Origin of the sequence: Desulfovibrio sp. Fe33, assembly GCF_028532725.1 — a bacterium.
Lineage (GTDB): Bacteria > Desulfobacterota > Desulfovibrionia > Desulfovibrionales > Desulfovibrionaceae > Pseudodesulfovibrio.
This window is the reverse complement of the sequence record NZ_JAQKGU010000013.1, coordinates 55,912-110,175: the sequence shown is the minus strand read 5'-3', so window position 1 is coordinate 110,175 and position 54,264 is coordinate 55,912. Positions and strand designations below refer to the sequence as shown.

At 62.6% G+C, this 54,264-nt stretch carries 47 protein-coding genes and 1 pseudogene (1 of these 48 only partly in view); 26 read left to right on the top strand and 22 right to left on the bottom strand.

All coding sequences use genetic code 11. From position 1 onward, the window contains the following. Window positions 1–589: 589 nt before the first annotated feature. The 6 genes and pseudogenes from PSN43_RS15100 to aprB form a co-directional block, all read right to left on the bottom strand. The gene (locus tag PSN43_RS15100; RefSeq protein WP_272701566.1) at window positions 590–1,246 is read right to left on the bottom strand and encodes a hypothetical protein; all 657 of its coding nucleotides are present in this window, start codon (window positions 1,244–1,246) and stop codon (window positions 590–592) included. A 50-nt stretch (window positions 1,247–1,296) separates the two neighbouring features. Then, window positions 1,297–2,568, bottom strand: a complete 1,272-nt coding sequence (gene qmoC / locus PSN43_RS15095; protein ID WP_272701565.1) for a quinone-interacting membrane-bound oxidoreductase complex subunit QmoC — start codon at window positions 2,566–2,568, stop codon at window positions 1,297–1,299. A gap of 10 nt (window positions 2,569–2,578) precedes the next feature. Then, window positions 2,579–4,846: a hydrogenase iron-sulfur subunit gene (locus PSN43_RS15090; protein WP_272701564.1), complete on the bottom strand. Its 2,268-nt coding sequence runs from the start codon at window positions 4,844–4,846 to the stop codon at window positions 2,579–2,581. Between the two features lie 3 nt (window positions 4,847–4,849). Further along, a pseudogene (locus tag PSN43_RS15085) lies at window positions 4,850–6,091 on the bottom strand (CoB--CoM heterodisulfide reductase iron-sulfur subunit A family protein); the annotation flags it as partial. A gap of 156 nt (window positions 6,092–6,247) precedes the next feature. Next, a complete protein-coding gene (gene aprA / locus PSN43_RS15080) occupies window positions 6,248–8,245 on the bottom strand; it encodes an adenylyl-sulfate reductase subunit alpha (protein WP_272701563.1) in 1,998 nt (665 codons plus the stop codon). A 66-nt stretch (window positions 8,246–8,311) separates the two neighbouring features. Then, window positions 8,312–8,812 carry an adenylyl-sulfate reductase subunit beta gene (gene aprB, locus PSN43_RS15075; protein ID WP_272701562.1) on the bottom strand — a complete coding sequence of 167 codons (501 nt, stop codon included), beginning with the start codon at window positions 8,810–8,812 and terminating at the stop codon, window positions 8,312–8,314. Between the two features lie 611 nt (window positions 8,813–9,423). Between aprB and sat the strand changes: the two genes are divergently transcribed. From sat to PSN43_RS15060, 3 genes are all read left to right on the top strand, one after another. Beyond that, window positions 9,424–10,710: a sulfate adenylyltransferase gene (gene sat, locus PSN43_RS15070; protein WP_272701561.1), complete on the top strand. Its 1,287-nt coding sequence runs from the start codon at window positions 9,424–9,426 to the stop codon at window positions 10,708–10,710. 128 nt (window positions 10,711–10,838) lie between these two features. Next, window positions 10,839–11,024 carry a hypothetical protein gene (locus PSN43_RS15065; protein ID WP_272701560.1) on the top strand — a complete coding sequence of 62 codons (186 nt, stop codon included), beginning with the start codon at window positions 10,839–10,841 and terminating at the stop codon, window positions 11,022–11,024. 12 nt (window positions 11,025–11,036) lie between these two features. After that, the gene (locus PSN43_RS15060) at window positions 11,037–11,450 is read left to right on the top strand and encodes a tetratricopeptide repeat protein (protein WP_272701559.1); all 414 of its coding nucleotides are present in this window, start codon (window positions 11,037–11,039) and stop codon (window positions 11,448–11,450) included. Window positions 11,451–11,563: 113 nt separating this feature from the next. Here the strand turns inward: PSN43_RS15060 and PSN43_RS15055 are convergent, their stop codons facing one another. Beyond that, window positions 11,564–12,001, bottom strand: a complete 438-nt coding sequence (locus PSN43_RS15055; RefSeq protein ID WP_272701558.1) for a glycine zipper domain-containing protein — start codon at window positions 11,999–12,001, stop codon at window positions 11,564–11,566. Between the two features lie 234 nt (window positions 12,002–12,235). On the opposite strand from PSN43_RS15055, the gene PSN43_RS15050 reads away from it, so the two are divergent. The 4 genes from PSN43_RS15050 to PSN43_RS15035 all read left to right on the top strand — a co-directional run bounded on the left by PSN43_RS15050 (window position 12,236) and on the right by PSN43_RS15035 (window position 18,304). Next, entirely contained in the window at window positions 12,236–14,023 is a 1,788-nt protein-coding gene (locus PSN43_RS15050) for a chorismate mutase (RefSeq protein WP_272701557.1), read from the top strand. Beyond that, window positions 13,992–14,297: a hypothetical protein gene (locus PSN43_RS15045; RefSeq protein WP_272701556.1), complete on the top strand. Its 306-nt coding sequence runs from the start codon at window positions 13,992–13,994 to the stop codon at window positions 14,295–14,297. The genes PSN43_RS15050 and PSN43_RS15045 overlap by 32 nt, the downstream gene beginning before the upstream one ends. A 119-nt stretch (window positions 14,298–14,416) precedes the next feature. Next, the gene (locus PSN43_RS15040) at window positions 14,417–16,339 is read left to right on the top strand and encodes an aconitate hydratase (RefSeq protein ID WP_272701555.1); all 1,923 of its coding nucleotides are present in this window, start codon (window positions 14,417–14,419) and stop codon (window positions 16,337–16,339) included. 66 nt (window positions 16,340–16,405) lie between these two features. Continuing rightward, window positions 16,406–18,304: a SurA N-terminal domain-containing protein gene (locus PSN43_RS15035; RefSeq protein ID WP_272701554.1), complete on the top strand. Its 1,899-nt coding sequence runs from the start codon at window positions 16,406–16,408 to the stop codon at window positions 18,302–18,304. 713 nt (window positions 18,305–19,017) lie between these two features. Here the strand turns inward: PSN43_RS15035 and PSN43_RS15030 are convergent. The 3 genes from PSN43_RS15030 to PSN43_RS15020 all read right to left on the bottom strand — a co-directional run bounded on the left by PSN43_RS15030 (window position 19,018) and on the right by PSN43_RS15020 (window position 21,843). After that, window positions 19,018–19,587, bottom strand: coding sequence for a class I SAM-dependent methyltransferase (locus PSN43_RS15030; RefSeq protein WP_272701553.1), 570 nt, complete (start codon window positions 19,585–19,587; stop codon window positions 19,018–19,020). Between the two features lie 86 nt (window positions 19,588–19,673). Continuing rightward, complete coding sequence (locus PSN43_RS15025) at window positions 19,674–20,996, bottom strand: trypsin-like peptidase domain-containing protein (protein WP_272701552.1); 1,323 nt, start codon at window positions 20,994–20,996, stop codon at window positions 19,674–19,676. 1 nt (window position 20,997) lies between these two features. Further along, window positions 20,998–21,843 carry a zinc metalloprotease HtpX gene (locus PSN43_RS15020; protein WP_272701551.1) on the bottom strand — a complete coding sequence of 282 codons (846 nt, stop codon included), beginning with the start codon at window positions 21,841–21,843 and terminating at the stop codon, window positions 20,998–21,000. Window positions 21,844–22,066: 223 nt separating this feature from the next. Here PSN43_RS15020 and PSN43_RS15015 point away from each other — a divergent pair, with 223 nt between their 5' ends. From PSN43_RS15015 to PSN43_RS14970, 10 genes are all read left to right on the top strand, one after another. Beyond that, on the top strand, window positions 22,067–23,395 hold the full coding sequence (locus PSN43_RS15015) for an ATP-dependent 6-phosphofructokinase (protein WP_272701569.1): 1,329 nt from the start codon (window positions 22,067–22,069) through the stop codon (window positions 23,393–23,395). Window positions 23,396–23,505: 110 nt separating this feature from the next. Next, window positions 23,506–24,819: a cytochrome ubiquinol oxidase subunit I gene (locus PSN43_RS15010; RefSeq protein WP_272701550.1), complete on the top strand. Its 1,314-nt coding sequence runs from the start codon at window positions 23,506–23,508 to the stop codon at window positions 24,817–24,819. Window positions 24,820–24,844: 25 nt separating this feature from the next. Further along, a complete protein-coding gene (cydB, locus tag PSN43_RS15005; RefSeq protein WP_272701549.1) occupies window positions 24,845–25,894 on the top strand; it encodes a cytochrome d ubiquinol oxidase subunit II in 1,050 nt (349 codons plus the stop codon). A 391-nt stretch (window positions 25,895–26,285) separates the two neighbouring features. Beyond that, on the top strand, window positions 26,286–26,747 hold the full coding sequence (locus PSN43_RS15000; protein WP_272701548.1) for a LexA family protein: 462 nt from the start codon (window positions 26,286–26,288) through the stop codon (window positions 26,745–26,747). A gap of 102 nt (window positions 26,748–26,849) precedes the next feature. Continuing rightward, the gene (locus PSN43_RS14995) at window positions 26,850–28,127 is read left to right on the top strand and encodes a Y-family DNA polymerase (RefSeq protein ID WP_272701547.1); all 1,278 of its coding nucleotides are present in this window, start codon (window positions 26,850–26,852) and stop codon (window positions 28,125–28,127) included. A 331-nt stretch (window positions 28,128–28,458) separates the two neighbouring features. After that, window positions 28,459–29,739, top strand: a complete 1,281-nt coding sequence (locus PSN43_RS14990; protein ID WP_272701546.1) for a hypothetical protein — start codon at window positions 28,459–28,461, stop codon at window positions 29,737–29,739. A gap of 18 nt (window positions 29,740–29,757) precedes the next feature. Continuing rightward, complete coding sequence (locus PSN43_RS14985) at window positions 29,758–30,939, top strand: THUMP domain-containing class I SAM-dependent RNA methyltransferase (RefSeq protein WP_272701545.1); 1,182 nt, start codon at window positions 29,758–29,760, stop codon at window positions 30,937–30,939. An 82-nt stretch (window positions 30,940–31,021) separates the two neighbouring features. After that, the gene (locus PSN43_RS14980) at window positions 31,022–31,906 is read left to right on the top strand and encodes a DMT family transporter (RefSeq protein WP_272701544.1); all 885 of its coding nucleotides are present in this window, start codon (window positions 31,022–31,024) and stop codon (window positions 31,904–31,906) included. Between the two features lie 79 nt (window positions 31,907–31,985). Next, window positions 31,986–32,195 carry a SlyX family protein gene (locus tag PSN43_RS14975; RefSeq protein ID WP_272701543.1) on the top strand — a complete coding sequence of 70 codons (210 nt, stop codon included), beginning with the start codon at window positions 31,986–31,988 and terminating at the stop codon, window positions 32,193–32,195. 8 nt (window positions 32,196–32,203) lie between these two features. Continuing rightward, a complete protein-coding gene (locus PSN43_RS14970) occupies window positions 32,204–32,716 on the top strand; it encodes a cupin domain-containing protein (RefSeq protein ID WP_272701542.1) in 513 nt (170 codons plus the stop codon). 79 nt (window positions 32,717–32,795) lie between these two features. Here PSN43_RS14970 and PSN43_RS14965 read toward each other — a convergent pair whose 3' ends face one another. The 6 genes from PSN43_RS14965 to PSN43_RS14940 all read right to left on the bottom strand — a co-directional run bounded on the left by PSN43_RS14965 (window position 32,796) and on the right by PSN43_RS14940 (window position 39,576). After that, complete coding sequence (locus tag PSN43_RS14965) at window positions 32,796–33,230, bottom strand: tail fiber assembly protein (RefSeq protein ID WP_272701541.1); 435 nt, start codon at window positions 33,228–33,230, stop codon at window positions 32,796–32,798. A gap of 11 nt (window positions 33,231–33,241) precedes the next feature. Beyond that, on the bottom strand, window positions 33,242–35,305 hold the full coding sequence (locus PSN43_RS14960) for a DUF7483 domain-containing protein (RefSeq protein WP_272701540.1): 2,064 nt from the start codon (window positions 35,303–35,305) through the stop codon (window positions 33,242–33,244). A 1-nt stretch (window position 35,306) separates the two neighbouring features. Next, window positions 35,307–36,302, bottom strand: coding sequence for a phage tail fiber protein (locus PSN43_RS14955; protein ID WP_272701539.1), 996 nt, complete (start codon window positions 36,300–36,302; stop codon window positions 35,307–35,309). Next, window positions 36,299–36,754, bottom strand: a complete 456-nt coding sequence (locus tag PSN43_RS14950) for a hypothetical protein (RefSeq protein WP_272701538.1) — start codon at window positions 36,752–36,754, stop codon at window positions 36,299–36,301. The genes PSN43_RS14955 and PSN43_RS14950 overlap by 4 nt, the downstream gene beginning before the upstream one ends. 61 nt (window positions 36,755–36,815) lie before the next feature. Then, entirely contained in the window at window positions 36,816–38,912 is a 2,097-nt protein-coding gene (locus PSN43_RS14945) for a hypothetical protein (protein ID WP_272701537.1), read from the bottom strand. 406 nt (window positions 38,913–39,318) lie between these two features. After that, window positions 39,319–39,576: a hypothetical protein gene (locus PSN43_RS14940; RefSeq protein WP_272701536.1), complete on the bottom strand. Its 258-nt coding sequence runs from the start codon at window positions 39,574–39,576 to the stop codon at window positions 39,319–39,321. A 182-nt stretch (window positions 39,577–39,758) separates the two neighbouring features. Between PSN43_RS14940 and PSN43_RS14935 the strand changes: the two genes are divergently transcribed. Both PSN43_RS14935 and PSN43_RS14930 read left to right on the top strand, forming a co-directional pair. Then, a complete protein-coding gene (locus PSN43_RS14935; RefSeq protein ID WP_272701535.1) occupies window positions 39,759–41,120 on the top strand; it encodes a protoporphyrinogen/coproporphyrinogen oxidase in 1,362 nt (453 codons plus the stop codon). Between the two features lie 6 nt (window positions 41,121–41,126). After that, window positions 41,127–42,194, top strand: coding sequence for a M24 family metallopeptidase (locus PSN43_RS14930; RefSeq protein WP_272701534.1), 1,068 nt, complete (start codon window positions 41,127–41,129; stop codon window positions 42,192–42,194). A 139-nt stretch (window positions 42,195–42,333) separates the two neighbouring features. On the opposite strand, the gene PSN43_RS14925 is transcribed toward PSN43_RS14930, so the two are convergent. Next, complete coding sequence (locus PSN43_RS14925; RefSeq protein WP_272701533.1) at window positions 42,334–44,217, bottom strand: potassium transporter Kup; 1,884 nt, start codon at window positions 44,215–44,217, stop codon at window positions 42,334–42,336. Window positions 44,218–44,401: 184 nt separating this feature from the next. Between PSN43_RS14925 and PSN43_RS14920 the strand changes: the two genes are divergently transcribed. After that, on the top strand, window positions 44,402–44,644 hold the full coding sequence (locus tag PSN43_RS14920) for a hypothetical protein (RefSeq protein ID WP_272701532.1): 243 nt from the start codon (window positions 44,402–44,404) through the stop codon (window positions 44,642–44,644). 1 nt (window position 44,645) lies between these two features. Further along, entirely contained in the window at window positions 44,646–45,149 is a 504-nt protein-coding gene (locus PSN43_RS14915; RefSeq protein ID WP_272701531.1) for an acyl-CoA thioesterase, read from the top strand. Window positions 45,150–45,310: 161 nt separating this feature from the next. On the opposite strand, the gene PSN43_RS14910 is transcribed toward PSN43_RS14915, so the two are convergent. From PSN43_RS14910 to PSN43_RS14900, 3 genes are all read right to left on the bottom strand, one after another. After that, the gene (locus PSN43_RS14910; protein WP_272701530.1) at window positions 45,311–46,189 is read right to left on the bottom strand and encodes a DMT family transporter; all 879 of its coding nucleotides are present in this window, start codon (window positions 46,187–46,189) and stop codon (window positions 45,311–45,313) included. After that, the gene (sfsA, locus tag PSN43_RS14905; protein ID WP_272701529.1) at window positions 46,186–46,914 is read right to left on the bottom strand and encodes a DNA/RNA nuclease SfsA; all 729 of its coding nucleotides are present in this window, start codon (window positions 46,912–46,914) and stop codon (window positions 46,186–46,188) included. Before sfsA ends, PSN43_RS14910 begins: the two co-directional genes overlap by 4 nt. 82 nt (window positions 46,915–46,996) lie before the next feature. Next, entirely contained in the window at window positions 46,997–47,596 is a 600-nt protein-coding gene (locus tag PSN43_RS14900) for a VOC family protein (protein WP_272701528.1), read from the bottom strand. Between the two features lie 169 nt (window positions 47,597–47,765). On the opposite strand from PSN43_RS14900, the gene PSN43_RS14895 reads away from it, so the two are divergent. The 5 genes from PSN43_RS14895 (at window position 47,766) to PSN43_RS14875 (ending at window position 52,807) form a co-directional block, all read left to right on the top strand. Continuing rightward, window positions 47,766–48,308, top strand: a complete 543-nt coding sequence (locus PSN43_RS14895; protein ID WP_272701527.1) for an epoxyqueuosine reductase QueH — start codon at window positions 47,766–47,768, stop codon at window positions 48,306–48,308. 2 nt (window positions 48,309–48,310) lie between these two features. Then, entirely contained in the window at window positions 48,311–48,664 is a 354-nt protein-coding gene (locus PSN43_RS14890; RefSeq protein ID WP_272701526.1) for a hypothetical protein, read from the top strand. A gap of 2 nt (window positions 48,665–48,666) precedes the next feature. Then, complete coding sequence (hemW, locus tag PSN43_RS14885; protein ID WP_272701525.1) at window positions 48,667–49,896, top strand: radical SAM family heme chaperone HemW; 1,230 nt, start codon at window positions 48,667–48,669, stop codon at window positions 49,894–49,896. A gap of 6 nt (window positions 49,897–49,902) precedes the next feature. Continuing rightward, the gene (gene chrA, locus PSN43_RS14880; RefSeq protein WP_272701524.1) at window positions 49,903–51,054 is read left to right on the top strand and encodes a chromate efflux transporter; all 1,152 of its coding nucleotides are present in this window, start codon (window positions 49,903–49,905) and stop codon (window positions 51,052–51,054) included. A gap of 118 nt (window positions 51,055–51,172) precedes the next feature. Continuing rightward, window positions 51,173–52,807, top strand: coding sequence for a methyl-accepting chemotaxis protein (locus PSN43_RS14875; RefSeq protein ID WP_272701523.1), 1,635 nt, complete (start codon window positions 51,173–51,175; stop codon window positions 52,805–52,807). Between the two features lie 324 nt (window positions 52,808–53,131). Here PSN43_RS14875 and PSN43_RS14870 read toward each other — a convergent pair whose 3' ends face one another. Continuing rightward, window positions 53,132–53,875: an SIR2 family NAD-dependent protein deacylase gene (locus PSN43_RS14870; RefSeq protein WP_272701522.1), complete on the bottom strand. Its 744-nt coding sequence runs from the start codon at window positions 53,873–53,875 to the stop codon at window positions 53,132–53,134. A gap of 3 nt (window positions 53,876–53,878) precedes the next feature. Beyond that, window positions 53,879–54,264, bottom strand: the 3' portion of a protein-coding gene (locus PSN43_RS14865; RefSeq protein WP_272701521.1) for a hypothetical protein. The gene runs 67 nt beyond the window's last position; 386 of the gene's 453 nt are visible here — the last part of the coding sequence; its start codon lies off the right edge, out of view; the stop codon is at window positions 53,879–53,881.

Sequence of the window (54,264 nt, the reverse complement as noted above, 5' to 3'; positions counted from 1 at the left end):
TCCAGGGCATGTGCACCTCCAGGCTTCCATGCCCAAAGTGTTACCCATGTTCCCGGACTAATGTGTTACCTATGTACCCGGACTGTACCTTCTTTCCTCTCCTTCCCCCGGACCCCCATCCTCTCCTTTTCCTAAACCTTTTATGCCGCCTTCGGCGGGCTCTAGGTATGGGGCTTTTCTTATGGTGGGGGTGGCTGGATGCAATTCCCAGACAACGGCGCGTGGCTCATCCAGACGCGCAAACGCCCTTCTCGCCTTCTCCATTTTCGTATCAATTCCCACGCGATTCAATTCCCTGTCTTTCTCGCAAGTGACCTTCTCCTTCTGGATCGCCTTTGGGGAATAGCCCCAAACAGCGGCTCTCCGCGCATCGTGAAGGCAAAACAGGTTAAAGTCCGCGCCGAAGGCGCTTACATGGGATGCAAGGGTGCGAGCCCTTGCCCGCCGGAGGCGAAATCACCCGACTATTGCCGCGAAGCGGCTTTCAACTCCTGATTTTCCTCTCCATGAAATCAAAAGGGCAATCCCCTAAAAAAAGACCCCGCGCAAAAAAGCGCGGGGTCTTGTTTTTTCGTCGGATGGTCCGGGACTACCAGTCGCCGCCGAACGCATCTCCGCCAAGACCAAAATCGGCCTCGGGCTCGCCGCCGACAGCAGGACCGGCGGCCATGCCGCCTTCCTCGGCGGCACCGGCAGCAGCGGCACCGGCGACACCGGCGACCACGACGCCCTGGCTCTTGACCTTTTCCACTTCGGCCATGAGGTCGTTGAGCTTCTTGGTCATCTCGTCGAGCTTGTTGGAAGCCACGGAAACCTTCTGCTCACCGGCGGCATTCTGCGCGTCGATGGTCTTGATCTTGGCTTCCATGGGACCGATCTTTCCGGCCAGATCCTTCTTCTCGGCTTCCAGCTTCGCGACCTGGGCCTTGAGAGCGGCGTTTTCTTCCTTCAGACCGGCCAGGATGTCCAGGACGGCTTTGGCGCGGACGGCCTCGGCCTCGGGCAGAGCCTCGATTTTGACCTGGCTGCCGAGCTTGGAGATGTCTCCTTCGGCATAAGAGGTCAGACCGGGTTCCTGTTCGTAGATCCAGGCCTTGGACAGAGCCTGCGCCACGGGGGCGACGTCGGCGTCCAGAGTTTCAGCCTGGGTGATGTAAGCCAGCATATCGAGCTGAGTCTGGTCGGCGGCCTCGCCGCGCAGAACAGACACGAAAGCGTTCATGGGGAATACCTTAGCTTCAGCCATTTGATGCCTCCTTAACTAAGTAAGCTTCGTTTTTATGTTCACCCAGGCGACTATTTGTCGGCGCCCATGGGGATGCGGCCAATCTTCTTGGCATAGGACAGGGCCACGGTACGGTAGACCAGGTGGCCCAGCTTGGACCACGGCAGGTACGCGAGCATCATGAACACGCCGATCAGATGCACGTAGTAGATCGGGTAGGCCAGCAGGCCCACGCCCAGGAGGCGGAACACCAGAGCCCCGATACCGGTCAGGAAGATGGTCCAGATCAGGGCCAGCAGGTACCAGTCATACCAACTGGAGGACTGCTTGGCCTGGTCCAGGTTCACCCGGCGCTTGGTCACGGCGATGAGGCCGTAGATGCCGAGTCCGGCACCGACGAAGGCGAGGAGCTTGATCGGCGACCACAGAGGCATCGGAGTGTGGCCGATGGAGGACAGGATGTCGCCCAGGCCTTCCATGCCGATCTGGCGGAAGAACCAGCCGCCCCAATGTCCGCCGGCGACAACGCCGGTAACGATCATCAGCGCGATGAAGCCGAACATCAGGCCGCGGTGGCCGACGGCGCGCTGCACGTCGAGTGCGTCGGATTCCTCGTCGCTGCACTCCTGGAACTGGGTATGCTGGAGAATCTCGTATTTGACGGTGTCGATCAGGCAGGCGATGAAGCTCGGCTCATCCTTGCGGCCCACGATGAAGGTCTTGGGCTGCGCGTCAAAGGCCTTGAGCATGTTTCTGACGCCTGCGTAGAAGCCCCAGAGCATGAACAGGAAGACCAGGATGAAGATCGGGTCGATGGTGTAGTCGCCGGGGAACAAGCCGCCGAAAACGACCACGCCGTCTTCCACCGCTTTCCAGGCGTGGTTCGCCGCGTCCCACTCGAAGGTGGGGAACATGGAGCCGGTGACTCCGGCCATGATGACCCAGATGATCCCGTAGATGATCGCCGGAACGGCGGCCAAAGGCAGGATGCCGTTGGAGCTGGACATCAGCTTGCCGATGATCGGAAGCGGGGCCAGGTTGCGGTAGGCCATGTTGCGCAGTGCGGACAGCAGGTCGCCCGGCTTTGCGCCGCGGGGACACAGGTTGGAGCAGGTTCCGCAGTTGTGGCACAGCCAGATGTCGATATCATTGACCAGGCGGTCCTTGAGACCCCACTGGGCCCAGACCATCTCCTTGCGGGGGTACGGGCTGTCCGCGGGGGACAGGGGACAGACCACCGAGCAGGTGGCGCACTGGTAGCACTTCTTCAGAGAGTCGCCGCCTACTGCCTGCAACTCTTTTACGAACTTAAGGTCCGGTTGTACCTTGACGGTATTTGACATGCCGTACCTCCTAGTAACCCTTGAACGGGTTGGGGCCGAAGTTGGTGGTAATGTTGTTGACGAACTCGTCGATCAGTTCAGGTACCTTGTCGTACATGTCGATGGAGATTTCGTACTGTTCGACGCGTTCAGGCTCGACACCGAGGCGTCCCAGGGACTCGGCGATGTTCTCCTTGCGGCGGTTGCACAGTTCGGAACCCTTGACAAAGTGACACTGATAGTCGTCGCCGTACTTGCAGCCAAGCAACATCACGCCGTCAACACCCTTGGACATGGCGTCGGCGACCCAGATGGCGTTGACCGAGCCGAGGCAGCGCACAGGCAGGAAACGAACATACGGGGACCAGGACTTGCCGCGCATGGCGGCCATGTCCAGAGCCGGGTAGGCGTCGTTCTCGCAAGCCAGGACGATGATGCGGGGACCGCCTTCCTCCAGGGTGTCGGGGACCTTCACTTCCTTGATGGCCTGGCCGATCTGGCTGATGCCGTAGTTGGAGAAGCTGATGACGCGCTCCGGACAAGCGCCCATGCAGGTGCCGCAGCGGCGGCAACGGGTCGGGTTGGGCAGCGGAGTGCCCTTCTCGTCGTCGTCCAACGCGCCGAAGGGGCATTCCTCGGTGCAGCGCTTGCACTGGGTGCAGCGGGTGAAGTTGAACTCCGGGAAGCTCAAATCGCCGGACCGGGGATGCACGGACACGCCGCGGTTGGCGGACTCGATGCACTGGATCGCCTTGAGGGCGGCACCGGCCGCGTCTTCGGCGGCGAGGCCCAGGCCCATGGGCTGGCGCACGCAACCGGCGGCGTAGACGCCCGTGCGGCGGGTCTCGTACGGGAAGCAGATGTAGTTCGAATCAGCGAATCCGTCGAACAGCTCGAGATCCGGGAAGGCCGGGCCCTGACGGTAGACGAAGTTCATGGTCGGGTCGGCCGCGGTGGTCGGGACGATGGCGGTGGGAACCACGACCATGTCGGCAACCAGCTCGACGTCCTGGCCGATCAGGGTATCCTTGGCCTTGACGATCACGGAAGAACCGGCCTCGGCGACACCGGTGACGGTGCCCTTGGTCAGCATGACGCCCGGGTCGTCCTGAGCGGCCTGGTAGTATTTCTCGTTGATGCCGGGAACCATCATGTGATCGTAGATCACGTAGGCCACGGCGTCGGGGGCGAGTTCACGCACGTAGTTGGCGTGCTTCAGGGCGACCAGGGAGGTCAACTCGGAAGAGTACGCCAAATGCTTGGCGGATTCCTTGTCCGCGTAGACGAAATCCTCACACGCGCCCTCATCGGTTTTCTCGTCGCAGGGCAGCTCTTCTTCGCAGGCCTCGCCACAGGGACCGTAGGTGATGCCCTTGGTCAGCAGGGAGGTGTCCACGATGAAGGCCACGGAGGACGGGGTCCGGCCGTCGGCGGTCTTGATGGCCCCCTTGGCGGCCATGGCCTCGAACTCTGCGGCGGTGACCACGTTCTTGATGGAACCGTAGCCGAGCGGAGCCAGGAACTTGCCCTTGCCGGGAACCCAACCGGTGGCCATGACGACCGCGCCGATCTCGTATTCCTTGCCGGCGATGGTGGCCTTGTACTGGGCGGGAGCTCCGGCCAGGGAATCCAGGGTGGCGCCGGTGATGACGGTGATCTTGTCGTTGCCCTCGACCTTGGCGATCAGGTCCTTGATGTGAATCTGCTGCTCGCGCTCGGAATAGGGCGCGCCCAGCGGGAAGGACTTGTACATGGTCGCGGCCTTGCCGCCGAGATTCTCGGTCTTCTCGACCAGAACCACCTTGTAGCCCAGGCTCGCGGCGTTGAGCGCCGCATTCAGGCCGGTGAAGCCGCCGCCGACGACCAGCACGGTCTTGAAAGCGTCGGGCAGTTCGGGAGTGGGAATCCGGCTGTTTATCAGCTTGATGATTCCCATGTTGCAGTAGTCCTTGGCGATGACTTCCATCTGGCCGGGGAACTGCGGATCTTCCTCATAGGACCAGACGCAGTGTTCGCGCAGGTTGACGCGCTCCACCTGAACGGTGTCGCCGAACTTGAACACGTCCCACTTGGCGCGGGGCGAACAGGCGCAGCAGACCACGCCGTCCAGTCCGTGTTCAGCGATGTCGGCCTCGATCATGGCCTTGCCCTCGGGGCTGCACAGCACCGGATTGGACTTGGCCGCGACAACGGCGGAGGAGTGTTTGCCGTTGGCGCAGAACTGAGCCAGTCCTTCGACATCGAGATTGGCCCCGATGTCGCAGCCTCCACAAATATATACTCCAAGCTTTTCAGCCATTGGTTACCTCCCTACCACGGTTTGAATCGCCTTCATCGCGGCAGCGGTGCCGGACTGGGCGGTCTTCATGACGTCGAGCGGCTGCTTGGCGCAACCGGCGGCGATGATGCCCTCGCCGTCGATGACGAAACCGTCAGCGTCGATGGATCCAGCCGGAGCGCGCAGTCCGGCGCAGCTGGGCTGCATACCGGTGGCGAGCACGACCATGTCGTACTTCTCGTCGGTTTTGATGCCGGTCAGCGCGTTTTCCACGGTGACGACGGGATTGCCGTCGCGGTCCTCGACGATGGCGGCCACCTTGCCCTTGACCAGGCTGAGCTTGTCGTCAGCCTCGGTGAGGGTCTTGAACTTGTCGTAACGGCCGGGAGTGCGCAGGTCGATGTAGTAGATCGTTGCGCTGGCGTCGGAACGTTCCCGAACGTAGCGGACATGCTTGAGGGAAGCCATGCAGCAGATGTACGAACAGTAGTTCAGATGATTCTGGTCACGGGAGCCGGCACACTGCACGAAGGCGATCTTCTGGGGCTCGGAGCCGTCGGAAGGCCGCTTGATCTTGCCGTTGGTCGGGCCGTTGGGAGCGCACATGCGCTCGAACTGCATGTTGGTGACCACGTTCTTCAGCTTGCCCCCGCCCAGGTTGGTCAGCTTGGTGACGTCGTAGGGCTTCCAGCCGGTGGCCACGACGATGGCGCCGACGGCCAGGTCGATGGTCTTGGGCGCGTCGTCGAGATCGACGGCGTCATACGGGCAGGCGTTCTTGATGGCGGCCAGCTCGGTCTCGGAGGCGTTCTCGGCGTCCACAACGTAGCGCATGGGGAACATGAAGGGATGGGTCTTGTACGCCAGGCCGCGGGTGCCGGTGCCGAAATCGAACTCCGAGCTGACCATGCTTTTGGTGGCCTTCTCACACTCGCCGCAGGCGGTACACTTTTCGTTCACGTAGCGGGGACGCTGCGTGATCTTCACGTCGTAGTTGCCGACCGAGCCGGAAACGGACGTGACGTCGGCCATGGTAATGACCCTGACGTTAGGGTTGTTTTTGATGCGCTGAAACTGAATCTCAAGACCGCAGGAAGGAGGGCACAGCTTGGGGAAATACTGATTCAGCTGCGCTACCCGTCCGCCCAGGTAGGGATTGGTTTCAACGATGTACACCTCGTAGCCGATTTCGGCGGCTTCGAGGGCGGCGGTGATTCCAGCGAACCCTCCGCCTACTACGAGAATACTATTATTCGACATTCTCTTAACTCCTCCCGAATAAAGTTAGGCTCAAGCCAAAAAATGGCCTAAACCCGGACCGGGAGCGGTTTTCCCGGCCCGGATTCAGACCATTTTAGCCCCGGATTCTTAAGAGAGCGCGGGTCCGGGGACCCGCGCTCTCGGGGTGATCATTACCTAAGCTTAGGCGTCGGGGATGATCTTGACGTAGGGCTTCTTGAAGACGGTGGTCACGCCAGTGGCGGGATCGTAAGTGGAGTTACAGAAGCACTTCCACTTGGAGTCGTCCAGGCCCATGAAGTCGCCGCGGTAGTAGAAGCCCGGGTAACGGGATTCCTCGCGGAACTCGATGTGCTGCATGTGCAGGCGGACGGTCCACAGGCGATGGAACTGCTCCCAGCAGCGCATCAGCTCGTGCAGGTCACGGGCGGCGAGCTTCTTGGAGTCTTCTTCCATCATGCCGAGCAGCCAGAAGCCGGTGTTCAGCAGAGCCCGGGAGGTCATGTACAGGGTGCCAACGCCTCCGCCGTATTCATCGGTGCACTTGATGAGGCGCATCATGAAGTTGTGCGGGGTGATGTAGGCCGGGTTCACGACGGGGTCGGTGGAACCGGTCTTGTTGGCTTCGTAGGTGTACCAGGGCTGGTAGATTTCCTTCGCCATGTCGGCGGGGGTTTCCTTCAGCGCGGGCTTGAAGTCCTTGTGGTCCACGCACCAGCGCACCAGCTGCTTACCGACGATGCGGCCTTCAGCGTGGGAACCGGAGGAGAACTTGTGGCCGGAGGCGCCAACGCCGTCAGCGCAGGTGAACAGGCCGTTGACGGAGGTCATACGGTTGTACACTTTGCCGTTGTCGGCCTTGATCTTGTAGGACTCGGGAACCCAAGCCTCGTCCGGACCGGAAACCCAGATGCCGCAGCAACCGGAGTGAGAGCCCAGGAGGTACGGCTCGGTGGGCATGATCTCGGAACCGCGATCCTCGGGAGCGCAGTTGGTGGCGGCCCACAGGTTGGCCTGGCCGACGCACATGTCGAGGAAGTCTTCCCAAGCCTCGGACTCGAGGTGCTTCCACTCGGGACCGGTCAGGTCGCCGTTGACGGTGTTCAGCAGGGCGGTCTTGGTGTCCATGAAGATCGGGCCGCGGCCTTCACGCATTTCACGGAGCATCATGTGGTTACGCAGGCAGGTGGGGATGATGTGACCCTTGGCGTAGCCGCGATCCTCGTAAGGCTTCAGCATGGCGCGGTTGGTCTCGCAGTAGTCCTCACCCTTGTAGTTGGTGGCTTTGGCCTTGAAGAGCAGGAACCAAGCGCCGACCGGGCCGTAACCGTCCTTGAAGCGGGCGGGGACGAAGCGGTTTTCCATCATGGTCATTTCAGCGCCGACCTGAGCACACATGGTGTAGGTGGAACCAGCGTTCCAAACCGGGTACCAGGCGCGGCCCATGCCCTCACCGGTGGAGCGGGGACGGTAGACGTTGACGGCGCCGCCGCAAGCCACGACAGCGGCGTTGCAGGTGTAGACGTAAACTTTGTTTTCACGGGTGGAGAAGCCGACGGCACCGGCGATGCGGTTGGGCTCGTTGGCGTCCAGGAGCATCTTGACGATGAAGACGCGCTCTACGTAGCGGTCCTCGCCCAGGGCGTTCTTCGCGGCCTCGGCGACGATGCACTTGTAGGACTCACCGTTGATCATGATCTGCCAGCGGCCGGAACGGACCGGAGCAGCGCCGTTACGGATGGCCAGGCCCTCGGCCTTGGCTTTGGCGCCGTCGAGGTTCTTGCCGTCTTTCTTGACCCAAACGGGGAGGCCCCATTCTTCAAACAGATGGACGGAGTCGTCGACGTGACGGCCCAGGTCGAAGATCAAGTCTTCGCGGACGATGCCCATGAGGTCGGTGCGGACCATGCGGACGTAATCGTCGACATCGTTGTCACCGCAGTAGGTGTTGATGGCGGACAGGCCCTGAGCGACGGCGCCGGAGCGTTCCAGAGCGGCCTTGTCGCAGAGCATGATCTTCAGGGAAGGATCAACCTTGTCGGCCCAGCGGACGGCTTCAAAAGCGGCACCGCAGCAACCCATGCCGCCGCCGACCAACAGGATATCAACGTGCTGTTCGATGATTTCCGGCTCGGCGAGAGCAACACCCTTGGAGGCTTCTTTGATAGGAAGCAGAGGCATAGTTTTTCTCCTAATATTTGAAGTGATTCAAGTAGTCTAAATTAGACAAGATCCCGCAAGCTGGAACTAGACCAGGTTGCCGTAATCTTCCATCTTCCACTCTTTCTTCAGGTCGGCGTCGGTGACGGAGGCCTGTTCCATGACGGCGGTCTTCGGATCGACCAGCGCGGTCTCGGTGAAGAGGAGCTCGGAGTCCAGATCGCCAGGCTCGGGCTTGCCGTCGAAGGGCTTGATGGAACCTTCAGCGGTGGTGCGGATGGGGAACTTGAAGCGCTTCACGCTGCCATTACGGAATTTGATGGTCCACATGATGTCTTCAGCGGAACGCATCGGGATGGAGGTACCACCCATAGGGGCGAAGTCGGCGTACGGACGGGCTTCAATGGCGCCCTGGGGGCAAATTTTCACGCAGGAGTAACATTCCCAGCAAGCGGACGGTTCCTGGTTGTAGGCCTTCATTTCGGCGGGATCCAGGATCATCAGATCGTTAGGGCAAATGTACATGCAAGCGGTCTTTTCGCCACCCTTGCAGCCGTCACATTTTTCCGGGTTAACAAAGGTCGGCATAACTTCTCCTCCTAAATAGGGTTTTATTATTCATGATAACCGACATCCTCTACCTAAACGAAAATCGACGCCCTTTTTAACCGGGCGGAATTTGGGATTAGCAAGACGCAACCCCCTTGTCAACGTGAAAGTGAATTTTTGAACAAGCGTATAATGTCAACCAAAGCTCGGGGTTTGGGCTGATCGCCGGGAAAGGCCCGTACTGCAAGCATTCACACGCGCCGTAGGCGCGAAGCGGGCCGCAAAAAAACGACTATTGAAACCCTTACCGTTTTTAGTTTAAACAAACAAAGAATTGCAAGCCTTTTTTAAATTTAAACGGTAATATTATGATGACATTTTAACTAGCTGAAATAACAGGGTAAAAATACGGCAAAAAAACCCATGTTTTCTAGACTTTTTCCCGAAAACGTCTATCCGATCATCCCGACCCCTGATTGTGAACAAATTGTTGCAGGACGGGCAGAAAAAACCGCTTGACACGACTTTCACAAACAGCCAATAAAGGCGGACCCTCTAAATGGGAACTACTCATGGTCTTGCAAGCGGCCAAGGCGGCACGCCATGAATGAAGGCTATGGAATCACTGACTAAAAACTTAGGAGGCTTAAATGTCTAACCTCGTAGCACCCCACGGTGGAAAAGGTCTCGTTTGCTGTCTGCTCGAAGGCGCAGAGCTCGAAGCTGAAATTAAAAAAGCCGAAGGCCTGAAGACCCTCGATATTTCCGATCGCGCCAAGGGCGACCTCATCATGATGGGCATCGGCGGCTTCTCTCCGCTGAACGGCTTCATGAAGAAGGCTGATTGGGCCGGCGTCTGCGAAAAGTTCCTGATGGCCGATGGCACCTTCTGGCCCATCCCCATCACTCTCGACACCAATGACGAAGACGTCAAAGTCGGTGACGAAGTGGCCTTGAAGGCCAAGGACGGCGTCGTCTACGCGACCATGAAAGTCGAAGAAAAGTACGAGATGACCGAAGCCGACAAGAAGTGGGAATGCGAGCTGGTCTACAAGGGCCACGGCGAAGATTCCGCTGACGACAAGTTCTGGGAAGTCGCCATGGAAGACCACCCCGGCGTCCAGATGGTCATGGCTCAGGGCAAGTACAACCTGGCCGGCCCGGTCAAGGTCCTGTCCGAGGGCGACTACGCCAAGCGTTACCCGGGCGTATACCAGACCCCGAAGCAGATCCGCGCCGAGATGGAAAAACGCGGCTGGTCCAAGGTTGCCGCCCTGCAGCTCCGCAACCCCATGCACCGCTCCCACGAGTTCCTGGCCAAGATCGCCGTTGAAGTTTGCGACGGCGTGGTCATCCACTCCCTCATCGGCAACCTGAAGCCGGGCGACATCCCGGGTGAAGTCCGCATCAAGTGCATCCAGACCCTGATCGACAACTACTTCGTGCCTGAGAACGTCATCAACGCCGGTTACCCGCTCGACATGCGTTACGCCGGTCCGCGTGAAGGCCTCATGCACGCCACCTTCCGTCAGAACTACGGCATCAACAACATGCTCATCGGCCGCGACCACGCGGGCGTCGGCGACTTCTACGGCCTGTTCGAGGCCCAGGAGATCTTCAAGAGAATCCCCTACGCCACCGAAGCCTGCCCCGAGCCCGGCAAGGCCCTGCTTTGCCAGCCGATGAACATCGACTGGACCTTCTACTGCTACAAGTGCGACGGCATGGCCTCCATGCGCACCTGCCCGCACACCAAGGAAGATCGCGTCATCCTGTCCGGCACCAAGCTCCGCAAGGCCCTGTCCGAAGGCGCCGAGGTTCCGGATCACTTTGGCCGTGACGAAGTCCTGGTCATCCTCCGCGACTACTACGAGAACCTCACCGAAAAGGTCGAGGTCAAGATGCAGAAGGCCGCTTCCGGTCAGGACATGAAGTAAACAGATACATAAGCGGGCCGGTTCTGCCGGCCGTTCAGGGGGGGTCGGTTTCCGCCGGCCCCCCTCTTTTTCTGCCGCAGCTGCGGGACGTCCCCGCCGAACCTTGAAACCACACCCGGGAATTCACCGTGAAAAATCTCTTTCTGACCATTTTCCTTTTGTTGCCGTCCTGGGCCGCTGCCGGGGAAGACCCCGGACAGGAAATACCCCGCATCTGCATGGATGCCGAAATACTGTCGGAAACGCCGGGAAACGACCCGGCCAGGGTTCTCGAATTGTACGGGCAATGCCTGGATGAACAACTTCCCGGCTAAATCCGGGCATCGGTGTTCTACAACATGGGCGTCATCCATCAGGACATGCGCAACTGGACCCGCGCCCTCCAGGATTACGAAGCCGCCACGCGGCTCGATCCCGGCGACTTCCAGTCATACAGCAACATGGCCTGGATTCTGGCGACCTCGCCGGACCCGGCCGTGCTCGACGGCGCGCAGGCGCTCCGCCTGTCCCGAAAAGCCTGCGCCATCTCGGCCAATCTGGGCACACAGGACACCCACGCGGCCGCCCTCGCCCGGACCGGCCGGTTCGACAAGGCCGCCGCTCTCCAGGCGGAACTGATACGCCGCGCTCGCCAGTTGGAAGGATTCCCGAAGGAACTGCTGAATGAGATGGAAAACCGGCTGAAGCTCTACGCCTCGGGTTCGCCCTACACGGAATCCGCGTCCACGACCGCATACTAACGCCAAGCGTCGCGCCGAAACGACCTTCCTTGTCCAGGCCTCGCCTGTTTCGGACGCAAAAAAGGACCGCCCCCAGGGGCGGTCCTTGCGCTTGGCCGAGTCGGACGGGACGGCTACTGCTTCAGATGCCAGACGCCCTTGTCGTCGCGCCAAGCCTTGGCCATGATGGTGTCGCCATCCTTTTCGTCCTTGATGTACACATCGCGATAGACCTTTTCCTCCGATACATAGGGCGGGCTGGGGGTGGCCGAATAGCTCGCTCCGGTGTCGGGGTTGGTCCAGGTGTGCGCCTGATCCGACCGGCCGGTTTCCAGGGTTTGCTGGACCTGGGCCTCGTCGTGCTTGTCCCATTCGTTGCCGACGATGTAGCCGATCAGGGTACCTACGCCCGCGCCCACGGCCGCTCCGAGGAGCTTGTCCTTGAACGTCAGCGCGCCGATGGTCGCGCCCGCCAAGCCGCCGACGGTCGCGCCTTGCTGAGCCTTGGTGGCGCAGCCGTATCCGGCAGCCATAAAGCAGGCCAACAGCGCGGCTATCAAAACTTTCTTCATGGCATCAACCTCCAGAAAATTACGGTGTTTTGCATTTTCAATCCGGTCCAGGGCCGAAATAGAGAACCGCCTTATATAATGTGCCCGTTGCGACGCGTCATGTCCAGCACGGATGCGAGGCCGCCCTTTCGGGGCGGACGGCGCGCCGGGCCTTGCAAATCGCCCGTTTTCAGGCTAGAGAAGCCTTTCCCTTTCAGAGGGAACCATATTACAAATAAGGAAGACGGAAAGACGATGATCAAGATCCGCAAAGATGACGGTCCCTTCGAGGGCCGCCCCCGCAAGGACGCCGAGCAAGGCTCCTCCAACGAATCCCCCCGCAAAGAAATGAACAGGCCGCGACGCGACGAACGACGCGGACCGCGCAAGTTCAACAAGCGCAACGACCGCGACTTCTTCGGCCGCAGGCCCGAAGCGCCCGTTCAGGACGAAGACGGTCCGTCCAAGTCCGACGAGGTCACCGGCCGCCGCTACAACGACATTTCCGACATCGACGAGCAGATTCTGAACCTGCTGGAAAAGCGCGCCTACCTCATCCGCAAGGAAGGGGCGTGGCGCAAGTCCCGCCAGAAGTCCCTGGTCGATCCCAAGCTGGAGAAGCTGCTGCGCGGCTCCTTCGACAGGGCGGCAGGCCGCCTCGGCCTCGACGCCAAGCTGTCCAAGCAGCTTTTCACCCTGCTCAACCAGTTCTCCCTGGCCGACGCGCGCAAGAAGTTCGAAGGCGAAGGCTACAAGCTCGCCCCGCGCGTTGAGCCCATCTCGGCGGGCATCACCGGCCCCCGCTCCTTCCGCTTCACCCGCATGATGCTGGCCATGGCCGCGAGCGCAGGAGCGTCCGTCACCCTGGCCCCGGTGACCATGAACGCCCCGAACAAGGACCTGGCCAAGGCCCTCAAGCAGGTCGGCGCGCCCATCCACTGGGACGACGACTTCATCCGCAACGATGGCGGCGGGTCCCTCCAGTTCGAAGGCAGCATGGCCTTTGTGGGCGAGGACAAGTTCAACTTCTACATGCTGCTCTGCCTGGCCCTGGGCCACGCGGGCCGATGCAAGTTCACGGGCAAGCCCTCCCTCCAGCTCCTGGACGCCTCGTCGCTGAACAAGGTGCTTCCGTCCCTGGGCGCACGGGTCGTCCCCATGAACCCGAACAATCCCGGCCTGCCTATCCGCCTGGAATGCGGCGGAGCCATGGACGAGGAAGTGACCCTGCCCGGCTTCATTGATCCGGATTTCGCGGCCGCCCTGACCCTGGCCGCATGGTCCTATCCCGGCGGGCTGACCATCAAGGGGCTCACCTCCGAAGCCCGCGACCGCGTGGCCGAAGCCGTGTCCGTGCTCGACGCCTGCGGCATCAAGGCCAAGCTCGGCAAGGATTCCGTGACCGTGTCCGACGGCGCCCCGTCCATCGAGCCCAGGCCGCGACTGCCCCTTTCCGTGCCCCTGAACGCCATGCTCCTGGCCCTGCCCCTGCTGTGCGGCGGCCAGATCAATGTTGAAGGCGCATGGCCCGTCGGCGAACAGGCCGACCGCGTGCTGGAGCAGCTCAAGGCGCTCGGCCTGCGCATCGACAAGGCCACCGAGAACGTGGTCGCCACCATGGAAGGCGAACTGCCCGAGGCAGCGGCCATCACCCTCGGCGCATCCCCCGATTTCATGCCCATGGCCCTCGCCCTGGCGCTCAAGGCGGGCGACGCCCGTCTGTCCGGCGCGGACAACGACGTGGCCATCGAGCTTCTGGACCGCATGGGCGCGAGCTACGAAATCGACGGCGACGTCATCGAGCTCAAACCCGGCAAGCCGCAGTGGGACGGCACCTGGTTCAGCCCCGACCCGATCTGGTCCATGGGCTGCGCCCTGGCCGCCTTCGCGGTGCCCGGCATCGTCCTCGAAAACCATGGCGAGGTGACGGCCACCTGGCCCGAGTTCTGGAACTTCTACAACTCCCTGCCCACGGGCAAGATGAAACCCAAACCGGAACGCGAGAAGAAGGATGAAACAAAAAGAAGAATCAAAATCCGGTAACAATCGGCTCAGCGATGACGTCAACGTCCTTGAGGCGGAGGTGGCGGAACTGAACCTGGACCTGGAAAAGACCAAGCAGGCCATACGGCGGCTTCGCGAAGAGGAAGATCCGGCCAACGGCGTGTATCGCCACGAGGAAATCTTCCGGATGCAGCAGGACAAGCTGCGCATCGACGTCGAAATCCAGTTCCGCACCAACAAGATAAACAGGATCAAGCTCGGCATCGAGGAGCTGGAGCCTTCGGAAGGCGTCAGGAACGGCTTCCTTTTCTGAGCCCCGCTTCATTGTACGACAAGGACCACCCCGTCCGGGGCGCGGCCTGGAGGATATTACCCGGAACGACCGCACCCGGACGGCATCGAGAGAGACCCCCGTATTCCAGGAGAAAGAGCATGGGCAAAAACATCACCCGCAAGATCATCGAGAAGCACCTCGTTTCCGGCAACATGGTTCCCGGCGAGGAGGTGGGCCTGCGCATTGACCAGACCCTGACCCAGGACGCGACCGGCACCATGGCCTGGCTTCAGTATGAAGCGATCGGCATCGGCCGGGTCCGCACCGACCTGTCCGTGAGCTACGTGGACCACAACACCCTTCAGATGGGCTTCCGCAACCCCGACGACCATCGCTTCCTGCGCACCGTGGCCGCCAAGTCCGGGGCGGTATTCTCACCCGCCGGAACCGGCATCTGCCACCAGTTGCACCTGGAAAACTTCGCCAAGCCCGGCGCGACCCTCATCGGCTCCGACTCCCACACCCCCACGGCGGGCGGCATCGGGGCCATGGCCATGGGCGCGGGCGGACTCTCCGTGGCGCTGGGCATGGCGGGCGAACCGTACTTCATTCCCATGCCCAAGGTCGTCAAGGTGAAACTGACCGGCGAGCTGACCGGATGGGCCCAGGGCAAGGACGTCATTCTTGAGCTGCTCCGCCGACTGACCGTCAAGGGCGGCGTGGGCAAGGTCTTCGAATACGCCGGTCCCGGCGTGGCCTCCCTGTCCGTGCCCGACCGCGCGACCATCACCAACATGGGCGCGGAGCTGGGCGCGACCACGTCCATCTTCCCCTCCGACGAAACCACCCGCGATTTCCTGGCCAAGATGGGCCGCGCCGAAGACTGGATCGAACTCGTGGCCGACCCGGACGCCGAATACGACGAAATCGTCGAGATCAACCTGTCCGAACTGGAGCCCATGGTGGCCCAGCCGCACATGCCGGACCAGGTGTGCAAGGTCAAGGAACTGGCGGGCAAGAAAATCGACCAGGTGGCCATCGGCTCCTGCACCAACTCGTCCTACTCCGATCTCAAGAATACCGCCCAGATACTGTCCGGCAAAATGACCCCGCCCGAGACCGACCTGCTCATCTCCCCCGGTTCCAAGCAGGTCATGAAGATGCTTGCGCGCGAAGGCCTCATCGAGCCTCTGCTCGATGCGGGGGCGCGTCTGCTCGAATGTTCCTGCGGCCCGTGCATCGGCATGGGCGGCTCCCCGGTGTCGGCGGGCGTATCCGTGCGCACCTTCAACCGCAATTTCGAAGGCCGCTCCGGCACGCAGGACGGCCAGATATTCCTGGTCTCGGCCCAGACCGCGGCGCGCCTCGCCCTGGACGGCGAATTCACCGACCCGGCCACCTGGGGCCCGGCTCCCGAGCGCGTGGCCCTGCCCGATGACGTCCCGTCCATCCGCGGCCTGTTCGTCTTCCCGCCCGAGAGCGGCGAACCCGTCGAAGTCCTGCGCGGCCCCAACATCGTGGCCCTGGAGGATTTCGACAAGCTGCCCGGCTCCATCGAGGCCAAGGTCCTGCTCAAGGTCGGCGACAACATCACCACTGACCACATCCTGCCCGCAGGCGCGCAGATCACCGCGCTGCGTTCCAACATTCCGGCCATCAGCCAGTATATCTTCTCCCGCGTGGACGAAGGATTCGTGGGCCGCATGAAGGAGCACGGCAAGGGCATCATCCTGGGCGGCGAGAACTACGGACAGGGCTCCAGCCGCGAACATGCGGCCCTGGGCCCGCGCCACCTGGGCGTCAAGGCCGTGGTGGTCAAATCCCTGGCCCGCATCCATCGCGCCAACCTCATCAACTTCGGCATCCTTCCCCTGCTCCTGGTCGACCCCGCGGACTACGACCGCATGGACGAAGGAACCGACCTGACCATCCCGGCCTCGGAGATCACCCCCGGCGGCATCGTGAACATGGTCGCCGGTTCGGGCGCAACCGTTGCGGTCACAAATGATTTGACCGAAAAGGAACTACAGATTATCCAGGCAGGTGGTCTCCTGAACGCCGTTCGGGAAGGCAAGTCCTAAGACAGGCACGACGGTGTCTCCCCGCTTCGGGGAGGCACCCCGTTCATCATAGCTATCGGAGCAGAAATGTTAGAAATAATGCGCGAGAACGCGTCCGGCTGGATCGTCAAGATACTCTTCGCCATCATCATCATCGTCTTCGTCTTCGCCTTCGGCATGTCCGGGCTGGACAACTCGGGCGACCCGACCGTGGCCACGGTCAACGGGCAAACCATCTCCAGGGCGGAATACGAGGAGATGTTCATGCGCGCATCGGAAAACCTCCGCCGCTCAAACCCCGATCTGCCCGCCGGGCAGCTTCGGTCGCCCGAATTCAAGCAGATGGTCCTGGGCGAGCTGATCAGCCAGAAGCTGCTCCTCGGCGAGGCCGAAAAGCTCGGCATCCGCGCTTCCGACAAGGAAGTGGCCGCAGGCATCGCGGCCGTGCCCGCCTTCAAGGATGAAAAAGGCGCCTTCAGCAACGACCGCTACCAGGCCGCCCTCCGGGAAATCCGCATGACCCCGGCCGAGTTCGAAAAGAGCTACCGCCGCGATCTGACCATGCAGAAAGTCAAGGACGCCGTGGCCGCCTCGGCCGACGTGTCCGAGGCCCAGGCCCGCCAGCTCTTCGATTGGATCGCCGAGCAGGTGCGCATAGACTACATCGAAATCCTGCCCGTCGACTTCCGCAACCAGGCGGATGTCAGCGCGGCCGAGGTGAAGTCCTACTACGACGAGAACCAGGATCGTTTCAGAATCCCGGCTCAGACCTCCCTGCGGACCATCACCTTCACCCCGGAGAACCTGGCCAGGTTCCAGACCGTCTCCGACGATGAAATCAAGGCCTACTTCGAAGCCAACAAGGACTCCATGCAGGAGCCCGAACAGATTCACGCCCGCCACATCCTGGTCGCGGTTAAGAGCTCCGACTCCGACGCCGACAAGGAAAAGGCCAAGGCCCGCATCGACAAAATCTACGAAGAAGCCAAGGCCGGCGCGGACTTCGCCCAGCTCGCCAAGGACAACTCCGACGGCCCCAGCGCCTCCAACGGCGGCGACCTGGGCTGGTTCGGCAAAGGCTCCATGGTGCCCGACTTCGAGGAAGCGGCCTTCGCCCTGGACAAGGGCGGCGTCTCCAAGCCGGTCCAGACCCGCTTCGGCTGGCACGTCATCAAGGTCGAGGACAAGAAGGAAGGGACCACCAAGACCCTTGAAGAGGCCACGGACGAAATCAAGACCCGTCTGGCCCAGGAAAAGGGCTCCGACAAGGTCAACGAAATGCTCGACCAGGCCACCGACCGCCTTGTCTCCGGCATGAAGCTGGACGACATCGCCGCCGAGCTCGGCATCGAGGCCGTCGCCACCGATCCCATGCCCGCCCAGTTCCTGGCCCAGACCTTCGGCATGTCCGCCGACGCGGCCAAGGCCGTGACGGACCTCGCCCCGGGCGACACATACAAAAGCCCCGTGTCCATCAACGGCGGCTACATACTCGTGGAAAAAATCGAGGACATCCCGTCTTCGGTCATGGCCCTCGACCTGGTCCGCCCGACCATCGTCGATACGCTCAAGAGCCGCAAAGGCGCTGAACTGGCCGAGAAAGAGGCCGAGAAGATTCTTGCCGAGCTGACCGGGCCCAACGCCAAGGCCGCCGCCGAGAAATACGCTTCCCGCATCAAGACCGGCAAGCCGTTCAACCGCCAGGGCAACACCGAGCTCGGCCAGAACGAACCGCTGGCCCAGGCCGCTTTCGCAGCCAAGGACAACAACTGGCTCAAACTCGTCTACACCATGCCCGACGGCGGCGCCGTCGTAGCCCGCCTCAACGAGCGCATCCCGTCCCCTGACGCGACCTGGAAGGAACAGAAGCAATTCTGGATTGACCAGGCGAGCCAGAACTACCGAAACGAAACCCTTGCCGCATTCATGGACGACCTCAGCAAGAACGCCAAGGTCGACATAGCCAGGCCCGACATCCTGAAATAGCAAGGCGTCACGATTACCGACCCGAAAAAGGGCTGCTCGCATTGAGCAGCCCTTTTTTTCGAACTATCCCTTAGTTCTTTGAAGAGAAAAATCAGGTGTTGAAAGCCGCTTCGCGGCAATAATCAGATGATTTCGCCTCCGGCGGGCAAGGGCTCGCACCCTTGCATCCCATGTATGCGCCTTCGGCGCGGGCTTTTTTCCCGCATGGACGATTGTTCGGGACTGAAGAAGGCAGGGCCCGCCCTGCAACCCGCCGGGGCGCTGCCCCGGACCCCGCCAGAGAACCCTTTGAAAAGGGTTCTCTGGACTCTCCCAAACTTTTTGGCGCCGCTTCGCGGGGGGCGGACGACCGCGAAGATTTTGCCTGAATTTGGTTAAATGGGATTGCTACTCCGGTGTAGGTAAAACGATACCCCACACAATTCCGCGTGGATTTCCCTCTTCAAAATATCCCCTGTGAATCGGGCGGGGAAAACGGCGGAAAACAGTGCGCGAAGAGACGCATTATCCGGTCCGTTTTCCCCGCCCGATTCGCACCATGGCATGGCCGGAAGCATTCCGCCGCCGCCCCCCGAGCGCAGCGAGGGCGATGGGGGTGCAGGGGGCTTTGCTCCCTGCCGGGTCTAGGGCAGCGCCCTAGTCTCTCCGAAGGAGACCGCCGGTAGGCCCGCCGGAGGCATTCCATCCGCCGCCGCCTTCGCAGTCACCACAGCCTAGTCCGGCATTTTCAGCACGGCATAGAAGCCGTTGGATTGGTGCCCGTGCATGGTCTCGTATACGACCTCTTCGAAAACCAGAGTCCGGAATCCCGAGAAGAGCGCTTCCATGTGGTCCCGGTCGTGATGTCGGAGGGTGCCGCCGTCTTCCACGTCGAAGATGCCGTAGATGCCGTATTTTTCCTGGCCGATCTGATAGCGGTCGAGGTTGCGGCGGTCACGGTTGAGCAGGAAATCGTTGACGTACAGCACGCCTCCGGGTTTGAGCACCCGCTTCAGCTCGAGAAGGGCCCTGGCCTGGACGCCGGTGTCCGGCATACAGGTGAAGACCGCGAGCATGACGGCGGCGTCGAAGCTGTCGTCCCCGTAGGGCAGAGGGCCGCCGGGATAGGCGGTAAGATCAAGCTCCGGATGTTCCTCCAGGCCGCGTCGGACAAGGGGCTCGGAAAAATCGATCCCGGCGAGGTCCGCGTAACCTGCGGTGGCCAGCTCGGCCATGATCCGGCCGTAACCGCAGCCGAAATCCAGAATGCGCGCGTTCCTGTCGGGAACATGCTCGGCAAACACGTCGAATTGAAACGGAGTGGTGAAGTTCTTGGCCGAGCATTTGTCGGTCCAATAGCGTCTAGGGTCCGGGATGGGAAAGCTCCTTGCTAAAGAGTCATGCGAACGGTGTAGAGATTGCGTCCGCGCTGGACGCGCATCAGGACCGTCTTCTGCATTCGATTCCGCAGGAAGGCGTTGAGCAGGTCAACGCCCGTGGCCAGGCTGCGATTGCCGATCTGATGGATGATGTCGCCCTGCTTGAGACCGAGCCTGGCGGCGGCGGAACCGGGAACCACGCCGGTCACTTCCGCGCCCGGACTTTTGGACCTGTCGACCAGGCCGAAGCCCCAACGGTTGCGCACGAGATCCAATGCCATTGTCTTGTCCAGAACCTGAGGCCTGAGATTCAGGCGGCTCCGCTTTCCGTCGCGCAGGACATCCAGGGCAACGGATTCGGATTTGGTAACGTTGGCCAGCCGGTTCAGGTAGTCGCTCTTGTTGGCGACGGTCCGGCCGTTGAAGCCGAGAACCACATCGCCGGGCTTTATGGACGCGCCCGCCGCCGGAGTGCCGGGATGCACCTCGGTGACGAGCATCCCGTTGAGATTTTCGAGGTCGAAATACCGGGCGACAGCCTGGTCGACGTCCTGGCCGAACAGGCCGAGCCAGATGGGCGACACGTGGCCGGAGTCGAGCAGTTCGGCTATGACGTGCTTGGCCTTGTTGATGGGAATGGCGAAGCCGATGCCCTCGGCCCGGGCCTGGATGGCCGTGTTGATGCCGATGAGCTCGCCGTTGATGTTCAGGAGCGGCCCGCCGGAGTTGCCGGGGTTGATGGCGGCGTCTGTCTGGATAAAGCTGCCGAAGGCTCCGCTGTTGGTCTTCATGGGCCGGTTCAGGGCCGAGACAACGCCCGTGGTCACGGTGTTGGAATAGCCGAACGGGTTGCCGATGGCGATAACGGTCTCGCCGATGAAAATGCCGTCCGAATCCCCCATGGAGACCTGGGGAAGCCCTCCGCCGTCTTCGAGCTTGAGCACGGCCAGATCGAAGTCGGAATCCGAACCGACCAGATCGGCCTTGAATTCGCGGCCGTCCATGAGACGAACGGCAATCTCGCCGCCCGAGGCCACGACGTGCGCGTTGGTCAGGACCAGTCCTTTTTCGCCGTCGATGATGACGCCCGAGCCGAGGCTCCTGGACTGGCGCGGCTGCCGACCGTAGTACTCGTTGAAAAATTGGTCGAAAAAGGGATCGCCGAAGGGCGAGCCGCCTCCGCCCCGCGCGACCGAGGTGACGGTGATGTTGACCACCGAGGGACTGACGGCCTGAACCGCGCGGACCACCGGAGTCCGGCGGTCTGCGGAAAGGGCCGGAGTGGACGCGAAAACGAGCAGAAGCAGGGAAAGGAGGAAGACAGCGCGTTTCATGCTACCTGCCCTGGGACATGGCCCGGAGACGCGCGATGCGGTCCTCGATGGGAGGATGAGTGGCGAACAGGGACGCCGCCCTGCGGCCGCTGAACGGGTTGACGATGAACAGGTTCTCCGTGACGGGATTGCCCTGGAGCGGCACCTGCCTGGAAGCAGCGTCGAGCTTGGCCAGCGCGTCGGCCAGATCGTTCGGGTTGGAGAGCTTAGCGCCCGTGGAGTCCGCCAGGTATTCGCGGGACCGGGAAATGGCCATCTGGATCAGGGTGGCCGCGATGGGCGCGAGGAAAGCCATGACCAGGGCGGCCAGCGGATTGCTCCCCTCCTCGTCGCGGGAACCGCCGCCGAAAATGGCCGTCCACTGAAGGATGTTGGCGATGAACACGATGGCCCCGGCCAGGACGGCGGCTATGGTCTGAATGAGGATGTCGCGGTTGACGATGTGGCCGAGTTCGTGGGCCAGCACGCCCTTGAGTTCGTCGGGATCGAGAATATTGACGATGCCCCGGGTCACGGCGACCACGGCGTTCTGCGGGTTGCGGCCCGTGGCGAAGGCGTTGGGCGCATCCTGGGGGACGAGCACTATGCGGGGTTTGGGAATGCCCGCCGCCCGGGCCATTTCCTCAACAACCCGGTGGATGTGCGGGGCGTCGCCGGGCGACAGGGGCTGCGCCTTGTACATGCGCAGGACGATCTTGTCAGAATACCAATAGCTTCCCACGTTCATGAGCATGGCGAAGCCGAACGCCAGGAACAGGCCCGCACGGCCGCCCATAGCCCCTCCCAGGGCCATCAGCAGGCCGGTCAGCAGGCTCAAAAGCAGCAGGGTTTTTATCTGGCTGGTCATAATGATTCAATCCTCCGGCATAGATCATGGTTGCGAAGATCAATAGATAGGAATTCGGATACAAAGGTCAAGCCCTTGCACATCCTCGCGCGAACAGGGTCGCCCATGGGTTGGTTTATTGTTATGGTACTGAGAAAAAACGCAGATACAGTTTGCCCACCCGAAAAAATCGTTATACTACGATAGGGCAATGGCCCACAGAAGAATCCGCGAGGTCGATTCCATGAAAGCATGTAAATCCGAGGGCGGCACGCCCAAAACCACTGAAATTTCCACCGTCGGCGTCGCCAAGATAGCCAACCCGATCAAATTTGGCCGCTTCGTCGACGAGGACAACGCCGTGCTGGTGAACATCACCCGCCGGACCGTGGAGGGGTCCCCCAAAAGCCGCAAAAAGCCCGAGCACATCTATTTCGAGCCCGCCGGTCCCAGGGACAAGATATACTACGACCCCAGCAAGACCAAATGCGCGGTCGTCACCTGCGGCGGGTTGTGCCCCGGCCTGAACGACGTCATCCGGGCCATCGTCATGGCCGCCCACCACGAATACAAGGTCCCGTCCGTGCTCGGCATCCAATACGGCCTCGCCGGGTTCGTGCCCGAGCAGGGATACGACGTCATCGACCTGACCCCTGAATTCGTCTCGCGCATCCACGAATTCGGCGGCACGGTGCTGGGCTCTTCGCGCGGGCCCCAGGACCCCGAGGTCATCGTTGACGCGCTTGAGCGCATGAATGTCTCCATCCTGTTCATGGTCGGCGGCGACGGGACCATGCGCGCGGCCTCCAAGGTGGTGGCCGAGATCGAGAAGCGCGGGCTGTCCATCTCCGTTGTCGGCCTGCCGAAGACCATCGACAACGACATCAACTACGTTTCGCCGTCCTTCGGCTTCGACACCTCGGTGGAAACCGCCGCCATGGCCATAAAGGGGGCGCACGTGGAGGCCACGGGCGCGCCGTGGGGCATCGGACTGGTCAAGGTCATGGGCCGCAGCGCCGGATTCATCGCGGCCCAAAGCGCCCTGTCCTGCCAGGAGGTCAACTTCTGCCTCATCCCCGAAGACCCCTTCGACATCCACGGCGAAAACGGTTTTCTCGCCGCCCTGGACGAACGCATGAAATCGCGCGGCAACGCGGTCATCGTGGTGGCCGAGGGCGCGGGCCAGGACCTGCTCGAAGACACCGGCAAGGCTGACGCCTCGGGCAATGTCCAGTTGAGCGACATCGCCTCGCTGCTCAAAAAGGAAATACACGAACATTTCGCGAAACAGGGCATCGAGACAACGCTCAAGTACATCGACCCGAGCTACATCATCCGGTCGGTCCCGGCCAACGCCAACGACCGCATCTACTGCTCGTTCCTGGGCATCCACGCCGTCCATGCGGGCATGTCCGGCCGCACGGGCCTGGTCATCTCCCGCTGGAACGGACGATACGTGCATATTCCCATGAGCCTGGTCACCAAGGGGAAAAAGAGCATCAACACCTGTTCGAACTACTGGCGCGCCGTGCTCGAATCCACGGGACAGCCCGTATCCATGAAGAACGATTAATGTGAACAATAATTATTCTTGATTTGTAAGCTTGACGGTTGTATGCATCTTTGAAAGTTGATAATTATCGGTTCGAGGTATGAAATGGCAATATCCACAAGGGGGTTTGTATGGATGTGCTGATGCTTTCACGGTTGCAATTTGCCGCAGCCACCATGTTTCACTTCATTTTCGTGCCGCTGACGCTGGGACTGTCCGTCCTCATCGCGTGCATGGAAACGGCCTATGTGCGCACCGGCAACGAGACGTACAGGAAAATGGCCAAATTCTGGGGAAAACTCTTCCTGGTGAACTTCGCATTGGGCGTGGTCACAGGCATCACCCTGGAATTCCAGTTCGGCACCAACTGGTCCCGATACTCCGCCTACGTGGGCGACATCTTCGGCTCGCTGCTGGCCATCGAGGCCACCGCCGCGTTCTTCCTTGAGTCCACCTTTATCGGCGTTTGGCACTTCGGCTGGGAAAAGCTCTCGCCCAAGGCCCACGCCACCGTCGCCTGGCTCGTGGCGGGCGCGTCCAACCTTTCGGCCATCTGGATTCTCATCGCCAACGGCTTCATGCAGAATCCCGTGGGCTACACCCTGCGCAACGGCAGGGCCGAGCTGACCGACTTCTTCGCGGTCATCACCAACAAGTACGCGTGGCTCGAATTCTTCCACGTGATCCCGGCCTCCCTGCTCCTGGCCGGATTCTTCATCGTCGGCATCTCCGCATGGCACCTGCTGCGCAAGAGCCACACCGACTTCTTCCAGAAATCCTTCAACCTGGGCATCAGCGTGGCCCTGGTATTCGGCCTGTTCACCGCGGCCGAAGGCCACATCCACGGCAACAACCTGTCCGACACGCAGCCCGCCAAGCTGGCCGCCATGGAATCCCATTGGGAAACCCAGCGGCAGGCTCCCATGTATCTCCTGATTATTCCGGGCGAGGACGGCAACGTGCTCCAGGCCCTGCCCCTGCCCGGCGTGCTGAGTTTCCTGGCCTACAACGACTTCAACGCCGAAGTGACGGGACTGAACGACATTCCCAAGGAAGACCGGCCCCCCGTGGCCCTGACCTTCCTCTCCTTCCGGCTGATGGTCGGCCTGGGCACCCTGTTCATCATGGTGGCCGCCTTCGGCTTCCTGATGCGCAACCGGCTGGACAAGTTCCCGCTCTTCCTCAAGGCCCTGCCCTTCTGCATCCCGCTGCCCTACATCGCGATTTGGGCCGGTTGGACCCTCACCGAGGTGGGCCGGCAGCCGTGGATCGTCTACGGGCTCATGCGCACTTCGGACGCGGTCTCGCCGGTGGGAGCCGCCGAGGTCGGGTTCACCCTCGTGCTCATGACCCTGCTCTACGCCCTGCTTGGCGCGGTCGGCATCTGGCTGATGGTCAAGCTGGCCAAGAAGGGTCCCGAGGACCACACGCCCATCCAGGTCTAACTTCAGCGAATAAAGGAGAAAATCTATGGAAACTTTGATGGAAACCGGTTCGCTGCACTACTACCTGGCGATGATTTGGTTCATCCTCTGGGGCGTGCTCTGGGCCGTCTACTTCATCCTCGACGGCTTCGACCTGGGCGTCGGCACCCTCATGCCCTTCCTCGCCCGGACCGAAACCGAAAAACGGGCCATCCTCAACTCCACCGGCCCCTTCTGGGACGGCAACGAGGTCTGGCTCATCGCGGCCGGCGGCGTGACCTTCGCCGCCTTCCCCTACGCCTACGCGCAGATGTTCAGCGGCCTGTACATGGCGCTGATGCTGCTCCTGTTCACCCTGATCGTGCGCGGCGTGTCCTTCGAGTTCCGCTCCAAGGTGGAAAGCCCCGCCTGGAAAAAGATCTGGGACACCGCCCACTCCCTTTGCTCCTTCCTGCCTGCCCTGCTGCTGGGCGTGGCCTTCGGAAACATCTTCCAGGGCATCCCGCTTGACGAAACCGGGTTCTCCCAGGCCGGACTGTTCGGCCTGCTCAACCCCTACGGCATCGCGGGCGGCGTCCTGTTCGTGACCATGTTCATGATGCACGGCGCGCTGTGGCTGTGCATCCGCACCACCGGCGAGCTCAAGCAGCGCGCCGAGTCCATGGCCACCAAACTGTGGCCCGGCGTGGTGGTCCTGACGGTCCTGTTCCTGGCCTACACCGCCGTGTCCACGCAGTTGTTCAGCAACTACATGGTCTACCCGGTCCTCTTCGTCATCCTGCTGCTGCCCGTGGCCGGACTGGTGCTCATGCGCACCTACCTCGGCGCAGGCCGGTACTGGATGGCCTGGGCCTCCAGTTGCCTCTACATCGGCGGCACGGCCCTGTTCGGCGTGATCGGCATCTTCCCGGCCATCATCCCGTCCAATCCCAACCCGGCCCACAGCCTGACCATCATGAACTCCGCGTCGAGCCCCCTGACGTTGCAGATCATGCTCGGCGTGGCCGTCGTCTTCGTCCCGCTGGTCATCGGCTACCAGTTCTGGGTCTACAAGCACTTCGCCACGGCCATGACCGAAGACGACCTGCACTACTAGGAAGCCCCCCTTCCCCGACCGAACGACCGCCCGGTCCGGCACCCGCCGGACCGGGCTTTTTCATGTTCGCCGGGGAACATCTTCCGCGCACCGATTCATTTTGAAGGTGGAGATCAAAGGCAAAGATTGAAGGCAGGGATGGAACCGCCTTCGGCGGGGATGACGGGTGACTTCGCCTCCGGCGGCCAAAGGGGCAAGCCCCCTTTGGAAACCTCATGCGCCTTCGGCGAAAACGTTTTGCTTCCTGAGATTGCGCATTCCGGATTCCGCGCCCCTTGTCAGGCATGGGACCGGCATTGAAATTTTACTTCATTTTGTTTTGTCAAGATTGACAATTGATATGTTTTCACAGAAAATGTTTTATCTAAATTAACAACAGTGAGGCTTACACATGGTTTCCTGTCCGCACGCGGAAATTCCGCTGGGGAACTGGGTTGAAGCGGTTTCCCGGCCGGATTTCGGCTCCCGGCTGGCCGTGCCGTTGGCCGGAGAAACGGTTCCGGCAGGATTTCCGTCGCCCGCCGAAGAGTATCTGGAGAAACGGCTTGATCTGAACGAGCACCTGGTGGCCCGGCCGGAGGCCACCTATTTCGTGCGCGTGTCCGGCGACTCCATGATCGGCGCGGCCATCCACCACGGCGATCTTCTGGTGGTGGACCGCTCCGTGGAACCGAAGCCCGGCAATGTGGTCATCGCCCTGGTAGACGGCGAATTCACGGTGAAACGGCTGCGCAGGACCCCGTTCGGGTTGGAGCTGGCCCCGGAGAACCCTGAATATACGCCCATACAGCTCAACGACGACACGGATTTCCTCGTGTGGGGCGTGGTTCTCCACGTGGTGCATAAAGTATGACGACCGGCGGGCCGGGCAGCCGTCGACGTCCCCCGGTATCGCGGCGAGGCCGAAGGGGCGGCGCTCCCGCAAGCCGCGCAAAGAAGGGACACGGGACATTTCATGCCCAAGAGTTACGCGCTGATCGACTGCAACAATTTCTACGCGTCGTGCGAGCGGGCGTTCCGGCCGGAACTGGCCGAGCGGCCCGTGGTGGTCCTGTCAAACAACGACGGATGCGTGATCGCTCGGTCCGAGGAGGCCAAGGCCCTGGGCATCGGCATGGGCACGCCGTACTTCAAGTGCCGGGCCATGCTCGAACGGAACGGGGTGGCGGTATTTTCATCCAACTACGCCTTGTACGGCGACATGTCGGCGCGGGTGATGCGAATTCTGTCGCGGTACTGTCCCGACGTGGAGGTCTATTCCATAGACGAAGCGTTCTGCGACCTGACGGGCGTGCCGGGCGGAGCCGCCGCGTATGCGCGCCGGTTGCGGGCCACGGTGTTCGCCTGGACCGGTATCCCGGTCTCCGTGGGCATCGCCCGGACCAAGACCCTGGCCAAACTCGCCAACAGGTTCGCCAAGAAGCAGAAACGGTGCCGGGGCGTGTTCGACCTGGACGCCAGCCCGGACCCGGACCGGGTGCTCGGATGGACCGACATCGGCGAAGTATGGGGCATCGGCCCCCGACACGCCAAGCGGCTGCGGGCCATGGGCGTGGACAGCGCCCTCAAGTTCCGGGAATTGAAACGGGACTGGGTGCAAAAAAAGATGACGGTCAGCGGACTGCACACCCTGCTCGAACTGCGCGGCTTTCCCTGCCACGGTTTCCATTCCGGCCCGGCGGACAAGAAAACCATCGTGTCTTCCCGCTCATTCGGCCACCCGGTCACGCGGCTCGACCACATGCTCGAAGCCGCTTCCCAATACACCACGCGGGCCGCCGAAAAACTACGCAAGCAAGGGTCCGTGGCCTCCGGCATCCTCGTCTATCTCCAGACGAATTCGTTCAAGCTCGGCCAGCCCCAGTATTCCAACACGCTGGCCATGCCGCTGGCCGTGGCCACCGCGCACACCCCGACCCTCATTCGGGCCGCCAGATCCGGCATGGAACACATCTTCCGCGACGGCTACCAATACAAGAAATGCGGCGTCATGCTCTCCGGCCTCGAACCCGAACGCGGCCGCTGGCTCAACCTCCTCGCCCTGCCCCCGGCGCACCGGCCGCACGACGGACCGCTCATGCGCGCCGTGGACGACGTCAACACCCGATGGGGGCGCGATACCGTGTCCTTCGCCGCCTCAGGCGTCAAACAGGAATGGCGCATGAAACGCGAGATGCGCTCGCCCCGATACACCACGGTCTGGGAGGAAATACTTACCGTCCAGGCCAAGTAGGAGGGGAATACGCCCGGCGCGGCCGCCGGATGATTCAGCCGTTATCAGCTCGTCCAGGCCCTGTTCGGGACACGGCCGAATCCGCCGCCCTTCGTCTTTGCCGGAGTAGGGGCAACACGCGGGACGAGACCGGCCCCCCCCCTCCCCATTGCACCAGTCCCGTCTAATAAAAATATCCCCACAACATATTGCTCAGACAGCAAGATGCCGTGTTCAAAGGCATCTCCAGGAAAGCCCGGGCGGAACGCCGCCGGAAATCATGGAAAAAACCGACGGGAAGGGGGGCGGCCGTCTTTACCTGGCGTGCCCAAAAAGGTAACTGACGGGGCGTATGGTACAGGAACAGCCCAAGAAACGGACCAGATCCAGGCTGGCGGCGGTACCCCTGGCCTTGGCCTGCGCGGCGGTGCCTCTGGGGACTCTGCTCTCGCGATTCGCCGGTCCCGGTCCGGAAAGCTCCCCCTTCCTGCCCTGGCTCCTCCTGGCGGCCCTGGGCACTGTGCGCGCCATTCTCTTCCGGCGCTCCGGAGAACGATTGCGGCCCCGCTTCTTTCTGGAATTGGGCATGTTCGCCGTTCTCTGCTCCATCGCGGTCCTCTATCACAAGGACATCTTCCGCCAGCTTGCGGCGTTCACGCCCGTAATCCCGGAGTTGGTCCCGGCCGTGATGCTCTGCTTCTGCTGGCTTTGGGTCATGACCTTCGGCCTGCCCGACCGGGCGGATTTCCAGCGGTTCGGCGCGGTGCTCGGATTGCTCTGCGCGCTCGACCTCGGCGTGGAGGCGTTCATCTACCGGGCCGCGCCCTCGATGCGCTGGATCGGAAACATCGACCTGCTGGCAGGCCTGCTCCTCATCTGCCTGTGCGCCTCCCTCCGGCCCGGCCCGGCCGATGACGGCCTGTATGAGCCGGACCAGGGCGCGCCGATCTACCGCGCGCTGATCCTGGCGGGCATTCTGGCCACCCTGTCGCGTACCGGGCTGTTCGCTGCCGGGTGGATATACCTCTGTTTCGGGCGAGGCGGGCGCTGGTTCCGCACATCCGTGTTCCTGGCCTGTTTCGCGGCCCTGGCCCTCACCTTCCGCCTGCCGATCACGCCCTCGGACCTGAGCCGGTACGTGGACTACTGGCTCTGGGCCAAGTCGCTGTCCCTGTTCGCCCAGAATCCGCTCCTGCTGCTGACCGGGCTGCCGCTGGACCACGCCCTGCCCTTCACCTTTCCGCCTGAAATGGTCCCCGTATGGGAACGGGTCACGGGCTCGCCGACCCTGTTCGGCGCGCACCTGTCCCAGGTGCCGTCCTTCTGGCTGCGGCTCACCCTGGGCTGGGGGGCCGTCCTGCCCGCCGTCTGCCTGGTAGGACTGTTCACGCTGATTTTCCGGCGGCTGACGCGCATGGGCGCGGGACTGGCCGCCATCATCTTTGTCCAGGGCGTTTCCACGCCCCTGTTTTACGAGCCATCCACGGGCGCCGTGGCGGGGCTGGCCCTGCTCCTCGCCCTGTCCCCGACCCAAGGCTGGTCCGGCGTGAACAGGAAACGCCCATCCGGGCCGACCGACTGCCCCCAACCCGAAGAAAATCCGGCCGAAGAGTGGGACATGCGTCCGCTCTAGGTCCGGCCAGAGACCATCATGACTCATTTTTCCGATACCGCCCCCATTCTGGTCACCTGTCCCAAGGACATGCCCGAATACCTTCAGGCCGAACTCGCCGGGTTGGGCTTCGAACAATCCATTCCGCTCGACGCGGGCGTGGAGGTTCAAGGCAGCCTGGCCGACTGCATGAGCCTCAACCTGTGGATTCGCACGGGCCACAGGGTGCTCTTCGAGCTGAAAAGGTTCCGCGCCTTCGATGCGGATGAACTGTACCGCGAGACCAAAGCCGTCCCGTGGGAGGAGTACATCCCGGTCGACGGATATTTTCGGGTGGACGCCTCCATCCGCGACACCACGGTCAATGATTCGCGATTCGCCGGACTGCGGGTCAAGGACGCGGTGGCCGACCGCTTCATGGAGCGGTTCAAGACGCGGCCGGACTCCGGCCCGGACACGCACGGAGTCTGCCTGTTCCTGCACTGGCGCGAAAACCGGGCGACGCTCTACCTGGACACCACGGGCGAACCGCTGCCCAGGCGCGGCTATCGCAAGCGGCCCCACAAGGCTCCCATGCAGGAGACCTTGGCCGCAGCCTGCATCCTGGCCGCGGACTGGCCCGAGACCGCCCGTCGGGGCGGGCACTTCATCGCGCCCATGTGCGGCTCCGGCACCCTGGCCATCGAGGCCGCGCTCATGGCCATGAACGGGGCCCCGGGGTTGTTGCGCGACGAGTTCGCCTTCATGCACGTCAAAGGCTATGAACCGGACGTGTGGGACGAACTGCTCGGCGCGGCCGAAGACGCGGAGATTCCGGAGATAAAAGGCCGAATCATCGCCACGGACCACGATCCGGAAGCCATAGAAGCGGCCAGGGACAACGCCCGCCTGGCCGGAGTGGGCGATTTCATCGAGTTCGCCGTCTGCGATTTTACCGAAACCGAAGTCCCGGAAGGTCCGGGCGTGGTCATGCTCAACCCGGAATACGGCAAGCGGCTGGGGGACATGGACATGCTCAAGGACGTATACCGGGGGATCGGCGACTTCTTCAAGCAACGGTGCGGCGGCAAGACCGGCTTCATCTTCACCGGCAACATGGACCTGGCCAAATGCGTGGGGCTGCGCACCCGGCGACGTCGCGTCTTCTGGAACGCCAAGATCGAATGCCGATTGCTGGAATACGAGCTGTATGACGGGACGAAAAAGGGCGGCGAGGCCTAGCCGCACGCCCATGGGACGAAGCGGGGACACGCTATAACCAGGGGTGGATAATTCGAGGTTTCAGGCGTATACACTGCCGACAATGAAACAATCGCTGAGCTACACCTACATTCTGCTCGTGACGAGCATGATGCTCTGGGGCGGCACCTGGGTGGCCGGGCGCGTCCTGGCCCAGTCCGTCCATCCCATGACCGCCGCCGTGCTGCGCTTCGGCCTAGCCTCGCTGATCCTGCTGTTCATGTGCTGGCGGGCCGACGGGCGGCTGCCCCGGCTCAAACGTGACCAGATCCTGCCGGTGACCTTTCTGGGCGCGACAGGGGTGTTTGCCTACAGCCATTTCTTTTTTACCGGTCTCCAATCCATTCCGGCCGGGCGGGCAGCGCTTATCGTCGCCTGCACTCCGGTGTGCATCGCCGCCATCTCCGCCCTGTTCTACGGGGAAAAATTCGGCCCGTTGCGCATCGCCGGGGCGGTCCTCTCGCTGGTGGGGGTGTCCATAGTCATCGCCGACGGCGACCCGATCGCCCTTCTGGCCGGAGGGGTGAGCCGGGGAGATTTCATGATCCTCGGATGCGTGGCCAGTTGGACCGCCTACACCATGGGAGGCCGGTCCGTCATGAAACGGCTGCCGCCGCTGACCTCGGTAGCCTGGTCCAGCTTCACCGGCACGCTCATGCTCCTGCCCGTGGCCCTGGTGCAGGGGCTCGCCGCCGATATCGTCCGCCTCCGCCCCGTGGACTGGGGCTGCGTGGTCTTTCTCGGATTCCTGGCCACCGCCCTGGCCTACTACTGGTACTACCGGGCCATCAACGTCATCGGCGCATCCAGGGCGGGCATCTTTATCAACATGGTTCCCGCCTTTGCCGTCATCACCGGCTTTCTGCTCCTGGACGAACCCATCCACCTCTCCCTGGCCGTGGGCGGAAGCATGATTCTCTGCGGCGTCTATCTCACCAACCGAACCTGATCCGGCCGAACGGCCGGAACACCCGGCCGTTGCCTTCGCCGTGCCCATGGCGCATACTCGTGCCCTCAAGGAGGATCGCATGGACGACAAAATAGAACGACTGGAGAGCCTTATCGCCCTTCAGGACCGAACCATGGAAAAACTGAGCGATCAGATATTCGACCAGCAGAAGCAGATCGACGATCTCAAGAGACTGGTCGAACGCCTGGCCCAGAAAGTCCGCAACATGGACGAAGAAATGGAAAACGGCGGGCCGGTCGACGTGCCGCCGCCGCACTACAACGGGTAAGAGACGGCATGAACGCGCCCGACGCCCGACAGATCATCGAACGCCTCGGCCTCACCCCGCACCCCGAGGAAGGCGGCTGGTTCCTGGAAACCCACCGGACCGGCGAGAGCCTTCCCCGCGAGATTTTGCCCGGCCGCTACGACGGGCCGCGCGCCTTGGGCACGGCCATCTATTACCTGCTCACGCCCGGCACCTATTCGCACATGCACCGGCTTCGGTCCGACGAGATATTCCATTTCTACGCGGGCGGCCCCTGCGAAATGCTCCAGCTCCACCCGGACGGGCCCGGCGAAACGCTTGTCCTGGGCAACGACATCCTGGCCGGGCAGCGGCCCCAGATCGTCGTGCCCCGCGATTCCTGGCAGGGACTGCGCCTGCTTCCGGGCTCGCCCTTCGCCCTCATGGGCTGCACCGTGGCCCCGGGCTTCGAATACGCCGACTACGCGCACGGCGACCGGACCGAACTGGTCACCTCCTACCCAGAATTCCGCGACCGGATCATCCGCCTGACCGCCGAATAGGAAAAGGGCGCGCCTCCGCGAGGAAGACGCGCCCGTGGGCAGGCGGCAAAAATGGCGCAGGCGTCTGACGTATCGACGCCTAGACCGTTGCGGCCTCCGGCCACTCCACCGCTCCAGGAAAACCGGCCTGTTGCGGCACGTCGCGCCATGCTTGCCGCTTCGTCGCCCAAGCCGCTTTCTCTTCGTCGGCCAGCGGCGCATCAGCAAGCTGGGTCCAGTCGCTTTCCGCCAGCAGCCTGTCGCGCTCGGCCCGCGCCTTCCCGGCCAAATCCGCATCCCTGGCGGCTTCATCCACCACGGCGCTAACCGCAGTTTCCCGGAAGACCAGGTCCTCGCCCCTGATCCACGCGGTCACATAGACGGTGTACGGATCGCGCTTGAGCGGCAGGGCCTCATTGTAGCCGAGTTCGTTCAGTTCCTCGCGGGTCAGGCCCGAAAACGGGCGGATCATTCCATATTGTTCCAAGCGGGCCGGGGCGTTAAGCCGAAAGGTTCCGTCGGGGTATCTCCACATGATGAGTCTCCTTAAAAGGCATTGTTGTACTTTGACGATGATTCCATAAGCGCCAGGCCGATGTGCAGCTTTCCCGACTCGTTGTATGCCGTCGAGGTGCTGGCCACCTTGAATCCGGTGGAGGTGAAAACGAAGTCCGTTCCTTCCATCTCCGGCTCGCTGCTGTTGGGTTTAAGGAATCTCTTGACGGGATTGACGGGGTTGGCCGCCACATTCCTGTCGGACCAGTTCCTCGAATCGCTGCTGACGTTCTTCAGGAAAAGGAGCGCCTTCACTCTGCCGCCGACATCCACGAACGGACCATTCGCGCTACCAGTCCCGCGATATTCGACGAACTTCACGACGTCCGACTCCGCGAAAACGTACAGCACGTACTCCCCGTTCAAGGCATTGACGCCGGTTCCCGTGCCGAGAGTGACAAACGACGAGTCCGGCTCGGTGTTGTTCCATGCGGCTGGGGACGCCACTGAGCTGTTTGCGGTTTCCAGATGTTGATATACTGTCGCGCCCGATGCGCGGTTGTAGGTGAGCCGCCCCTGAGCCGTGTCGAGCCGGATCGCCATCACGAAACACGGCGGGCGGCCAAAATTGTGAGCGACCTTGCGCCCGGCGACGCCGTCGCCGGTATACCGTATCGCCTCGAATCCCTGAGCGGGATCGGCCTTGAGGCAAACATCCACGTATCCGGCCCCGGCATGATTCGCTGAAGAAGAGCCGCCCAAGGTATATCCGTCCAAGGCGAACCCCGTCAGGGAATCCCCATCCGCGGCTTCAGCCGCCTCTACGTCGATCTTCAGGTATTTCCCCGGCCCGCGCACGGAATCGAACAACGCCCAGGAGCGCGAATTGTCCCGGTCCTTGCTCAACACAAAGCCGGGCCGGAAACCGAGGCCGGAGACGGCGGCCGTCCCGCCCGTGCCGGTCCGCAGGACAACATCCGCGAACCGGGACGAGTCGCACACGGCGGGGGCCTCAAGACCAGCGGAACTAAGTGCGCGGAACCCTTCGGAAGGCGTGTAGTCCCAGGTCTCTTCACGAAACCGCATCGTGATGTTCATCTGCCGCGCCGTAGTCCGGTCCATGGCCGTGAAATGGTACGAGCCGGGCGGAATGTTCTCTATCGTGTATTGCAGCTCACCATTGCAATACCCGGCAAGCGTGCCTGCGTCGGCATCAAACTCAAGCCCCATGACGCCGCCCCCGGCAATATCGGGAAACACGGTCCCATCCACCGGCACTCCGCCGAAGTGAACCACATCGGAGAAGCCGTAAAACCATTCGTTGAGCGATACCGTTTCCGAGGTGGACGAACTGGTTTTCCTGGTCGAGATCACCCCGCCGACCAGAACTGCGGGGTCCGTGTGGCGGTTCACGATTTCGATATACCACTTCCTTGATGACATGGAGAGCGTTGAATACGCCTGCTCCCTCAAGGAATCGGTGGTCAGCATACTCGTATTCCCGTCACCAAGCGTTGCCGTGCCGGCGCCGGTCTTGAGGGGGTTGATTGTCGCATGGTTGTCAGTGGGCGTATCCGTTGTCTGCACCGCACCGGGAAGCGTCCAGTGGTTGCCGTTGTCGCAGACATCGTTGCCGGGGTTGGCCGCGTCGGAGAAGTCGAGCAGCGTGTGGAGCTTCAGGCCGTAAAGCAGCCACGGCATCCACAGTCCGGCGACCACTCCCGACGGAGCGTAAAACGCGGTGAAGTCGAGAGCGGACTCGACCACGGCGAGCCGGGAATAGTACCCCTTGTCCGACCCGGCGAACGCGGCCAGCGCTTCGGAGACGAGTCCCGCGTAGGTTGTGGCCGAGACGGTGAAGGTCCCCACCTCCGCATCCTGTTTCCAAACCGTTGCGACCGTGCCCGCCTTTCTGACGGTCAGCAGGTAATGGTTGGTCGGGTCGCACAGGGGCTTGGCCGGGTCCACCGCTACGGGTTTCCAGCCAAAGGCGACGGTCGCATCCACGGCCGGAGCGCCCTCCGACGACAGCCCGGCTTCGCACAGGGCCGAGTATTCGATGGGAGCCGGATACCGGCCCCGGGCGGACGAAGCCGCTTCCTTCGGAGTCAGCATGTTACGCCTCCATGTTTTGCAGGGACACGATGGTCCGGCGGGCATTGAACTGCTCGACCGCGATGCGGATTTCACCGGCATTGGCGTCGGGCGCGGGCAGAAGCCCGTCGTGTTTGTAGCTCGCGGCAAGGGCCAGGTCGTGGCCGAGCGGATAGATGTGGAAAACGTAGGTCCCGTCATAGGGCAGAGGCACGTCGCTGAACTGGCTCGCGCCCGTCAGGGACCAGGTCACATGGTTGCGGACCACGGCCAACCCGGCGAGGCTCCGGCCTTCGTACGCCTGCGCCTCCTCGCCGTACACCGCCTTGAGCAGCCTCGGCGCGTAGGACCTGAGAATTTCCGCATCAACAGGCTCGGCTCCGATGGCGGCAACGATCTCGGCCTCTTCCTCGCACCCGGCCACGGTCAATCCAGCCGAGCCGAAACCGAGATTGAACAAGGCCTCGGTGGGATTGTCGGCGTCGGTGCCGCCCTGGCTGATGGGCACAGGCGTGGTGATGGCCCCGAGGGTCATCACATCCTTGTTGACCAGATCGTTCCCGGCGCTGTTCCAGGCGAGCATCCTGTCCGGGTCCGGCTCGGGCAGGTTGACGCCGCTCACTGCGGAGGAGACGCGGAACGTCAGGGCGCGGTCCAGCTTCTCGGCCAGGGACTGGCAGATCATGGTCAGCTTATCCAGGGCGGCCTCATGGGTGGCCGCGGGGAAGGCGTCGTTCTCCACGTAGTCCACTTCCTGGACCATATCCGGTTCACGTCGCAGGACCAGAGTCTGGCCGGTTTCGAGGGGCCGGACAACGGAACAAACGCCGCCCGCCTGATCTCCGGCCCCGACGAGGCTGTAGTCGGTTCCTTCGGACAGAATCCATTCCACGCCATGGGCGTCGACGAGCATGACGTCGATGTCCTCATTGCGCAGGAACATGAACGGAATGGCGAAGGCCGCCGTGGAGCCGTTGCCCGCGTAAAGCACTTTTGTCTCTGTGGATGAAACGGTCATGACTGGCTCCTTCCGTAAATTTTTGCCCCCTGGGACAAGATGGACCGCGAGGACGATCCCCCGTTGGCGATGCGCAGCATGTTCGCCTGGTTGTTCGCCGCGCGCAGCCTGGACCGGGCGTTCATTTCGCCTTCGAACAGGGCGTCTTCCTCTTCCTGCCGGTCCTTGAGGCGACCGGCGTCCCGAATGAGCGCCTTGGACCCGGACATGGCCAGGTTGGAGCCGCCCCAGCGGGAGCCGGCCGCGCCGCGCGCCTTTTCCCCGCTTTCCCTGATTTCATCGGCGTCCCGGCGGGCCTGCCGCCTCACGTCCCCGGCTTCGCCCGCCGCGTCCGTCTCAATGAGCGCGGCCCGGCCTTTCGCCTCCGATTCACCGCTCTTCTCGGACGATCGCTCGCCCAGGAAGTCCGTAACATCCTTGAACAGATCCAATCCCTGCTGGAGACTCTGCATGGACTGTGGGGAAGCATTTGTTCCCATGGTTATCCTCTCTTTATGGTTATGGTTTTCCCGGTTATTCGTTGATGACGAGTTGGGGCACGATCATGAGCACCGACATGGGCAGGGGCTGCTCCTGCACGATGGTCAGCAGCCCGTCGCGGTCCCATCCCTTGGGGAAATTAACGATCTTGTCGCCGCTGAACGGCTCCGGAGCCCGTCCCATGGGCGTGGACGGGGAACGGAAATAGACCGGTTCCAGACGCGACTCGTCCGGGCCGATGAGCCCCCCGAGGGTGTCGTAGAACCGGGCCGCGACCTTGGTGATGCGTTTCTTCTTGGTCTGGGCGGAGCCGCGCTGGCTGCCCGCTTCCAGCCGCATGGGCTGAAGCACGGAACGATAGGAAAGCCCGGCATGGATGACCGAGGCGGGCCGGTCCAGTGTAAGGGAGCCGTCCCCGGCCACGGTCCGGTCGGCCTGAACGGCCCCGTCCGCCAGCACGGACACGGTCCGCCCGGCCAGATGGGAAAGCCCGGTGACGGTGTCCGTGGGCTCTCCCCGGTAGGTCAGCCCGCTGTCCACGAAAAAGGCGTTCCTGATATCCCCGTCAAAAGGAGCTTCTAGGTACTCGATGAAGCGGCGCGGCTCGCCGTTCACGATGCGGACCACGGCTATCCACAACTCGTCGCGCTTGTCGGCGTCGTTGTAGACCGTGGCGGCCTTCTCCACGAAGCCGTCGGTGACGATCCGCGACCAGGCCGCCACCTCCTGATCCGGCACGTAGGTCAGGGCGACCACTGTCCCGTCCCCGCGCACACAATAAAGAATGGAATCCGGCTCCTGGGCGAAGGCGAGCTGGGTCAGGCCTCCTTCGGAAATATGCTCGGAAAGCAGGGTCAGATCACGGGAGACATAGGCGTCCGACTCGAAACGGTAGGCCATTTCGCGGATCTTGCGCCCGGCGCGCTGGATGTACAGGGTGGCGAATCCCACGCTTTCAGGCCGGGAAGCGGACGCTCCGCTGGTCCCTTCCTGGGAGGCCTTGACGTTCCCGGGAGTCACCGGTTCACTGGACGAGGCGCTCAAGGTCCATTCCCCGCCCGCCGTGCCTATCCAAAGGGACCGGCGGGGAACGATGAACTCTATGCCGTTGGCCTGACGGCCCGACAACGTGACCTCGATGGCGTCGTCGTCGAGCGGCTCCTCGCCCGCCGGGGCGTCGGCCCTGTCTCCCAACTCAAAGCAGGACCAGGCCTCGTCATTGAGTTCCCCGTCCGCGCTCCATATCGACTCGATCTGGTTGCCTGCGGGTTCGTCGGCGAAGGAGACCACCACTTTGGTGTTGATAGCCGTGAAATTCCTGGAGCCCTTGTAGCGGTAATACCGCGTACCGCCATCCGGATGCTGCCCCTTGAGCGCGTCCCTGGCCTCGAACCCGGAACCGGCCAGGAGATCGACGGCGTCCCCGGCCTTGCCGTCGCGCACCCCGTCGCTGTTGGCGTCCCTGATTTCCAGGTCCCGCCAGCCGTCCATGGGCACCTCCCGCGTCTTCAGTCGGAAATCCCGAAACTCGCCGGTTCGCGAAAGCCACAGGGTGGCCGGACGGGTCTTCGTCGCTGCCAACACCAGCCGCTGTTCGTAAAAACAGACGTCGGAGGGATAGTCTCCCTCGCCCCACGCCTCGGGACGCCCGACGAATTCCATCGCCTCGATGGTCCACTCGTCGTGAGCCACCCGGATCATCTCGCGGGGCGGGTGGTCCGGGTGCACCAGGATGAGCGAGTTATCCGACTGCGCGTAGCGTAATTTGTCGAACTCCCGCGCCTTGTAGGGGATATCCAGGATGTATGGCGTTCCGTCGGACAGAACAATGCCGTGGCCGGAATAGACACGCATCAGCCCCTGCCCGGACAGGTCCTCGGCGAACTCGAGGATATAGGTCTGCTCGGCGTTGTACTCGAAGGGAATGAGCAGAACCGGCTTGTCCTGGCTGAGCGATTCGGCCACAAACCGGAATCCCGGCCGCCGCGTGGCTCCGCCGTGCGGATGGACATGAAAATTCCGCAGTGTGCGGCACCCGTTGAAATACTTGGACAGATCGGTCCGGCCCTCCAGTCGGGGCGAGATTTCGCCCGCCGTGAAGTTGGTGATGGCTGGGGTTGCTATGCTCATGTTTCGTAGGCTCCTTGTTTTTCGGGGGACCGCCCCGGGATTGCGAAGGAGCATAGCCCCGGTTTTCCGGCCGGAAGGGAATCGGGTATCGAGCGGAGCCGTAAGGCATAAAAAAACAGCTTGACGGGGATACCGGGCCGACAAATACGAAGGAGCTGAAACCTTTATTTATTTTATCTCATAAAAACATGGTGTTGGAGAGCCGTATTCCTTGCGGGAAGCGCCTGGCGCGACCCTCTTCGGTAACGAATGGGCATTGATCGGGTATCAAATGACATGCAAAAGCGAACAAGGGGGGAGAGGGGGAAGAGCAGGCACACGCCGGGTCGGCAAAAAAGCGAAAGCGCCTGCATTCCCGGCTGATTCCGGGAACGCAGGCGCTTATCACGCCGTATGTCGGCCTGTCCTAGTTGGCCATGGCCGGCATGGAGGATCGCCCGTCCTTTTCCCGGTTCAGGCGAATGACCTGGGTGGTGAAGGTGGTCTCGTCGGGCACGCAACTGGGGCACCCTTCCGAGATAATCACGCACCGCTCATCCAGGGTGGACGGATCGATCTTGGCCAGTTTGAGGAGTTTAGTGGTCATGCCGCGCTTCCAGAGGACAGGCTGGCCGCAACGGTGACATTCCACATACAACAGTTCCGGATCGAATTTTCTGGTCATGATTTCAAGGTAAGCCCCTGCCCCCGGATTGGCAAGGGGAGCCCGGCCATGGAAGCGCAATTCATCCGCTCCCGGGAATTCCCTTTTTCCCCGGCTTTTTGACACGGCGACTTTAGGCTGGCACCAAACTTGATATGATTCCGCGACCGGAAAGAACTTCCTCACCCGAAAGAAGGCGCACAGTGAAAACGAAATATCTCATCATCGGCGCCGGGCCCACGGGCCTGGGCGCGGCCCACCGGCTCCGGGAACTCGGCGAGAACGACTTCCTCGTGCTCGAACGAAACGCCTACGCGGGCGGGCTGGCGGCCAGCTTCAAGGACGACAAGGGCTTTACCTGGGACATCGGCGGCCATGTGGTCTTCTCCCACTACGACTACTTCGACAGGCTCATGGACTCCCTGCTCGGCGACGAACGGCTCGAACACCAGCGCGAATCCTGGGTCCGCTCCAACGGAACCTGGGTGCCCTATCCGTTCCAGAACAACATCCGCCACCTGCCCAAGGAAGCCCGATGGGAATGCGTCGAGGGGCTGCTGCCGGGCAACCGGCCGGAAACGTCCCCCCAAAACTTCGCCCAGTGGATCGACACCGTCTTCGGCCGCGGCATCGCCCGCCACTTCATGGACCCGTACAATTTCAAGGTCTGGGCCACCCCGCCCGAGCGGATGCAGTACGGCTGGATTGGCGAACGGGTCTCAGTGGTGGACCTGAAATCGGTCCTGCGAAACATCGTGCTGGAGCGCGACGACGTGGCCTGGGGGCCGAACAACACCTTCAAGTTCCCGCTTCACGGCGGGACGGGCGAAATCTTCCGGAGGCTGGCGAACGGCATGGCGGACCGCATCCGGTACGGACAGGCCGTGAACCGCATAGACGCCGAGGCCAAAACGGCCTCCACAAAGCAGGGGCTTACCGTGGAATACGAAACCCTGCTCAACACCGCGCCCCTGGACATTCTCGCCAGGGACTGGCTCACGGAACCCAGCGGAGCATTCATTGACGCGGCCGACCGGCTGACGCACAACTCGGTCTACGTGGCCGGAGTGGGCCTCGACGCCGATCCCGACGCCGCGCCCGACTCCCGCTGCTGGATGTATTTCCCCGATGCCGACGCGCCCTTCTACCGGGTGACCAACTTCCACAACTACTCGCCCAACAACACGGCCCGGCCCGGCAGGCAGACGGCCTTCATGTGCGAGACGTCCTTCTCGGGACACAAGCCGGAAAACGTCCACGAATTAATGGACCGCACCGTGCGGGGTCTGATAAGCAATTCCCTGTTGCGCGGGGAAAGAATGAAGGACATCCTTACCCGCTGGGAGATCGCCGTGGACTACGGCTATCCCGTGCCGTGCCTCGAACGCGACGGCGCGCTCCGCATCCTGCAACCGGGCCTGGAAGCCCTGGGCATCCACTCCCGCGGCCGCTTCGGCGGTTGGAAATACGAGGTCTCCAACATGGATCACTCGGTCATGCAGGGCGTGGAATGGGCCGAACGCATGGTCATCGGCACTCCCGAGAAAACCTACACACTGGATTAGGACATCATGGACAAATCCGTTTTTGAAAAACGTCGCGAGGCCCTCAAGAGCGAGATGCGCGCCCGCGGCCTGTCCGCCATGCTCGTATCGCTGGCGGCCAATCGGTACTACCTCAGCGGCTTCGAGCTGCATGACGCCCAGTGCAACGAATCGTCCGGCTGGCTCGTGGTCACCCAGGGCGACGACTACCTGTTCACCGACCCCCGCTACCTGGACGCCGCCCGGCAGGTCTGGGACGAGAGCAAACTGTGCATCTACGCCGCCCGCAAACACGCGGAAATCGCTGATTTCCTCAAAGGCCGCGACGTGACCGCCATGGGCTTCGAACCCAAGGCCCTGCACCTCTTCGACTACGACAAGCTGTCCGAGGAATTCGCCCTCATCCCCATGGACAACATCGTGGAATCCCTTCGAATCATCAAGGACGAGGACGAAATCCGGCGCATGGACGATTCCATGCGTCTCAACCACGAGCTGTTCGAGTACATCGAAGGCGAGCTCATTCCCGGCCGCACCGAAAGGGAAATCGCCTGGCTAGTGGAGAAATTCTTCCGTGAGCACGGCGCTCAGGGGCTGGCCTTCTCGACCATCGTCGGCGTCGGCCCCAACGCGGCCCTGCCCCACTGCATTCCCGGCGACACCAAGTTGCGCGAAAACGACATGGTCCTCATAGACACCGGTTGCAGGCTGCACGACTACAATTCCGACCAGACCCGGACCTTCTGGGTGGGCGACAAGCCGTCCGACCGCTTCCGCAAAACCATGGACCAGGTGCGCGCCGCCCAATCCGCGGCCATCGACATCATCCGCCCGGGCCTCTCCTGCGTGGAAGCCTACAGGGCCGCCTACGCCGTATTCGAAAAGGCAGGCGTGGAAGCCTTGTTCACCCACGGCCTCGGCCACGGCGTCGGACTGGAAACCCACGAGCCGCCGTCCCTCTCCCGAGTGGGCCAGGGCGAACTCAAACCCGGCATGGTCGTCACCGTCGAGCCCGGCCTCTACGACCCCAGCTGGGGCGGCATCCGCTGGGAATACCAGGTCCTCGTCACCGAAGACGGCTGCCGCGTCATGTAACGCCGCACCGATCCGATATCGCGACACAAGGCGCGCCCCCGTTGCGGGGGCGCGCCTTTCCTTTTCTCGGGGCCTTCGGCAACCGGGGGAAAGGCGGGAAAAAACTCTGAAACGGTTCGGGGACCGTCCTCGCGTCAGGTCATATCTCCAACCGGGCTCCGACCTCGATGACCTGATTGGTGGGGATGTTGAAGAAGGAGGCGACGTCCATGCCGTTTCGGGACAGGAAAAGATAGAGGTTGGAACGCCAGCGGCTCATGGCCGGCGACGTGCCCACGGTCAGCTTCTCGCGGCCGAGGAAGAAGCTGGCCTTGTCAATGTCCAGATCCACGCCCTTGTCCCGGCACAGGGAGAAAATCACTTCCACGGTGGGACTTTCCATATAACCGAAGTGGGCGATGATGCGCTGGATGCCCGAGCCGAACCGTTCCACCTCGATTTTCTCGAAGTTGGGCACGCGGGGAATCTGCTCGGTGCGGATATTGAGAAAGTAGACCTCGGAATGCAGGACCTTGTTGTGGCGCAGGTTCTGGACCATGGCCACAGGCACGGTGTTGTGGCTGCGGGTCAGGAACACGGCCTGTCCCGGGATGCGCCTCGGCGGTTCGTCTTCGATTTCCGAAAGGAACTCATCCAGCGGCCGGGTCAGCCCCCGTGCGCGCTCGGCCAGGATTTCCCCTCCCCGCTCCCAGGTCAGCATGACGCCCAGTACGAGCAGGGCGATGACCAGCGGAAACCACGCGCCATGAGTGATCTTGGTCATATTGGCGGCGAAAAAGGAGAAGTCCACGGAAAAGAACAGGCCCGTGACGAGAATGGCGGCGGGCAGCTTCCACTCCCACCGCTTGCGCATGACGAAGTAGAACAGGGTGGCGGTGACGAGCATACTGGCCGTAACGGCCACGCCGTAGGCCGCGGCCAGCCTGCTGGAAGTCCGGAACCCCAGCACCAGGCCCACGGTGCAGATCATGAGCAGCCAGTTGACCGGAGCCACGTAGATCTGGCCCATGTGCGAAGCCGAGGTGTGGGCCACGCGCAGCCTGGGCAGATACCCCAACTGCACGGCCTGCGAAGTCAGGGAAAAGGCTCCGGTAATGACCGCCTGGGAGGCCACGATGGTGGCCATGGCGGCCAGCGCGACCATGGGGATGACCCCCCATTGCGGCACGATCGCGTAAAAGGGATGGTAGGAATCTCCGGGAACGGCCAACAGGTGCGCGCCCTGTCCGAAATAATTGAGCAGCAACGCGGGCAGCGCCACCAGGAACCAGGTCAGCCGGATGGGGCGGCGGCCGAAATGCCCCAAATCCGCATAGATGGCCTCGGCGCCGGTGGCCACCAGAAAGACCGCGCCCAGGACAACGAAGCCATGCAGCTTGTTGGCCAGAAGAAAATGCAGGCCGTGCCAGGGAAACACGGCGGCGAGCACGCCGGGATTCCGGACCACCTGATTGAGCCCGACGAGGGCCAGACAGGTCATCCAGATCAGGATGACCGGTCCGAACAATGTTCCGACCCGGGCCGTGCCGTGGCGCTGCAACAGGAACAGGCCGATGAGAATGGCCAGGGTGATGTGCAGGATGTACGGCTTGAACAGGGGCGTGACGAGCCCCAGCCCCTCCACCGCGCTCAGGACCGAAATGGCCGGGGTTATCATGCCGTCGCCGTAGAGCAGACAGGCCGCGAACAGCCCGAGGACAACCAGGAACCAGGCCCTTCGGGTCATGTGCTCCCGACGCGGCCGGACCAGGGTGGTCAGGGCGAGCACCCCCCCTTCCCCGTCGTGATCGGCGCGTAGGACCATGGTCAGATACTTGAAGGAGACGACGAGCATCAACGTCCAGAAAATCAGGGACAGGACGCCCAGGACATTCTCCGGGGTGACCGCGATGCCGTATTCGCCGTGGAAGCACTCGCGCAGGGCGTACAGCGGACTGGTGCCGATGTCGCCGAAAACCACGCCCATAGCGGCCAGGGAAAGAGCCGCCAACCGCTTGCCGGTTGGATGATCGGTAGTCGTCATGAGAACTCCCATGTCTGTGGCCGGGCCATGGGTTCAGGCCCTTTGGCCCGCACCATACCCCCATCTTTCTTCGGGGGCCACCCCGCATCCGGCCGTAACGCCCGGACAATACGGGTCTTGACCGGCGCGCCGCGCTCTGTCATCAATTTGAATGACGCAATGAAAACCTCCCGGGGGTGGAGCCATGAGCAAGAAAGTTCGCAGCGTCCGTGTGCCCAAGGAATTGGAAACCCTCAATCTTTCCGATATGATTCGGGAATGCGAGAACCACTTGCGTGATCTTGAATCCGCGACCCTGCTCAAGCAGCAGGGCAACCGTGAGGCGGCGGAAGCGCTCATGAAGACACGCCAGGCCGATCTGGGCCGAAGAATCGGAAAGCTGGTCTGGGAGGCCCGAGTACATTATGGAAAATCCAGAGAGGATTGATATGAAAGCGAAAACCGCAGCAGAATCCGAGGTGATAATGACCCACCTCGTCCTGCCCCAGGACGCAAACCCCGCAGGCAACCTGCACGGCGGCGTCATACTCAAGCACGTGGACACCACGGGCGGCGTGGTGGCCAAACGCCATTCCCGCTGCAACACCGTGACCGTGTCCATCGACCGCATGGCCTTCAAGCAGCCCGCCTACATGGGCGAGCTGCTCACCTTCAAGGCCAGCATCAACCACGTGGGCCGCACCTCCATGGAGATCGGCGTCCGGGTGGAGGCCGAGAACCTGCGCACCGGCGAAGTACGCCACACCAACTCGGCCTACCTGACTTACGTGGCCCTCGACGAAAACGGCAAACCCACCGAGGTCCCGCCCCTTAAGCTCGAAACCGAAACCGCCAAACGCCGTTACGCCGAGGCGGAGCTGCGCCGCGAAATGCGCAAGCGCGAGCGCGAGCTCGAAGACGGCAAAAGGGTCTGCCTCCAGAAAAAAGGCTGACGCAAAAAGCCCAGGACCATCACGGTTCCGGGGCTTTTTTCATGGTCGCGAGCTCGCCTGTGCCCATACGGGCCGCAAGGACAGATCGATGCGGCCCCGCCTCGCGAACAGACTCCATCCCCGATTCCGGCCCATACGGCGATGCCCGTCCCCAAAAGGGTTCACTTTTGAAAGGGCGCAGCTCGGCGTCGGCCCATCTTCGCATTGGAGCCGATGTATATTCCGACCAGGGCCAGGGCCACGCCCGAAAGCTCCACCGGGTTCACCGGCTTGTCGAAGAAAAGGATGTCCCAGACGAAAGAAAGTGTGGGCTGCAAGAGAAGTATGAGGCCGACCAGAGCGCCGCGCACGGTCTGGATGCCCCGGGTGATGAGAAACCAGCCCACGGCGTGGCAAATGAACGCCAACGCGGAAATGGCCGCCAGCGACTTGAGCGACGGGATAACGAAGGATTGGCCTCCGGCCAGGGCCAGTGCGCCGAGAATCAGGCCCGTGGCGATCGCCGCGGCCGACGCCAGGACCAGTGAATCCATCCTGTCGCGGGCCAGGGCGTATTTGAGCGAAAGCATGTACAGGGCATAGAAGCAGGCGGTCAGCAGCCCGAAAAACACGCCCATTCTGTAATCGGCGGAAAATCCGCTCCAGCCTGCGCCGACCATGAGATAAAGCCCGGCCAGAGCCAGCGGGATGGCCACAAACATGCGCCCCGGCATACGTTCCTTGAAAAATAGGGCCGAGACTATGGCCAGGGGGATGACCTGGAAATTGCCGAGCATGGTGGACAATCCCGGCCCCACGCAGGCGATGGAACGGTGCCAGAAGACGAAGTCCCCGGCAAAGAACACGGCGGCCACGCTTCCCCACTTGATGACGTCCGGGGTGAACAGCCTGAGCTTGCCCGCCCGGGCCAGCACGGCCAGCATGGCCAGTCCGCCTCCGGTCAGCCGGTAGAACCCGGTCACTTCCGGCGGCAATCCGGCCAGGACCACCATGACCGAAGAGAAGCTGATGAGCACCGCTCCGATCAGCAGCCGGGTCACGGAGCCACCACCTGAAGCCTGCGGCCGAGGGTGATGCCGTTCTCGTCCACCTCGGCCACATAGGGCCACGCCTCCACCCCGGCGTCCAAGGCCTCGTAAAACAGCTCCGCGTATGCGGGGTCGATGAAATCAGCCGGGCCGAAGCACCGGCCGTCAGGCCGCTGTACCAGGAAGAACAGGGCCACGCGCGAGCCTGCGGCGGCAAGGTCCATGAGCTCGCGCAGATGCTTCTGCCCCCGCTCGGTGACCGCGTCCGGGAAACGGGCCACGTCGTCCTCGACAAGGGTCACGTTCTTGCACTCCACCCACAGGTCTCCCCGCTCGCCGGTCAGATGCGCGTCCAGTCGGCTGTGGCCCACCTTGGCCTCTTTCTGAAAATGTTCGTATCCGTCCATTTCGGGCATGGCCCCGCACTCCCAGGCCGTATACAGCATACGGTTGGGCGTGAGCGTATTCACCCCGACCATGGCTTTGCCGAGGGAAAGCCCTTCCAAGGTATACTTGAGTTTGCGGTCCGGGTTGGCCGCGGGCGAAAGCAGGGCCGCGCCGCCGGGCCGGAGCAGGCCGAGCATGGAGCCGGTGTTGTTGGTGTGGGCCTTGAGGATCGCGCCCCTGTCCGGGCCGTCCAGGGCCTCGGCCTCCACGGTGAAACGCTTGATGCGCCGGATGAAGGCGGCGCTGCGGCAGGGCGCGTGAAACGGGATGCGGGCGACGGGTCTGAGCACGGTTTCTCCTTGAGAAACCCGTCTAGGATATTTCCCGCCTCTTTGCCAGCGGAAACCCCGCCGCTTCCCGGCTACTTCCCGGCTACTCCCGGCCCTTGAGTTTTTCCAGGGCCTCGACGATCTTGTGGCCCTCTCCCTCGTACACGGTCTTGTCCCCGTCCGGCGTGGGTTCGGCCACCTCGGGCCAGACGCCGGGCTGCGGCTCCGCCCCCTTGAGGGCCTCGCTGCTGGGCTGCGAATCGGTCATGACCGGGGTCGCGCGAACGTCCACGCCCTCAACCGTCGCGCTGAACTCGATGGGTATGTTGTTGGGATCGAAGGCGTAGATGGAATGGATGAAGCCATGGTCCACCACCTCGGAGCACCATACGTCGGCCGCTTCGAGCTTGTCCTTGATCTCCCAGAGGTCGTCCTCGCAGGACACGCCGAAGGAGATGTGGTCGAAGGCCACCTTGCCCTTGACCGGAAACCCATGGTCCCGCTCGTCGAGCCGCTCCACGCCGGGCCACTCGAAAAAGGCGATCATGTCGTCTTCGGATATTTCGAAGAAATAGTGGCGGTAGCCAGGGTGCCCCAGGCCGACCACCAACCGCATTCCGAGCAGATCCCGCCAGAACCGGATGGTCGCGTCCATATCCCCGGTGACCATGGCCAGGTGATTGATGCCGGTGTATTTCGCCATGAATGTCCTTTCCTTTTGTGATTTTCGGACAGGCTACCATGGAGAAGGGGGGGAGAAAAGGACAACCGGGCGGAGCCTGACCTGGTCCCGCCCGTCCCCTGGAAACCGGAGGGGAAGGCGACGGCATTTCCTTTACAAACCGCGGGAAATGGGCTCAAAATATCGTCAAATGTCGAAAGTATTGCTGCATATCTGTTGTGGGCCGTGTTCGATCACCACGTTGAAGACCCTGCTGGACGCCGGTCACGAGGTTACGGGCCTTTTCTACAACCCGAACATCCATCCGCTCATGGAGTACGTCAAACGGCGGGACGGATGTCTGGCCGTGGCCGAGAAGCTGGGCGTGCAGGTGATCGTCAAGGACAACGAGTACCGTCCGCAAGAGTGGTTCCGGGCCGTGGCCCACCGGGAAAACAACCGCTGTTTCCACTGCTACGCCATGCGCCTGGAGCGCGCTTCCCAGATCGCCAGGCGGGGCGGGTTCGATTTTTTCACCACCACTCTGCTCTATTCCAAATACCAGAAGCACGACGAGATCGCGGCCCTGGGGCGGGATCTGGAATCGGCCAAGACGAAATTCCTGTATCACGACTTCCGCGAGGGGTGGAAAGAGGGCATCGAGGCGTCCAAGGCGTGGGAAATATACCGCCAGCAGTATTGCGGCTGCCTGTACAGCGAAAACGAGCGGTACAAGCGGGAGCTGATGGATTAGACATGGGCGCGCTGCTCCGATTCCTGCTGACGCGCAAACATGTGCTCATAGGCTTTCTGCTGCTGAAGACCTTGGCAGTGCTTGTCAACGGACTGGCCCAGGGCTCGACCGAGGCGTGGGGCATCGGCATCCTGGCCCTGCTGGTCTACGGAATCATCGCCCGGTTCGCCCACGCGGGACGGCTCGTTTCCATCTGGGCCATAACCTTGCTGATGCTCTACGAGGCGGCCGGAGCGCTGCTGCTCGCCTGGTCGAGCCTGACGAACGCGCCCGGCGTGGCCCTGATCGGATTCGCGGCGGCCGCATATCTGATCGCAGGAGCTCTTGTGGTCTTTTCAAGCCGCCGGAAGAGGTGAGCATGGGCAGGATACACGACAAGAACACCCCGACGAGACCGGCCTTTCCCGGAACCGGCCCCGCGCCGACCCGAAGCGCGACCGACCGCAAGGGGTTGCTGCTCTACATCCACGTGCCGTTCTGCCGCTCCCGCTGCCACTACTGCTCTTTCCACTCCCAGGTCTTCGAGCAGACCACCTTCGCCTGGTATCTCTCGCTGCTGCTCAAGGAAATCGAACTGTGGGGACGGCGGCTGCAACGGCCCGCGCTGCGCACCATCTATTTCGGCGGCGGCACCCCGTCCATGGTTCCCCTGGCCGGACTCGACCGGATCATGGAGGCGTTGGACAAGGCGTTCATCGTCAATCCGGGAATCGAGACGACCATCGAGGCCAACCCGGACTCGGCCCATGACGTCAGCTACTTCCGAGGGCTGCTGAACATGGGATTTAACCGGCTGTCGCTGGGCGTGCAGAGCCTCAGGGACGCAGACCTCCAGATGCTGGGCCGTCCGCATTCGGCGGGCATGGCGCATCAGGCATTCGACCAGGCGCGCCGGGCCGGATTCGGCAACATCGGCCTGGACCTCATCTGGGGGCTGCCGGGCCAGAAGCTCAAGGCGTGGCTCGACGCACTCAAGGTCGTGTCCGAGATGCGGCCCGAGCACATCTCCGCCTACAACCTGACCCTGGAAGATGGCACGGTCACGGCCCGCCGGTGCGGACCGGGCGGCGACCTGATCCTGCCCCCGGACCAGGAGCAGGGCCGGATGTTCGTCTACGGCGCCGAATTCCTGGAGTCCGTGGGGTACCTCCATTACGAGGTGTCCAATTTCGCGCGCATGGGATTCATGTCCGTGCACAACTCCGGATACTGGAACGGGTCGGACTACCTGGGGCTGGGACCGTCGGCGGTGTCCACCCTGGGCCGCAGACGGTTCACGGTGCCGCGCTACATGGACGAATACGACGCCTACGTGCGCGGCGAGCTGGTGGGCAACGATTTCGAGGAGCTGACCGACGACGACCTGCTCACCGAGCTGGTCATGCTCAGCCTGCGCACGAGCAGGGGGCTGGACCTGAAGGAATACCGCAAGCGCACGGGCTTCGACCTGGTCAAGAAACAGGAACGGCTCATAAGCACCCTGCACCGCGAAAACCTGGTGCGCATATCCGGCGGCAGGCTCAGGCTGACCAAGAACGGTATGCTCGTGTCCAACGCCATCATCAAGCAGCTCGCCTTCGGCGACTAGGCCGTCATGTCCCGACCCACCCTGGCAAGCATATTTCTCGCCTTTCTCCGGCTCGGACTGACCGCGTTCGGCGGACCGGCCATGGTCCCCTACATCCGCGCCATGGCCGTGGAGCGCAAAGGCTGGCTCGACGAACCCACCTTTTCGCTGGGCATGTCCCTGACCCAGCTCCTGCCCGGCGCCACAGCCATGCAGGTGGCGGCATACGTGGGCCTGCGGTCGCGCGGCGGCCTCGGGGCTCTCGCCGCTTACACGGGCTTCGGCCTGCCCGCCTTCCTGCTCATGCTCGGCCTGACCGCGCTCTACTTTTCGGCCCGGGACGTGGCCGCCGTGACCGCGGCCTTCACCGGCCTGCAACTCGTCATCGTGGCCCTGATCCTCCACGCGGCCGTCAACTTCGCCCGCCGCTACCTGGACACCCTCGCCGCAAAACTTCTCGCCTGCCTGGCGGGCGTCTGGCTCGGGCTCAAAGGCAATCCGATCCTGGCCCTGGCCGTGATCTGCGTGCTGGCCCTGTTCCTCCTCCGCGACGAGCAGGGGGGCATGACCCCGCCCGACGGCCAAACCGGACGCGGCCCCCTGCGTTTCGCCGGACTGCTGCTGGCGGCCCTGCTCGCCTTCATGGGCGCACTGTACATCCTCGATCCGGAACTGTTCCGGCTCGGCCTGCTCATGATAAAGATCGACTGCTTCGCCTTCGGCGGAGGCTATGTGTCCGTGCCGCTCATGCTCCACGAGGTGGTGGAGGTGCGCGGGTGGCTGACCGAACCAATGTTCATGGACGGCATCGCCCTCGGGCAGGTCACGCCCGGTCCCATCGTCATGACCGGCGCGTTCGTGGGCTATGCGGTGTCCGGCGTAACGGGAGCGCTTGTGGCGGCGATCACCGTGTTCGCGCCCTCGCTCATCATCCTCTGCGCCGCAACTCCCTTCGCCGACAGGCTGGTAGCCTCGCCCCTCGCCAGACGGGTGCTCAAAGGCAGCCTTATCTCCCTGGTGGGCCTCATGGCCGCCGTCGCCGTCCGTTTCGGGCTGTCCATCCAGTGGACCGCCGCCCAGGCCGTCTTCGCGGCGGCCGCGTTCATAGCCCTGCGCAAGGGCGTGGACATCCTCTGGGTCGTCCTGGCCGGAGCCGGTATCGCCGCGCTCCTTTTCTAGGCCCGAAACAGCCCGTATTGACATAAACGGGTGCGCCTCGTACAAAATCCAGAGATTATCCAGACAAATGCCCGCGCCGGGGCCGTCCGCCTCGGAGCCGCAACCCGGAGGACGAGGCATGATCGATTCCAAGAAAGTCCCCTTCCGCGCCAAGCTCATCATCGGCGTGGTGAGCATGGTAGCCCTTACCGCCGTCATCCTGGCGGGCGGCATCATCCTCATGGTCGACAGCACCATCGGCGGGCTGAACGTGTCCCCGGAGGCGCTGGATGCGGTAAAGAGCCGAATCCTGCTCGTGGCCGCCCTCATCGTGGCCGCCGGAATCGCCGGAGCCCTCGTGGGCAGCTTCGTTTTGGTGCGCACCCTCATCAAACCCCTGCGCGAACTCTCGGCCTACACCCGTGAAGTCGCGGCGGGGAACTACAACGCGGCCATCGACTACCCGGCCCGGGACGCCATCGGCGACACCCTGGACGCGGTCAGGAACATGACCGGCGAACTCAAAACCAAACTCGGCATGGCCCAGGGGCTGCTGACCAGCCTGACCCAACCCTGCGTGGTGGTGGACACCGACGAAATCATCACCTTCCTGAACCAGGCGGAACTGGACCTGTTGCAGATCGACGCGCCGCCGTCCGACTTCATCGGGATGCACATGTCCGAATTCGTCTACGGCGACAGGTCGCGCCCGACCATGCTCGGCACCTGTATGCGCGAAGGCCAAATCATCACGGGACAAGCCACCGAAGGCAAAGGCCGCAAGGGCCGTCCCTACCACCTCCTTGTGGACATCTCCCCCATCAAGGACCTGGACGGCAACATCGTGGGCGCGTTCACCATCCTCACCGAAACCACTGAAATTAAAAAAAGCGAAGCCGAAGCCCGGCTCCAGCACGAACGCATCGCCGAGGCGGCCCGCGAAGCCGAAACCATCGCGGGAGACCTGGGCACCGCGTCCGCCACCCTGGCGGCCAAGGTGGACGAAGCCAGCCAGGGCTCGGACACCCAGCGCGACCGTGCCGGAGAAACGGCCACGGCCATGGAACAGATGAACGCCACCGTCCTCGAAGTGGCCCGCAACGCCTCCGACGCCTCCTGCAACGCGGAGGAAATGCGCGGTCTCGCCGAGGAAGGATCCGCCCTCGTTCACCAGGTCGTCGAAGCCATCAGGGGCGTGGGCGTACAATCCGAAGCCCTCAAGGAATCAATGGACCACCTGGACCGCCAGACCAGGGATATCGGCGCGATCATGCAGGTCATCGACGACATCGCGGACCAGACCAACCTGCTGGCGCTCAACGCGGCCATCGAAGCGGCTCGCGCAGGCGACGCCGGACGGGGCTTCGCCGTCGTGGCCGATGAAGTCCGCAAACTGGCCGAAAAAACCATGAACGCCACCAAGCAGGTGGATGAAGCCATCCAGTCCATCCGCACCGGCACCCGCGAAAATGTCACCGCCACCGAACTCGCCGTGGCCGCAATCCAGGAATCCACCGAATTGGCGGGCCTCGCCGGACAATCCATTGAAAACATCCAGCAAAGCGTCATCCGCGCCGCCGACCAGATGCGCTCCATCGCCACCGCCGCCGAAGAACAATCCGCCACCAGCGAACAGATCGCCAGGGCCACGGAGGAAATCACCGCCATCTCCGGCGAAACCGCCCGGTCCATGACCGAAGCCCGCGCCGCCCTGGAACGCCTGGCCGCCCTGGCCGATTCACTCAACCAGCTCATCGGCCATATGCAATCCTGACAGCCCGAGGCATGAAGGGGGAGGCAGGTTTTGATGCCGCCTTCGGCGGGATTATCGGATGACTTCGCCTCCGGCGGCCAAAGGGTTATGACCCTTTGGAAACCCACTCTCGCCTTCGGCGAACTTGCTTTCAAATGAAGATATCGATCTGAGTTGACGAGCCGGAGTGCCGCTTTGCTGTACCTATCTCGCCCCGAAGGGGCGATCATCGGGATGCAAGGGGGCGTGCCCCTTGCCCGCCGGAGGCGAAATCACCTGACCAACCCCGCCGAAGGCGGCTTCCCTATCTGCCTTCCCCCTCAGCGCCGCATGAGCGGCTCGCGTCTATGCGAGCACGGCGCGGACCAGTTCCGGGGTTCGGACACCCGCCTTTCCTTCGAGGAAGTAGTCGGTGGTATTATAGGTATAGGCCGTATCGCGGAGGTTGATTTCGATGATCGTGCCGCCGTGGTTTTTGACCACATGGGGGATGCGACCGGCCGGGGCGACCTCGCCGCCCGTGCCTATGACGAGGCAGACGTCCGCCTGCGCGGCCAGTTCGATGGCGGCCAGGTGCACGTCGGTCGGGATGCCTTCGCCGAAAAAGACGAAATCGGGCTTGAGCAGTCCGCCGCAAACGGGGCATGGCGGCGGAAGCGTATCCAGCGGGATGGCCGAGGATTCGAAGTAGGTCCGACAGGAGAGGCATTGCATTCGTCGGGTGGAGCCGTGGTATTCGTGGACGGTCCGGCTTCCCGCTGCCTGATGCAGGGAATCGATGTTCTGGGTGACGATGCCGACGAGCTTTCCGGCGTCCTCCAGTTCAGCCAGGGCCAGGTGCGCCGGATTGGGCTTGGCCCGCCCTATCATGTCGAAGAAAATTTCCTTGAGCAGGGGCCAGACTTCTTCGGGGTGGCGCTTGAAATATCCCTTTTCGAACATGTCCGGGTCGTACCGGGACCACACGCCGCCGGGACCGCGAAAAGGCGGGATGCCCGATTCCACGGAAATGCCCGCGCCGGTGAAGGCCATGGCGCAACGGGCCTGTCTCAAGGCGTCTGCGGCGTTTTTCAATGCGTGATTCGACATGGTTCAATTCCCGGCGAAGATCATTTGCGGCTTGCCCCGCTCATCGCGGGCCAGGGTGAAAACGGCCCCCCACCGGTCGAAGCAGGGGTTGTCCAGGGGGTTGGGCGGGCCGAGGACGTCCGGGTCAACGGCTATCTCGGCGCCGACCGCGCCGGCCTTGATGAAAACCAGGCTCCAGAAACCGTCCTTTGCGCTCTTGGGCTCGTAGGTCCGGCCGAGGATGGTGGAGAAGGAGTGTTCCGCGCCGGGCAGGACCACGCACACGGAATCCCAGTCGTAATACTCCATGAAGGCGTCCAGGGAATATGTCCTGTCCGCCCCTGCCGGGGCCGCTTTCACGGCCGCGAAGAAACGGTCGCTCACGTACCGGTCCGTGTAGTCCATGGTGA

Coding starts and splice junctions, on each gene's coding strand:
- PSN43_RS15100 (WP_272701566.1), bottom strand. CDS start 1,246: ATGGCTGAAGCTAAGGTATTCCCCATGAACGCTTTCGTGTCTGTTCTG.
- qmoC (WP_272701565.1), bottom strand. CDS start 2,568: ATGTCAAATACCGTCAAGGTACAACCGGACCTTAAGTTCGTAAAAGAG.
- PSN43_RS15090 (WP_272701564.1), bottom strand. CDS start 4,846: ATGGCTGAAAAGCTTGGAGTATATATTTGTGGAGGCTGCGACATCGGG.
- aprA (WP_272701563.1), bottom strand. CDS start 8,245: ATGCCTCTGCTTCCTATCAAAGAAGCCTCCAAGGGTGTTGCTCTCGCC.
- aprB (WP_272701562.1), bottom strand. CDS start 8,812: ATGCCGACCTTTGTTAACCCGGAAAAATGTGACGGCTGCAAGGGTGGC.
- sat (WP_272701561.1), top strand. CDS start 9,424: ATGTCTAACCTCGTAGCACCCCACGGTGGAAAAGGTCTCGTTTGCTGT.
- PSN43_RS15055 (WP_272701558.1), bottom strand. CDS start 12,001: ATGAAGAAAGTTTTGATAGCCGCGCTGTTGGCCTGCTTTATGGCTGCC.
- PSN43_RS15050 (WP_272701557.1), top strand. CDS start 12,236: ATGATCAAGATCCGCAAAGATGACGGTCCCTTCGAGGGCCGCCCCCGC.
- PSN43_RS15045 (WP_272701556.1), top strand. CDS start 13,992: ATGAAACAAAAAGAAGAATCAAAATCCGGTAACAATCGGCTCAGCGAT.
- PSN43_RS15040 (WP_272701555.1), top strand. CDS start 14,417: ATGGGCAAAAACATCACCCGCAAGATCATCGAGAAGCACCTCGTTTCC.
- PSN43_RS15035 (WP_272701554.1), top strand. CDS start 16,406: ATGTTAGAAATAATGCGCGAGAACGCGTCCGGCTGGATCGTCAAGATA.
- PSN43_RS15025 (WP_272701552.1), bottom strand. CDS start 20,996: ATGAAACGCGCTGTCTTCCTCCTTTCCCTGCTTCTGCTCGTTTTCGCG.
- PSN43_RS15020 (WP_272701551.1), bottom strand. CDS start 21,843: ATGACCAGCCAGATAAAAACCCTGCTGCTTTTGAGCCTGCTGACCGGC.
- PSN43_RS15015 (WP_272701569.1), top strand. CDS start 22,067: ATGAAAGCATGTAAATCCGAGGGCGGCACGCCCAAAACCACTGAAATT.
- PSN43_RS15010 (WP_272701550.1), top strand. CDS start 23,506: ATGGATGTGCTGATGCTTTCACGGTTGCAATTTGCCGCAGCCACCATG.
- cydB (WP_272701549.1), top strand. CDS start 24,845: ATGGAAACTTTGATGGAAACCGGTTCGCTGCACTACTACCTGGCGATG.
- PSN43_RS15000 (WP_272701548.1), top strand. CDS start 26,286: ATGGTTTCCTGTCCGCACGCGGAAATTCCGCTGGGGAACTGGGTTGAA.
- PSN43_RS14995 (WP_272701547.1), top strand. CDS start 26,850: ATGCCCAAGAGTTACGCGCTGATCGACTGCAACAATTTCTACGCGTCG.
- PSN43_RS14990 (WP_272701546.1), top strand. CDS start 28,459: ATGGTACAGGAACAGCCCAAGAAACGGACCAGATCCAGGCTGGCGGCG.
- PSN43_RS14985 (WP_272701545.1), top strand. CDS start 29,758: ATGACTCATTTTTCCGATACCGCCCCCATTCTGGTCACCTGTCCCAAG.
- PSN43_RS14980 (WP_272701544.1), top strand. CDS start 31,022: ATGAAACAATCGCTGAGCTACACCTACATTCTGCTCGTGACGAGCATG.
- PSN43_RS14975 (WP_272701543.1), top strand. CDS start 31,986: ATGGACGACAAAATAGAACGACTGGAGAGCCTTATCGCCCTTCAGGAC.
- PSN43_RS14970 (WP_272701542.1), top strand. CDS start 32,204: ATGAACGCGCCCGACGCCCGACAGATCATCGAACGCCTCGGCCTCACC.
- PSN43_RS14965 (WP_272701541.1), bottom strand. CDS start 33,230: ATGTGGAGATACCCCGACGGAACCTTTCGGCTTAACGCCCCGGCCCGC.
- PSN43_RS14960 (WP_272701540.1), bottom strand. CDS start 35,305: ATGCTGACTCCGAAGGAAGCGGCTTCGTCCGCCCGGGGCCGGTATCCG.
- PSN43_RS14955 (WP_272701539.1), bottom strand. CDS start 36,302: ATGACCGTTTCATCCACAGAGACAAAAGTGCTTTACGCGGGCAACGGC.
- PSN43_RS14950 (WP_272701538.1), bottom strand. CDS start 36,754: ATGCAGAGTCTCCAGCAGGGATTGGATCTGTTCAAGGATGTTACGGAC.
- PSN43_RS14945 (WP_272701537.1), bottom strand. CDS start 38,912: ATGAGCATAGCAACCCCAGCCATCACCAACTTCACGGCGGGCGAAATC.
- PSN43_RS14940 (WP_272701536.1), bottom strand. CDS start 39,576: ATGACCAGAAAATTCGATCCGGAACTGTTGTATGTGGAATGTCACCGT.
- PSN43_RS14930 (WP_272701534.1), top strand. CDS start 41,127: ATGGACAAATCCGTTTTTGAAAAACGTCGCGAGGCCCTCAAGAGCGAG.
- PSN43_RS14925 (WP_272701533.1), bottom strand. CDS start 44,217: ATGACGACTACCGATCATCCAACCGGCAAGCGGTTGGCGGCTCTTTCC.
- PSN43_RS14920 (WP_272701532.1), top strand. CDS start 44,402: ATGAGCAAGAAAGTTCGCAGCGTCCGTGTGCCCAAGGAATTGGAAACC.
- PSN43_RS14915 (WP_272701531.1), top strand. CDS start 44,646: ATGAAAGCGAAAACCGCAGCAGAATCCGAGGTGATAATGACCCACCTC.
- PSN43_RS14900 (WP_272701528.1), bottom strand. CDS start 47,596: ATGGCGAAATACACCGGCATCAATCACCTGGCCATGGTCACCGGGGAT.
- PSN43_RS14895 (WP_272701527.1), top strand. CDS start 47,766: ATGTCGAAAGTATTGCTGCATATCTGTTGTGGGCCGTGTTCGATCACC.
- PSN43_RS14890 (WP_272701526.1), top strand. CDS start 48,311: ATGGGCGCGCTGCTCCGATTCCTGCTGACGCGCAAACATGTGCTCATA.
- hemW (WP_272701525.1), top strand. CDS start 48,667: ATGGGCAGGATACACGACAAGAACACCCCGACGAGACCGGCCTTTCCC.
- chrA (WP_272701524.1), top strand. CDS start 49,903: ATGTCCCGACCCACCCTGGCAAGCATATTTCTCGCCTTTCTCCGGCTC.
- PSN43_RS14875 (WP_272701523.1), top strand. CDS start 51,173: ATGATCGATTCCAAGAAAGTCCCCTTCCGCGCCAAGCTCATCATCGGC.
- PSN43_RS14870 (WP_272701522.1), bottom strand. CDS start 53,875: ATGTCGAATCACGCATTGAAAAACGCCGCAGACGCCTTGAGACAGGCC.